Below are 56,848 nucleotides of genomic sequence, written 5' to 3'. Positions count from 1 at the left end.
CAGCTCGCGGCGGACATTGTTGTGGTTCGACAGTGAGCCATTGTGCACCAGGCACTGGTCGGCGCCGGTCGAGAACGGATGCGCGCCCATCGTCGTCACCGCCGATTCCGTCGCCATGCGGGTGTGGCCGATGCCGTGCGTGCCAGTCATCTTACGGACGTCGAAGCGATCGACCACCGCCTCGGGCAGGCCGACTTCCTTGTAGATCTCGACGACGTCGCCGGCGCCCATGATGCGGATATCGGGACGCAGCGCCTGGATAGCTTCGCGGGCTTCGTCGATCTTGGCAGGCGCGGTCCTGACGACGGCATGGGTCGACTTCACCGCAATGCTCACAGGCGCGCCGATGGCCTTAGCAAGCTCGATATCGAGGTCGCGAAAATCGCGCGCGGGTTTCGCCGACTGAATGGTGATCTTGGCTTCATTCTTGGAAGGCGCGCCATAGATGGCGATGCCTGCGCTGTCGGGGCCGCGATCGCTGAGCGAGATCAGCATCTCCGACAGCATTGCGCCGAGCTTGGGCTCCAGCGACTTGTCCTTCAAAAACAGTCCGACAATTCCACACATGTCAGCCTCCCGGCGTTTGTAGCTAAGAGATGATGTACCGAATGCGGTGCTCGAATTCAATCGTATGAAAAAAATTTTCCTGTAGTTACGTATGCGGCGTGATGCCGCCCTGCGAATTATCACTGCCCTGCGCGGCATTGTGAACCCATAGCGCATGGCGGATGCGGGCCAGCTTGTAGGCGTCCAGAACAGATAGCGCGTAGATCAGGAAGCCACCGGCATGGCGGCCAATGAAGCTGGCGTCGGGCGGCGCGATCTTGGCGGTCACCCAGGCCAGGATCACCATGAAGAAAAGAAACTGCAGCCCGCGCACCGGCACGCCCAGAATGACGTGGCCGCTTGCAGGCAGCACGATTGCCGCGCCCAGGACGAGATAAGGGCTCGCCGGCGCACGCTGCGTGTTCGAACTGGTCATGCGGCTTGCCGTTCGCTTTTGTTGATGGCGTCGCGCAGCGCCGAGAGGGAGGTGAGCAGCCGCTCGATCAGCGCCGGATCGATCTGCGTGTCACCGAAGGCGGCTTGCCGGAAAACGCCGTAGCGCGCCCGCTCGGCCTCGGCCAGCAGCCAGACGATGCGTACCCCGTTTGGCGTGATCAGCAGCTCCTTGGCGCGGCCTTCCGAAAAGGGCTCCAGATGCTCGGCGATGACGCCTTGCGGGAAACGCGTGCCGCGGCGGTCGGTCCGCAGCACCGCTTCGAGCGGAAATCCCGGAGCCTTTGGCAGCGTATGCTGGAGATGGTCGAAATTGGAGAAGGTCGTCGGCGAGCCCGGCCGCATCATCATGTCGAACGTCGCCGGCACGGCGACCTTTTCGGTGATCGAAACGCTGAACCAGCGCGCCGGCAGTTTTCGCGTCGCCAGCGTATCGACGATGGTGCGCAGCTGAACGCGCTGGCCGTTCCACGAGCCTTCCCAGGTGATGACACCGGCGGTGCCGTCCGAAACATTGGCGGCGTCGGCGATGACGGCTCGAATGCCAGCCTCGTCGGCGGCGAGCGCCGCCAAAACCCTGTTGCGGTTGTGGCGCGCCAGCCACGTGAAGTGAAGGGCGAGAGCCAGGACAATGGCCCCGGCGAGCAATGCTGATGTCACTTCGGACATTTTGTCATGTCCGGCCCGCCAAGGATCGGGGCGGGCCGTCTCCCATCAATAGCCCTGCGGTTTCGGCCACGGCATGGTGAACTGGTCGCCGCGCCGCACGAATTTGTAACGGTAGAAATGGAACCACAGCGAGATCAGGAAATAGAAGATGGTCATCGCGATCAACTGTGAGCCGAAGCCGAGGAAGATGGCGAAGAAGGTCACCACGCACAGGCAGAACAGCACGATTGCCGGCAGCGGATGGAACGGGTGCGTGTAGCCGCGGCGGATGGTGCCGAGCGGCCATTTCTTGCGGAACATCATGATGTTGATGCTCATGAAGGTGTATTGCAGCACGCCCGACAGGATCGAGAAGGTGATCGCCTGGTTGAGGTCGGCGATGAAGGCGAAGGCGAGCGCAATCGGCAGCAGGAACAGGATCGAGCGGTAAGGCGTGCGGTACGTCGGGTGCACCGCCGAGAACCAGCTCGGCAGATAGCGGTCGCGGCCAAGCGAGAACCACGCGCGGGCAGCATCATTGATGCAGCCATTGGCCGAGGCCAGTGCCGCCAGCAGCGTCGCGATGAAGAGCAGGTTTTCGAGCAACGGGCTGCCGGTCAATTTGCCGGCGTCCCACAGCGGATAATAGGTGATGCCGAGATATTCCCACGGCATCAGCGAGGCACAGACATACCAGGTCATGGCGGCGGCGATCAAAAGCGTGATCATGCCGGCCATCGTGCCATAGGGGAGGGAACGCGCCGGCGAGCGCACTTCCTCGGCGGCCTGCGTGGTGCCCTCGATGCCGAGATAATACCAGATGCCAAACTGGAAGGCCGCGATGACGCCGATCCAGCCATAGGGCAGGGCATTGCCGGGGGTGACCAGTTCGTTGAGCTTCAGCACCGCGCCTTGAGTCCACGGGCTGACCGAGAAGAACAGGATGACGATCGAGATATAGGCGATCGCGGTGATGACGAAGTTGACGTTGAGCGTCATCAGCACGCCGCGATAGTTGAGCCAGGCCAGCACGACGATGGTGGCGGCGATGAAGGAATTGTGGGTGAGCCCTTCGACGCCGGCCTTGGCGACGATGGTGTCGCCGAGCAGGATGGCGTCGGACACTTCGAGCATCGTGTAGGCGAAGACCAGGAACAGCGCGACATTGAAGGCCATCAGCGGCCCGACAATGTGCTTGGCCTGGGCGTATTGTCCACCGGCGGCGGCGACCGTCGACGTCACCTCGGAATCGATCATGGCGACCGAGGTATAGAGCAGCCCGACGATCCAGCAGACGATCAGCGCGGCCAGCGCGCCGCCCTTGTCGGCGGAGAAATTCCAGCCGGTGAATTCGCCGACCAGAACGATGCCGACGCCGAGCGCCCAGACATGGGCGGGGCCGAGCACCCGCAGCAGCGAGACCCTGTCGCCGTGGATTGTCGTCGTTTGTGCCGTTTCAACCGCAGCCGTCATGTCAGTCCCCACTCAGATCCGGTGTTTTTCGGAAACGGCCTCAAGCTCGCCTTCGCGCGACGAGGTCAGAACGTCCTCGGAATAGGTCGTATCGACCTTGAACCAGTCGTAGAGCATCCACAAAGCGAGCATGACCGAGATGCCCCAGCATGCGTAAGAGAGTGAAATCCACATGATCGTGTTCCCCGTCGAAACTCTTACTTGTCGTCGAATTTTTCGTTGATGACGTCGCGGTATTCGCGGTCGGAGGCGCGAAACAGGAAGACGAAATAACCGATCAGCACCGCCGCCATGATGATCAGCGTCGGCCAGTCGATGACATAGTGAAAGCGGTTCTGGATGACGTCATGCGCGGTCTCGGGCGTGTAGCCGAGCTTCTCCCAGATCGCGGCCATGGTCGGGTTCTGGCCAAGCGCTTCCCAGGTCTTGGCGTCGAGCGCGTCGATGGATTTGGCGGCTCCGGCAAGTCCGAGCTTCAGTGGCAGCCACAGTGCCACGAAAATGGCGACCACGACGACGACGATATCGAAAACCTGGCCGGCCTTGCTCTGCTCCGGCGGCGTATAGCGCGACATCTCTTGTACCCTTCAGGAGTTGCGGTTGCGGGATGCGTCGGCGTTCTTGATATCGAGGCCGTAGATGAAGTCCTTGTCTTCCTTGTAGTGCTTGACCATCGCCAGGATCGCGGCCGTGTTGAAGATCAGCACGGCGGCGGCGGCAATCGCGACGACGGCCTTGATGCCGCTGTCGGGAATGTACGGCCATGTCATGAAGAGGACGAAGAGGATCGTCGCCCACAGGCAGATGATCAGCAACGCGGATCCGCGCAAGTCGGAGCGATACAGCGCCTCGATGCGCTGCTGCAGGTCTGACATCGGTTTTTCCCCTTTTTTCCGGCGTCCGGTTCCGAATCCACCGCGCGCCGCTCTCTTTCAAGAGAGTGAAATTTTTTTCATAAATTCAGACCGTTTCCGGCAATTGTCAAGACGAATTTACGCTGAGTTAACCGTTTGCTTGAGGCGGTCAATTTTGCCTGACAATGAAATTATTTGCTTTCAGGGGATTGCGGCTACCCCGCGTTTGCGATCAATATTCGGGCCAAAGCTCCGGCCTCGCGCCAAGGAGCAGGGAACAGTGGATTTTTGAACGGAGGACGAGCGGATGACGGCATCCTGGAGATTTTCGACCTTGGCGGACCGCCACCGCGCGCTGGGTTCGAAGCTCGAAGACTGGAGCGGCATGGGCACCGCCTGGACCTACGACAAGGACGCCGACGAAGAATACATCGCCATCCGCACCAAGGCCGGGCTGATGGATGTGTCGGGCCTGAAGAAGGTCCACATCACCGGGCCGCATGCCTCGCATCTCATCGATCTCGCCACCACGCGCGACGTGGAAAAGATTTATCCCGGCAAATCAGCCTATGCCTGCATGCTGAACGAGGCGGGGAAATTCACCGACGACTGCATCCTCTACCGTACCGGCCCGAACAGCTGGATGGTGGTGCATGGCTCGGGCACCGGCCATGAGGAGTTGCAGCGCGCGGCGATGGGCAGGGACGTCTCGCTGCGCTTCGACGACAATCTGCATGACCTGTCGCTGCAAGGGCCGACTTCAGTCGACTATCTCGCCAAGCATGTGCCGGGGATTCGCGACCTCAACTATTTCCATCACATGCAGACCCAGCTCTTCGGCTTCCCCGTCATGATCTCGCGCACCGGCTATACCGGCGAGCGCGGCTACGAGATCTTCTGCCGTGGCCAGGATGCCGGCACGATCTGGGACAGGATTCTCGACGAAGGCAAGGGCGCCGGCATCATCCCGTGCCGCTTCACCACGCTCGATATGCTGCGGGTCGAAAGCTACCTGCTGTTCTATCCCTACGATAATTCGCAAAAATATCCGTTCGACAATGAAGGCCCCGGCGACACGCTGTGGGAGCTCGGCCTCGACTTCACCGTCAGCCCCGGCAAGACCGGCTTCCGTGGCGCCGAAGAGCACTATCGGCTGAAGGGCAAGGAGCGCTTCAAGATTTTTGGCGTGCTGCTCGACGGCAAGGAGCCCGCCGACGAAGGCGCGCCGGTCTATCGCGACGGCAAGAAGGTCGGCGTGGTGACCTGCGCCATGTATTCGCCGCTGGTCAAGAAATCGATGGGCATCGCCCGCCTCGACCTCGACTGCGCGGTCAGGGACACCAAGCTCGAAATCCGCAACAAGAGCGGGGCGATCAAGGCGACAGCACAGCCATTGCCGTTCGACGATCCCAAGAAGACCAAGCGCACGGCGAAAGGTTGAGGCATAATCAACAGCGAGGGGTTCGAGGCACGAAGACTTAAATGGCAGCCAAAAGCATCATCAGTCGGCCGGTCTACGGAACGCTCTCTCCGCAGCCCGGCAAACACCATCTTTTCATCGCCGATGCCGAAGGTGCGCTCGCTATTTTAGGCATGGCCGGCAAGGCTCCGCCGGGTTTTTTTGACGGCGCCGAAATCGTCTTCATCCCAGGCCCCGACGGCAAGCATGTCGCCGCCCTCGAGGCGCTGAAGCCGGCGCAATTCCATCAGGCGCCGTCCTTCGCCAGCCTGCTGCCAAGGCTGAAGCAGACACTAAGCAACGCCCATATGGGCTTGCGCCTCTACCTCGCCGGCACCGAAGGCCTGATCGGCCAAGCCATGCAGGTGGCGCTCGAAGCCGGCATTGACCACACCTCGATGCAGACGGAGCATCGCGGCTCGCTGGCACGGCGCATGCAGTGCGTGCACTGCAAGGGCATTACCGAAAACGTCACGACACAGCCCGCGACCTGCTCGCATTGCGGCCTGCTGCTTCTGGTGCGCGATCACTATTCGCGGCGGCTGGCGGCTTTCCAGGGTGTCTGCATCAACGCCGAGGATCGCTCCGAGATTCCTCCGATCGAGGAGGCCTTCCCATGAGCACCGGCACCACAAAACTCGATGTCGTCGTTAGCGATGTCGTCCCGGTCAACGAACTGGTCACCCGCTTTCATTTCCGCCGGCGCGATGGGGAACTGTTGCCGACCTTCTCCGGCGGCGCCCATGTCGTGGTCGAGATGCGCGACGGCGACCGCACCCGCCTCAATCCCTATTCGCTGATGGGCTCGCCGCTCGACACGCGCGAATACACCATCTCGGTGCGCCGCGACGATGTTGGCCGCGGTGGCTCGCTGTTCATGCACCGGTCCGTCAAGCCGGGCCTGGAAATGGTCATCAGCTATCCCGTCAATCTGTTCTCGCTCGACCTGCGCGCCAAGAAACATTTGATGCTGGCCGGCGGCATCGGCATCACGCCGTTCATGGCGCAGACCGCGCAACTGGCGGGGGATGGCGGCAATTTCGAACTGCACTACACCTGCCGCACCGCTTCGCTGGGCACCTATGCCGACGTGCTGCGGGAGCGTTACGACAGGCGCATCAGGCTCTATCATGACGACCGCGACGAGCGCATCGATCTCGACCGGCTGCTGTCGACGCAGCCGCTCGGCACGCATCTCTATGTCTGCGGTCCGGCCGGCATGATCAACTGGGTGCGTGACCGCGCGGCCGCCTTGGGCTGGCCCTCGGAGGCCGTGCATTTCGAGCATTTCGCGGCACCCCAGCCCGGCCTGCCCTTCGATGTGACGCTGGCCGTCAGCGGCAAGACCATTCGCGTCGACGAGCAGCAGAGTCTGCTCGAAGCCATCGAGGCTGCCGGTGTCGATCCGCCCTATCTCTGCCGCGGCGGCGTCTGCGGCCAGTGCGAGACCAACGTCATCTCTTACGACGGCAAGTTCATCCACAACGACCACTGGCTGAGCGAAGAAGACCATCGCTCCGGCTGCAAGATCATGCCGTGCGTCTCGCGTTTTGAAGGCAAATCGCTGGTCTTGGAAAGATAGGAGGCGAGCTTGGGCATCACCTTTCGCAAGGAAACGTTCCGCGACGATTTCACCTTCAAGAACAGCCCGGAGCACATCAGGCGGTTCCCATTCCCGTTCCATGAAGACGCCTACATGTATGCGGTCAACATCGAGCCGCATGTCGTCGGCCCGAAAGGCAGCGTGCTGGATAATCTGATCGACGTCGACGAGCACTATGTCGCCGAGATGCAGGACCGTGCTTTGGTGCTGGCCGAGGATCCGCTGCGCTGCCAGTCGCTGCCGCATATGACGCTTGCCGGTTGGGACCTGCTCGAGCTTTTGATGGAGCAGCAGGCGCTGGGCTATCCCGAGCATTTCACGCTGGCGCGTGACGGCGACCGCTGGCGCTGGATCAATCGGCCGCTCGGCATCGATGACACCTTCACCTTCGGCGACACCTCGACGCTGCCTTACGGCCCCATGGAATACATCACCCGCCAGAGCCAGGGCGATTTCTGCATCCTCGACCAGCGCGACGGCAATCTGTGGATGGATGCCGGCATGGTCACCACCCAGGCCGACTGGTCGCTCGATTTCGATATCGGCATGAACTTTTTCGAGTGGCACGCGCCGGTGCCGTTGGCGCATGAGAAGGGGATTTTCACGCGGGCGCTGAAATTCCTCACCAACATCCAGCAAGGCAAGCCGGCGCGGCGCCTCAACTGGACAATGACCATCAATCCGCGCCTCGACACCAGCCCGGAAAATTACCACAAATGGGGACCGGACCGCACAACCGTGACGCCCGAGAATGTCGGTGACAAGGTGCATCTGCGCGTCGAATTGCAGAGCTTCTGGCGTCTGCCGCGCTCGAACGGCATCGTCTTCCCGATCCGCTGCTACCTCATCAAGATGGACGAGCTGGTCACCCAGCCGAAATGGGCAAGGCGTCTGCATCGCGTCATCCGCGACCTGCCGGAGGAACTCGCCACCTACAAGGGCCTGACCCGGTATAGGCCGACCTTGGTGGAGTGGCTGTCCAAGCTCGATGACGGCAGTGCGACGAGCCCCGGGTTTGGGCCGGATTAGAGCTGCCGCCGAAGCTGCCAATCCCCCCTCGTGGGGGAGATGCCCGGCAGGGCAGAGGGGGGCGCCAAGGAACGCAAACCATTGAGGTCGTCATCCTAGGGCGAAGCAAGGAGCGAAGCGACGCGGCGCAGACCCTAGGATCCATGCCGTGACGCTAAAGCGTTGCAACGGTTGAGAATTCTGCTCCGCTGCACCCTTCGGCAAGGGGCGCGGCATGGATCCTCGGGTCAAGCCCGAGGATGACGAAGCGCTGGCATGGCCGACCCAAACACCGCCATGTCGGCGGGACAGCGCCCCCCTCTGTCCTGCCGGACATCTCCCCCACGAGGGGGGAGATTGGCTAACCCGCGCTGTTCTGCGGATAGCAAATAATCGACAGATACCGCATCGGCAGTTTCGTCAGCTGCTCCGGTCCGTGCGGCGCGTCGGCGTCGAAGAACAGGCTGTCGCCAGGCTTCATCGGGTAGAGATTGCTGCCGTGCCGGTAAACGACTTCGCCCTCCAGCATGTAGAGGAACTCCATGCCCTCATGCTGGAAGGTCGGAAACACATCGGAGTCTTCGGTCAGCGTGATCAGATAGGGTTCGACGACGACGCCGCTGGTGTTCGAGCCGATATGGCCGAGCAGATTGTACTGGTGGCCGGCGCGCGTGCCGCGGCGCTCGACGTCGAGACCTTCGCCGGCCTTGACGAAGACAGCACTTCGCTCCTCCTCGAAGCGGCGGAAGAAGGCGGTGACGGGAACGCCGAGGGCCCGCGACAGCGCCTGCAGCGTGGTCAGCGATGGCGAGGTGATGCCGTTCTCGATCTTCGACAGCATGCCCAGCGAAATGTCGGTGGCGACGGCGAGATCGGCGACGGTGATGCCGAGCTTCTTGCGGAACGCCCGCACCTCGCGGCCGATCGCCACCTCCAGCACCTTCTCGCGTGTATCACGGATGGCGTGCGGGTTCTGCGTCAGCGGTGCGCGGATGGTCTTGCCGTCCGCCGAGACCTTTGGCTGGGGCTTCGGCTTGGCGCCGGCAAGCCCGGCCTTGGAACTGTCTTTCGCCATGTCGCCCCCGGACTTCGCGGATTTATTTCACTCAAGGTGAACATCAGAGGTGGCGATACAGCAGCGCGGCGGTGTCGGCAAGCGTCTTAAGTCCCACGCGCCGATCCCATCGTTTCTGCCAGCGAAGGTTTTTCGCCAGGATTCCGTCGCGCGCAAACGCCGTTCCCGCAGATGTCTGTTGACAGCACCGAAGGGCCAATTAGTGTCACTGTCAGTGAAATTTGTTTCGCTGGGGAAATCAAAAATGAGGAGGCCCTGCAAATGAAAACTCGTGTTGCCGTCATCGGCGCCGGACCGTCCGGCCTGGCACAGCTCAGGGCCTTCAAGTCGGCTGCCGACAAGGGCGCCGACATTCCCGAGATCGTCTGCTTCGAAAAGCAGTCGGACTGGGGCGGCCTGTGGAACTACACCTGGCGCACCGGCCTGGACGAGCATGGCGATCCCGTGCACGGCTCGATGTATCGCTACCTCTGGTCGAACGGACCGAAGGAATGCCTGGAATTCGCCGACTACACTTTCGAGGAGCATTTCGGCCGGCCGATCGGCTCCTATCCGCCGCGCGCCGTGCTGTGGGATTACATCAAGGGCCGCGTCGAAAAATCGGGCCTGCGCAAATGGGTACGCTTCAACAGCCCGGTGCGCATGGTGACCTTCTCGGACGAGACCAAGAAATTCACCGTCACCGCGCATGACCGCACCAACGACGTCACCTACTCAGAAGAGTTCGACAATGTCGTCGTCGCCTCAGGCCATTTCTCCGTCCCCAACGTTCCCTATTTCGAGGGTTTTTCGACCTTCAACGGCCGCATCCTGCACAGCCATGATTTCCGCGACGCGATGGAATTCAAGGGCAAGGACATCCTGATCATCGGCCGCTCCTATTCAGCCGAGGACATCGGCTCGCAGTGCTACAAATACGGCGCCAAATCGATCACCTCCAGCTACCGTTCGAAGCCGATGGGCTTCAAATGGCCGGAGAATTGGAAAGAGGTGCCGCTCTTGCAGAAAGTCGTCGGCAAGACCGCGCACTTCAAGGACGGCTCAACCAAGGACGTCGACGCCATCATCCTGTGCACCGGCTATCTCCATTCCTTCCCCTTCCTCACCGACGACCTCAAGCTCAAGACCGCCAACCGCATGTGGCCGCTCGACCTCTATGAAGGCGTCGTCTGGGAGAAAAACCCGAAACTGTCCTATATCGGCATGCAGGACCAGTTCTACACCTTCAACATGTTCGACGCGCAGGCCTGGTTCGCGCGCGACGTCATCATGGGCCGCATCAAGCTGCCCTCCGCCGAGGCGATGGCCGAGCACAGCGCCAAATGGCGCGCCCGCGAGGAGACGCTGGAAGACGCCGAACAGATGATCTGGTTCCAGGGCGATTACACCAAGGAATTGATGGACCAGACCGACTATCCCGGCTTCGACGTCGAGGCGGTCAACCAGACTTTCATGGAATGGGAACACCACAAGGCGGAAGACATTATGAGCTTTCGCGATCACGCTTACCGCTCGCTGATGACCGGCACCATGGCGCCGCTGCACCATACGCCCTGGCTGCAGGCGCTCGACGATTCCATGGAGAGCTATCTCGAGGTGAAGGGCGTCGCGGCGGAATAGCCGCGGCGCATTTTCCTGACTATCCCAGCCTTGCCCGCGCCTTCGCCGTCCAGGCGTTGAACAGCCGGTCGGCGACGATGCCGATGAAGGCTATTGCGAGGCCGGCGACAATGCCGCGGCCGGAATCGGCCTTGGACAGCGCGATGAACACCTCCTGGCCGAGATCGCGCGTGCCGACCATGGCGCAGATGATGATCATCGCCAGCGCCATCAGGATGGTCTGGTTGACGCCGAGCATGATTTCGGGAAGCGCCAGCGGCAATTGCACGCGAAAGAAGGCCTGGCGCGGCGTGCAGCCTGACACTTTGGCCGCCTCGATCAACGCCGGCGGCACCTGGCGGATGCCGTGATTGGTGTAGCGGATCGCCGGCACCACGGCGAAGGCGACGGTCGCGATCATGGCGGTGACGTCGCCGACGCGGAACAGCATCACCACCGGGATGATGAAGCAGAAGGACGGCAGAACCTGCAGCGTGTCGATGATGGGCGTGACGATCTTCTCGAAGCGGTCGCTGCGCGCCGCCATCAGCCCGATAGGGATGCCGATCAGGCAGGCGATGAAGGCCGAGATGCCGCAGAGATAGACCGTCGCCATGGTCTTTTCCCACAGCCCGGTGATGGCGCAGAAAGCGGTCAGCGCGGCGACCAGCGCCGCCAGGCGGAGGCCCGAAAGCTGATAGCCGGCAAGGCCGAGCAGGAACACCGCGCCCAGCCACGGAAAGCCTTCGCAGAAGGCGCGCACCGGGTTGAGCACATTGAGGATCAGCGCCACGCGAAAAGCCTCGATCGCGTCGAAGAAGTTGATCGTCACCCAGTTCACCGCCGCCTTCCACAGCGGCGCGGTGGTGAAGGTGACAGCCTTGGGCACCGCCGCGAAGGCCGGCACGAACAGGCCGAGCAGCGTGGTGACGGCAAGAATGGCGATGGCCAGCGTCAGATTGGGATAGCGCCGCCAGAAGCTCGGGGCGACCGCCTGATGGACATGGCCCTTCGCCCGCTTGTGCGCTATGGCCTGGCTCAGCCGGTCGAGCGCGATCGCCAGCGCCACAATGGCGAGACCGGCTTCCATGGCTTCGCCAACCTTCAGCGCGCGCAACGCCAGAAGCACGTCGTAACCGAGGCCGCCGGCGCCGATCATCGAGGCGATGATGACCATGTTGAGCGCCAGCATGATCACCTGGTTGACGCCGACCATCAGCGTCGGCCGCGCCGAGGGCAACAGCACCCGCCACAGTTTCTGCCGCGCCGTGCAGCCGGCCATGTCGCTGAATTCGCCGATCTCCAGCGGCACGCGCGACAGCCCGAGCATCGTCGCCCGCACCATAGGCGGGGTGGCGAAAATGGCGGTGGCGATCATCGCCGACACCGGGCTGTTGCCGAACAGAAGCAGCATCGGGATGAGATAGGCGAAGGTCGGGATGGTCTGCATCAGGTCGAGGGCAGGGGAGACGATAAGTCTCTCCGCCCACGGCTTGCGCCATGCCCAGATGCCGGCGAACAGCCCGGTGACGATGCAGAACGGCACGGCGATGGAGATCAGCGCCAGCGTCAGCATGGCGCTGGTCCACTGGCCGAACAAAGCGATGTAAAGGAAGCAGCCGCCGACCAGCAGGCTGAGTTTGCGACCGCCTACGGCATGGCCGGCGAGGAAGGCAGCAGCGCACACCCCAACCCAGGACAGGCGCGGCAGGACGACGGTGTCCGCGCCGTGGCCGATCTTGAAGTTCTTGGCGAGCAGATTGAGCGCGAAGTCGAGCGGCACGCCGAGCACCGCGGTGATCGAGCGCGTCAGCCACGACAGGTTCGACTTGATCCAGCGCATCAGCGCGCTGACCCAGTCGGCGACCGGCACGACCGCGTCGGCCGGATAGTTGACGGCCCAAGGGACGCTGTCCTGCAGCAGGAACACCACGAGCACGGCGGCAAGGGCGAGTACCCAGACAAGCAGCCAGCGCTGAAGCGGTGGCCTTGCTTCGCTGGCGCTTGCCGTCACCGTCATGCGCGGGCTCCGGAACGGTCGATGCCGGCCAGCAGGTCGATGACCGCTTGCGGCGTCACTTCGCCGATCGGCTTGCCGGTGCCGTTGACCACTGCGAACGGCTTGCCGGCGGAAACGATGCTGGCCGAGAAGCTGGCGATCTTGGCTTCCGGCGTCACCGTCCCGCCATGCTCGGCGCCATCGCAGGCACGCATCAGGCTTCGCGCCGAGATCACCTTGGCGCGATCGACGTCGCGGGTGAATTCGGCGACATAGTCGGTCGCCGGATTGACCACCAGTTCCTCCGGCGTGCCGATCTGGATGACTTCGCCGTCCTTCATGATGGCGATGCGGTCTGCGAGCCGGATCGCCTCGTCGAAATCATGAGTGATGAAGACGATGGTCTTGTGCAGCATGGTCTGCAGCCGCATCAACTCGTCCTGCATCTCGCGGCGGATGAGCGGATCGAGGGCGGAGAACGGCTCGTCGAGGAACCAGATTTCCGGCTTTGTCGCGAGACTTCGAGCAATGCCGACGCGCTGCTGCTGACCGCCGGAAAGCTCGCGCGGGTAGAAATGCTCACGGCTGCGCAGGCCGACCAGCTCGATCACCTCACGGGCGCGCGCCTCGCGTGTCGCCCGGTCCTGCCCCTGGATGCTTAAGGGAAAGGCGATGTTGTCGAGCACATTGAGATGCGGCAGCAGCGCGAAATTCTGGAATACCATGCCCATGCGATGGCGCCTGAGTTCGATCAGTGCCGCATCGGAAATCTTGAGCAGGTCCTTGCCTTCGAACTCGACCTTGCCGTGGCTCGGCTCGACCAGCCGCGACATGCAGCGTACCAGCGTCGATTTGCCGGAGCCCGACAGGCCCATGATGATGAAGATCTCGCCTTGGCGGATTTCGAGGTCGACGGCGCGTACGGCACCGACCAGCCCGGCAGCAGTGACATCGGCCATGCTGGCCTTGCCGTCGCGCTCGCGGATGAAATTGGCCGCGTTCGCCCCGAACAGCTTCCAGACATTGCGGCAGGCAAGTTTTACCGGGCGGTTATCCCCACCCGGTTGCGTTGATCCCTGTTCAGTCGTCATCCAGTCGTCCTTCTGGAACATCAAGACTTGAAACCCGGCCGATCAACGGCCGGGTCCCATTTTTCCAGTCGGAAGGGTCACTGCGCCCAGGCTTTCCAGTCGGCCTCGTGCGCGGCGATCCAGGCGGCGGCGACCTCTTCCGGCGTCTTGCCGTTGAGATCGATCTCGCCGCTCATCTTGTTGAGTTCGTCGGTGTCGATCGTGTAGGCCTTGGCCACCTTGTAAGCGACCGGCCATTTGTCCTTCATGCCGGACCAGGAGTATTTCCAGATCTCGCCATGCGGCTTGCCGCAATCATATTTGGCGTCGGGGTTGGTTCCCCATTTCGGGTCATTGTAGCATTCGGGCGTGTATTCGGGGAATTGCACCCACTCGCCCTTGTACTTTGCCGGCGCCCAGTGCGGCGAATAGATCCACAGCATGATCGGCGCCTTGCGCTGATAGGCGGAATCGAGTTCCGCGAACATCGCCGCGTCGGTGCCGGCGTGGATCACGGTGAAGGGCAGCTTCAGTGCCGCGACGCGCTCGTCGTCAAAGCCTTCCCAGGTCACCGGGCCGCCGAGATAGCGTCCCTTCGGCGCCGTCTCCGCCGTCGAGAATGAAGCGGCGCAAGTGGCGTCGAGCAAGGCATGCCAGTCCGGCAAGGTCGGGCATTTCTCCTTCATATATTCGGGAAACCACCACTCTTCCTTGGCCTTCGGGCCGAGCTTGCCGAGCCGCTCCGTCTGGCCGGTGGCGTCGGAGGCTTTCATGGCTTCGCCGGCGGTGGTGTCCCAGAACTCCAGCCCGACATCGAGGTCGCCATTGGTCAGGCCCGTAGTCAGGCTGGAGAGGTAGTCGGCGGTCGGGTATTCGACGGTGTAGCCGAGCTTTTCCAGGATGCCGCCGAGGATCTTGGCGTTGAGATTGACGCTGGTCCAGTCGAACAGCGCGATCTTGATCGGGTCGTTGGATTCCGGTGCGGCGGCGTGGGCGGAAGGCGTCAGCAGGCTTAGCGTCGCGAGCGCGACGGCGCCCATCGATAGTTTCGAAAATTGACTCCGAAATGACATGCTTGTTCTCCTTCAAGCTGTGGCGGTTATTGTTCGTTCCCTTCTTGCGTCTTTTTCTCATTTTGTTGGAAAGACTGGTCGTTGCGCAAGGCCGTTGCCGCCACGTCGCGGCTAAAGCCGGCGCAGGCGAAATGATGCTGAATTTCGGTGATGATGGAGTATGCTGGTAGGGTCAGCGTCATGGCTGCCGTTGCATCGCTGCGGCAGCGATCATCCGCGGATCAATTGCCAGTCTTGCGGCGCCCTGCAAGATGCGAGCCATCAAGGTCCCATGATCTCGGCTGTCGGCATGGCAAGCCCCTTCTCGCCAAGCCGTTTCATAGGATGAAATTATATATACCAACGTTCATCTCGCGCAACGACTAACGCTTCGCGGATGCACAAATTCAGACTGCAGGCAAAGTTCCGCGCGATGCGGTCCTACCAGCAGACGTAGCCGCCATCGACGATCAGGTCGAGGCCGGTGACGAAGCTCGATGCGCGGCTGGCCAGGAACACCGTTGGCCCGACCATTTCCTCCGGCGCGGCCATGCGCCCCATCGGCGTGTCGCGCTTGAAGATCTTGATCTCCTCCGCCACTTCGGGCCGCTTGTTCATCGGCGTCAGCGTGTAGCCGGGACTGACGACATTGACGCGCAGCCCGCGATCAGCCCACTCCATGGCAAGGCTCTTCGACATGTGGATGACGGCGGCTTTCGAGGAGTTGTAGTGCGCCTGCGTCAATCCGCGATTGACGATGGTGCCGGACATCGAGGCGATGTTGATGATCGAGCCTTTGCGACGCGCCAGCATCTTGCGCGCTTCGGCCTGGCAGGACAGAAACACGCCGGCGACGTTGACCTCGTGCACCTTCTGCCATGTCTCGAGCGACAAGGTCTCGGCCGGTTCCGAACCGGCGATGCCGGCATTGTTAACGGCGACGGTCAACGCACCGAGTTCGGCCTCGACGCGGTCGATTGCCGCCGCCAGATCGCTCTGCGAGGTGACTGTTCCGGTCAGCACCAAAGCCTTGCGGCCAAGCGCCGTGATTTGGTGCGCGGTTTCTTCCAGCCCGCCTTTCGATGCATGACCGAAACAGGCGACGTCGGCTCCTGCCTCGGCCAATCCGATTGCGATCGCCTGGCCAATACCGCTGCCGGCACCAGTGACCAGTGCGACATCGCCGTCCAGCTTGAAAAGATCCATCGATAGCCCTCCCTGAAGCAGGGAGGGTATGCGCTACGCTATGGTTCGATCAAGCGCTCAGCGCGCGAGCCGACCAAGGGAGCGGCGATGCTCAGAAGTAACCGCTCGAGGCGGCCGTGAATTCCTTCGGGATCTCGACGCCGTCGACCAGGATCTTGTCGACCAGTTCGTGATGGAAGCAGACCAGGCCCTTGATGCGCTCGGCCTCGTGCACTGGCTCGGGATAGTACCAGACGAGGTTCTCGTGCCGCTTCTTGGGCGTCGTCACGTGATAGTAGCTGGAGATGCCCTTGTAGGGACAGCGCGAAATATAGCGGCTGGGCGCAAACATATCGAGCCGCGTGTCCGCGATCGGCAGATAGTGGCGCACGGGATGGCCGGTCTCGAACAGGAACACGCCACGGTGTGAATCGGCGACCTGCTCGCCGTCGAGGATGACCTGCACCCGACGCGAAGAGGGCAGGCAGTCGACCCGGCGGAACGGGTCGCGGGCGTGAACGAAAATCTCTTCGTCCTCCTCATACCAGTGCGTCATCTTGGGCCAATAGAAGGACATGTAGTCCGACAGGTCAGGCGATCCCTTGACTGGATCGACATAGCGCCATGCGGCATCCTCGACCAGCGTGATGCCGGTGTTCAGCGAATAGTGCGTGGCGACGCCCTTGAACGGGCTTTCGGTCGTCGTCGTGCTGGGCAGCAGGAATTCCTCGCGCACATCGCTGATCGGGAAGTAATAGACCGGCAGATGGTCGCTCTCGTAGAGCACCAGCGCCCTGGTCGTGTCGGCGACGATCATCGATCCCACCTGCACGCGCAGCCGCTTCTGCATCGGCATGGTGAAGGCGACATAGCCCGGCTCGAACTCGTATTGCACGATGGTGTCGAGCAGGGGGAAATGCGGTCCGCGACCGCGCAAATGGGGCTTGCGAATGGTAGTCTCCCGTTTCTTTTGTTTTGTCATCGAGCGTTGGCGCACAGCGAGATAAACCTGGATTGAACCATGGTGCCGGAGAGGGTTTCCGGGCGGCGGGTTCCCCTTGCATCGAGCGGCTCGAACGATGGCCCCCCATCGCCCTTCGCAGCCCTGCCAGCGGATAGCCCCACCGCCCGAAAAGCGGAATTGTCCAATCCAGCCTCTATCCCAGCGACACGCGATCGAGCAGCAGACCGGCGGCGATCGGCGGCAGGCCGCTGACATTCTTGCGCACCGGCACCAGCAGGTCCGGGAAGTAGCTGAAGATGACCGGCGTCTCGTCGAGCAGCAGCTTCTGGATGTCGGAGGCGGCCGCACGCTGCGCGCCGATATCGAGTGCCTTGAGATAGGAGGTGACCATGCCGTCATAGGCAGGGTTCTTAAAATGTGCCGCGTTCCACGGGCCGTCGCTGACCAGCGGGCTTTTCAGGAAGACGTTCGGCACGCTGCGGTGGGCGTAGTCGGTGATCCCCAACGGGCTGTCCAGCCAATCCGACTGGCCGAACACCGCCTTGCCATAATATTTGTCCTGGTCCTCGATGTTGAGCGAAATGCGGGCACCGATTTCCTTGGCGAAATTCTGGAACAGCTGCGCGTAGCCTGGAATGTCGGAATAGCGCAGCGTCGTCAGCGTCATGTCGAAGCCGCCGGCGAGGCCGGCCGCCTCGAGCAGTTGCTTGGCCTTGGGGATATCCTGGACGCGCTGCGGCACCGACTTGTCGGTGGCAGGAAAGGCTGGTGCGAACGGGCTGTCATTGCCCGTCGCCGCCATGCCGCGACACAGGCCGTCGACCAGCTTGGAGCGGTCGATGCTGAGCGCAAGCGCCTGGCGCACGCGCTTGTCGGTGAACGGACCGGTGTCGCAGCGCATGTGCAGCTGGCGGTGCGCGGTCGAGGCGACGCGCAGCACGGTGATGTCGGGGCTGTTCAGCACCACCTGGCTGACATCGAGCGGCACGGCATCGAGGACGTCGACCTCGCCGGCCTGCAGCGCCAGGATGCGCGGCTGCACGTCGCCATAGAATTTGAACTCGAGCCGGTCGGGCAGCGCCTTTTCGCCCCAATAATCGGGATTGCGCACGAAGGTTGCGCCGACCTTCGGCGTGTAGCTCTCCAGCCGGAATGGTCCGGTGCCCTCGAAGGTCTTTTCGTAGTCGCCCTTGTAGCTCGCCGGCAGGATGACAGCGTTGTAGTTGTCGATCGACACAGAATAGGGAAAGCTGCCGTTCGGCGTATCGAGATGGAAGGCGACGGTGTGGTCGTCGACCTTCTGCGTGCCGCCCTTCGACAGCAGGCCCTTGAACACCGAAAGCGCATTCGAGGCTCCGTTCGGGTCGGCGAGGCGATCGAAGGTCGCCACCACGTCGTCAGCCTTGAAGTCCTCGCCATTGTGGAATTTCACGCCCTTGCGCAGCTTGAAGGTCCAGACACTGCCGTCCGCGTTGGGCGACCAGCTTTCCGCCAGCACCGGCTTCAAGGTGAGATCCGGCTGCGTGATGCAGAGGAATTCGGCGGTCTGGAAAACCAGCTGGTAGCTGCCGCTGTCATAGTAGGTGACGGGATCGATGGCGCCGCCCGGCGTCGCCACGCCCGCGCGCACCGTGCCGCCCGGCTTGCCTTCGGCGCGGGCCTTTTGCGTGCCGAGGCCGGCGGCCGCGGCAAGGCTGCCCAGGAACGGCAGGGAAAGGCCGAGCACGCTGCCATGGCGTAGGAAATCGCGGCGGTCGAGCCTGCCGGCCAGCAATTCGTCGACAGCGGAATTTTCGATTGCCGTCAGGTTTTTGCGAGCGGCGTCGATCGTCATGAAAGACCTTGGCATGGCTGCATTCCTCGCTTGCCCTTGGGGGATCGGCCATTTAGGTCATTGTTGACCGCGACCTGAAAGCGATATTTTTTGATAGGGGCCATCGAAATTTTCGATGCAGGGTGCAAGCCATGGATACCGAGAACCTGCGCAGTTTCCTGGAGGTTGCCGAACATGGTAGCTTCACCGTCGCGGCCAGCCGGCTCAACCTTGCGCAGTCGACAGTCAGCGCGCGGATCAGGGGGCTGGAGGAGCAATTGGGCCGCCGGCTTTTCGTACGCGACCGCGACGGCGTCACGCTGACGCCGGCCGGCCGGCAGTTCCTGCCGCACGCCTCCTCCATCACCCGCACCTGGGAGCAATCCAGGCAAGACATCGCCGTTCCCGATGGCTATGAGAGCCTGCTGCGGCTGACCGCTCCCGCCTATCTGTGGGAGCGCATCACCTCGCCATGGGTCGAGTGGATGCGCGCCAGGCGGCCGAACGTGGCGCTGCGGCTCGAGGGCAGTTTTCCGGATCTGGCGATCGACCAGCTGGCGGAAGGCCTGCTCGACATCTGCATCCTCTATCTGCCGCGCCCGCATCCCGGCATCGTCTATGAGACGCTGGCCGTCGATCAGGTGGTGCTCGTCCAGCACGCGGCGCAGACAAGGCCGTGGACCGAAAACTACATACTGATGGACTGGGGGCTCGAATTCCGCATCGAGCACGACCGCGCCTTTGCCGGCATGGTCAAGCCGGCCATTTCAGCAGGCCTGGTTTTCATCGGCCTGCAGCATGTGCTGTCACGGCAAGCGGCTGCCTATCTGCCGCTCAGCGCCGTCAGCGGCCATATCGAGCGCGGCGAGATGCGGCGCATCGACAACGCGCCGGTGTTCCAGCGGCCGATCTATCTCGCCTATCCCTCGAACCCCGTCTCGTCCGACGTGCTCGATGTCGCGCTGACTGGCTTGCGCTCGCTGGCCAGGGACTGGAGCAGCGAACAGGGTTTTTCGGAAGGCGACCGCTCCTTAGAGCAGGTCACCGTTTCACGGAAACGGTGAACTGCTCTAAGTCGTTGTTTTGACGCAATTCCGGACGGAAGACCGTTCACACTTTTCCTGGAATTGCTCTAGGCATGGCCGGCCTGAGGTAGCCGGCCGGCGATGCTCTGCTATGCCGGCTCGGTCACGGCCGCCTTCTGCAGCCTGGCCAGTTCCGGGTAGGGGATGTGGCAGCGGATCGAATGGCCGGGCTGCGCCTCGGCCAGCGGCGGCTCCTGCTGCTCGCAGATCGGGCCGATCTTGCGCGGGCAGCGTGTGTTGAATACGCAGCCCGGCGGTGGGTTGGTGGCGCTGGGGATCTCGCCGTCGAGCCGAATGCGTGCCGTCTCGGTCTGGTCGAGCTTGGGCACCGCCGAAAGCAGCGCTTCGGTATAGGGATGATGCGGCCCGGAGAAGACTTCCTCCGATGGCCCGATCTCCATGATGCGGCCGAGATAAAGCACGGCGATCTTGTCGGAGAGGTACCGCACCACGCCAAGATCGTGCGAGATGAAGATGTAGCTGACGTCTTCCTTGGATTGCAGGTCGGCGAGCAGGTTGAGGATCGCCGCCTGGACCGAGACGTCGAGCGCCGAGGTCGGCTCGTCGCAGACGACGATGCGCGGATCGCCGGCGAAGGCGCGTGCAATGGCGACGCGCTGCTTCAGGCCGCCCGAGAGCTGGCGCGGCTTGACGGCCAGATGCCGGTCGGTCAGGCGCACCGAGCGGACGAGATCGTCGAGGCGCGCTTCCTGCGCCTTGCCGGAAAGGCCGGCCAGCCGCTTCAAGGCGCGGCCGAGGATGTGGCGGATCGAATGTGAGCGGTTGAGCGCGGAGTCCGGATTCTGGAAGACGATCTGCATCGCCTTGACCTGGTCGTCGCGGCGGTTCTCCAGCTTCGGCGCCAGCGCCTTGCCTTCGAGCTCGATGGTGCCGCCGTCATCGGGCGGCACAAGGCCGAGCAGCAGCCTGGCGAAGGTGGTCTTGCCGCTGCCGGATTCGCCGACCAGCCCCAGCGTCTCGCCAGGCCTGAGATCAAGCGAGACATCCTTGACGGCGCGCAGGGGCTGGCCATGGCTGGCATAGGTCTTGTTCAGCCCGGCGACACGCAGCACCGGTGCGGTTGCCGGCTTGGGCGCCGTCGCCACATCGCTCGGCGTGGCGCGCGGCAGGGCTTGCGCCTTGTCGTGATGGAAGCAGCGCGACAGACGCTTGCCGCGCTCGTCGCTCAAATCATAGAGCGGCGGCAATTCGGTGCGGCAGCGCTCGTCGGCGAGCGCACAGCGGTCGGCAAAGGCACAACCCTTGATGTCGGCGCCAATGCCGGGCAGGAAGCCGGGAATGGTGTCGAGTCGGCCTTGGTCCTTGCGCTGGCCGCCGCGTGGCAGGCAGCGCAGGAGAGCCACGGTATAGGGATGGCGCGGGTCGTTGAAGACGACTTCCGTCGGCCCTTCCTCGACCAGCATGCCGGCATAGAGCACGCCGACCCGGTCGCACATGTTGGAGACGACAGCGAGGTTGTGGCTGATGAACAGGATTGAGGCCGAGAGTTCCTGTCTGAGCTGTGCGATGAGGTCGAGCACCTCGGCTTCCACCGTCGCATCGAGGCCGGTGGTCGGCTCGTCGAGGATCAGCATCGACGGATCGTTGGCCAGCGCCATGGCGATTGCCACGCGCTGCTGCATGCCGCCGGAGAGCTGGTGCGGATAGCGCTGCATGACGCTTGGCGGATCGGAGATGCGGACGCGGTTGAGCATGGCAATCGCCCGATCGCTGGCCGCCTGGCCCGTTATGCCTCCAAGCTCGAAGATTTCGGTCAATTGCCGGCCGATACGGATCGACGGGTTCAGCGCCTTGCCGGGATCCTGATAGACCATCGATACGCTTTCGGCGCGGGCGCGCCGCAAGGCCTCGCCGTCCAGCTTCATCACGTCCTGGCCGTCGAGTGAGATCGCGCCACCGGTGATCGACCCGTTCCTTGGCAAATAGCGCACGACGGTGAGCGCCACGGTAGATTTGCCGCAGCCGGATTCGCCGACCAGACCATAGGCCTCGCCTTGCCTGATGTTGAGGCTGAGATTGCGCAGCACGGCGCGGTTGCGCCCGGCCACCCGATAGGCGACCGACAGATCGCTGAGTTCGAGGGCGTTTTCGGCCTTTGTGGGCTTAGTCGGGGCGGAATTAGTCATTGAGCGCTCCATGGACGCCATCGGCCGCCAGGTTGACGCCGATCACCAGCGAGGCGATGGCGAGCGCGTCGAACAGCACCGTCCACCAGAAGCCGCCGCCGATCATGCCGTAATTCGAGGAGATCGACAGCCCCCAGTCGGGCGAGGGCGGCTGGATGCCGAAACCCATGAAGGACAGCGTGGCGACCGCGAAGATGGCATAGCCAAGCCGCACGGTGGTCTCGACCAGGATCGGCGGGATGACGTTGGGCAGGATCTCGACGAACATCGTATGGAAGGCGCTCTCGTGCCTGAGCTGCGCGGCGGCGACATAATCGAGTTCGCGCTCGGCCAGCACCGCCGAGCGCACGGTGCGGGCGATGATCGGCGCAAAGCTCAAGCCAATGACGACGATGACTGTGGTCTTGGAGGTGCCGAGCGCGACGATGGCGAGCAGTGCCACGATGACCACGGGGATGGCCATGAAGGCTTCGAGGATGCGGCTGACGACATCGTCGACGATGCCGCGGAAATAGCCGGTGAGCAGGCCGAGGGCCGTGCCGGCGACCGTCGCCAACAAGGTCGCCAGCGGGGCGACGGTGAGGATGTCGCGCGAGCCGACGATGACGCGCGAGAAGACGTCGCGGCCGATCTGGTCGGTGCCGAACCAGTGCTCGGACGAAGGCGGCGCCAGCGCGTTGATGATGTCGTCGGCGAGCGGGTCATAGGGTGCGAAGTGCTCGCCGAACAGCGCACAGGCGACCCAGAACAGCACGATGAAGAGACCGACAAGGAAGGTCCGCGAGCGCATGAGCGAGAAGAAGACTTCCGCGAGCGGACTGCGCCGGCGCGTGTCGTCTTGCGGGGGAGAGGTTGTCTGGACGGCGCTCATTGGTCTGACCCCAGGCGGATGCGCGGATTGAGCACGGAATAGAGGAAGTCGGCGATCAATGTCGCCACGGCATAGACGATGCCGATAGTGAGGATGCCGGATTCCAGCATCGGAAAGTCCTTGCCGCGCGCGGCGGTGAAGATCAGCGAACCGATGCCCTGGTAGCGGAACAACGTCTCGATCACCACCAGGCCGCCGATGAGATAGCCGGTCTGGGTGGCGATGACGGTGATGGTCGGCAGCAGCGCATTGCGCAGCACGTGGCGCCAGATCACGGTGCGCCAGGGCAGGCCCTTGAGCACGGCGGTTCGCGTATAGTCGGAATCGAGCGCCTCGATCATGCCGGAGCGCGCCATGCGCGCGATATAGCCGAACAGCACCAGGAACAGCGGCAGCGACGGCAGGATCAGATAATAGAGCTGGGTGAAGAAGCCGGCATCCTTGGGCCATGCCGCCGAGATCGGCAGCCAGCGCAGCCACACGCCGAAGATCAGGATCAGGATGATGCCGGTGACGAATTCCGGCAGCACCGTCACCGACAGGCCGCCAAGGCTGATGATGCGGTCGAGCGGGCGGTTGAGGTTGAGCGCCGCTATCACCCCGCCGAGAATGCCGATCGGCACCACCAGCACGAAGGCGACGGCGGCCAGCTTCATCGAATTGCCAAGTGAGTCGATGACGAACGGCGCCACCGGCGAGCGGAAGATGTAGGATGTGCCCATGTCGCCGCGGATGAAATTCCAGATCCAGGTGGCATACTGGGTGAGCAAGGGGCGATCGACGCCCAGCGTATGATTGAGCGCGTCGACCGCGCGCTGGTCGGCGAACGGCCCCAGGATCGCGCGCCCGACATTGCCGGGCAGCACCTGGCCGCCCAGGAACACCATGATGCTGAGCAGGAACAGCGTCACGAGCGACAGGGAAACACGCCGGGCAAAGAAGGAGAGAATGGCTAAGCCTCCTTGTGATGGGGCCGCGGTCCGGCCAGGCCGGGCACGTCGGCTAAATGCACTGTGGCAGGCGGATCGAACGCTGTCACCGGGGGAACGGCTCCGTCAAATCGCGATACCTGAACAAGCGTCGAATTGCAGGTCGGCGATTGGGCAAGGCGCGACGTTCCCCGATCAGGCGTCAGCACATTCGGATTGCCATGCTTTTCCAGACTGTTCGGCTGTCCGGGCGAGGAGGGGTCGAACCATGCACCGGTGGGCAGCTGGACGACGCCCGGGATCAGGCCGTCCGTCAGCACCGCGCCCGCCAGGCACGCTCCGCGATCGTTGAAGACGCGCACGACCGCTCCGTCCAGGATGCCGCGCGCGGCGGCATCCGCAGGGTTGATCCACAGCGGCGCCCGGCCCGACACCTTGCCCGCCCGGCTGACAGAGCCGTGATCGTACTGGCTGTGCAGCTTGTCGCCGGGCTGCGGCGACAGAAGATGCAGCGGGAACCGGCTGGCAAGTTCGCTGCCCAGCCATTCCTGCGGCTCAAGCCAGACGGCGTGGCCGGGACAGTCGTCATAGCCGAAGGAATCGACCGTCGGCGAGAACAGTTCTATGCGGCCCGACGGTGTCGCCAGCCGATGCCGCTCCGGATCGGCCCGGAAGGCGCCGAGCAAAGTCTGCGACGTCACCTGCCGGGCGAGGTCGGCGTGGCCGTCATGCCAGAAACGGTCGAAGGTCGGCATCTCGACGCCGGCCGCGTCCGCGCTGTTCCTGGCCTGCTCGTAAAGCAACCGGATCCATTCGCCGGCTCCACGCCCTTCGGTGAAGGCTTCGCCTGTGCCGAGCCGGGCCGACAGCTCCGCAAAGATCCGATAATCGTCGCGGGCCTCCCCAACCGGATCGATCGCTTGCTTCATGGCGACGACGAGGTTTTCCCGATTCGAAAAGGCGAGGTCGTTTCGCTCCAGCGGTGTGGTGACCGGCAGGACGATGTCGGCATGGCGTGCGGACGCCGTCCAGAAGGGCTCGTTGACGATTATCGTTTCAGGCCGCCGCCAAGCCTCGATCAGCCGGTTCAGGTCCTGGTGGTGGTGGAACGGATTGCCACCGGCCCAGTAGACCAGCCTGATATCGGGGTAGACCAGCGCGGCGCCATTGAAGTCGAACGAGCTGCCCGGATTGAGCAGCATGTCGGCCATCCGCGCGACCGGGATGAAGTCCGGTACCTGGTTCTTGCCTTGCGGCACGGACGGCCAGCGGAAACCCATCTCCGGCCTTCCAGCGCCGTTGGTCGATGAATAGCCGAAGCCAAGGCCGCCGCCCGGCAATCCGATCTGGCCGAGCAGCGCGGCCAGCGTGATCGCCGCCCAGTATGGCTGCTCACCATGGTCGGCGCGCTGCAGCGACCAACTGACCATCACCATCGTGCGCTTGGCGGTCATTTCCCTGGCCAGTGCGACGATCCTGTCCTCAACCACGCCGCTCAGGGCGGCAGCCCATGCCGGGCTCTTCGGCTGGCCGTCGGTTTCTCCCAGGACGTAAGCCCGCACGGCCTCGAAGCCAGTGCAGTAGCGCGCCAGGAAGGCCTCGTCATGACGACTCTCGCTGAGGAGGACATGGCACAGGGCCAGCATCAAGGCGGTGTCGCTGTTCGGCCGCAGCGGCAGCCATTCGGTCTCGACGCCGCGCGGCGCGTCATCGCGCACGGGCGAGACGTTGATCAGCCGGGCGCCGTTGCCGACGGCCTTTTGCAGGGCCGCCGCCGCCTCGTGCCGGGCCGCGCCGCCGCCCTGTATCTGCGCGTTGCGCCAGGGCAGGCCGCCAAAGGCGATGATCAGTTCGCTGTGCCGTTCGATCCCGTCCCAGGTGGAATGATTGCCTGTCAGGCCGTCGGTTCCGCCAAGCACATGCGGCAGGATGATCTCGGCCGCGCCGTAGGAATAGCTGAGCACCGAACTCGTATAGCCGCCAATCGTGTTGAGGAAGCGGTGGACCTGGCTCTGCGCATGGTGGAACCGCCCCGCGCTCGCCCAGCCATAGGATCCCGCATAGATCGCGCTGTTGCCATGCGCGACGCGGACACGGTCCAATTCGGCCGCGACGATGTCCAGTGCCGTCTCCCAGGGAACTTCGACGAAAGCCTCGCCGCCACGCCCGCCCTTGCCGCTGGACCTCTCTCCCTCAAGCCAGCCGCGCCTGATGGCGGGACGGGACACGCGCAGGTCGCCCTGCACCGTGCCGAGCATGGACTTGCCGATCGGCGATGGATCGGGGTCGCCGCTCCATGGCTCCACGCCGACGAGCCTGCCGTTCTCGGCACGGACTTCGTAGGTCCCCCAATGCATGGTGGTGAGCAGGGTCTCGGACTCCATGGGCAATGATCGATCGTCCCGCAACGCGAGGTTCCGCGTCAGGCCGGCGCGCAGCGCCTTGCCTCGGCCTGACAGCGAAAGCACCAGCCCCGGAGGGGGCTGGTAGTTGCGGGATGGGCTTGTCTGCCTCCGCTTAGGCCTTCGATGCCTTTTCGAGGAACAGCTGCGACATGGCGGTCGGCTGCACGCCGGCCACACCTTTGGCCGTCGCCGTCAGGTAGTCGTAGAAATAGCCGAAGATGACCGGCGTTTCCTCGAGCAGCAGTTTCTGGATCTTGCCGGCGTCGGCCTTCTGCGCCTCAAGGTCGAGCGCGGCGATGTAGCTGGTCGCCAGCGTGTCGTAGTCCTTGTTCTTGAAGTGCGCTGCATTCCAGGTGCCGTCGCTCTTCAGCGGTGCCGCAAGGAAGACGTTCGGCACGCCACGGTGACCATAGTCGGTGATGCCCATTACCGAATCCAGCCAGTTCGATTTGCCGAACACGGCGTCGCCGTAATACGCGCCCTGGTCGAGGATGTTGAGCTCGAGCTCGATACCGATCTCCTTGACCCAGTTCTGGATGAGCTGGGCGTATTCGGGGATTTCCAGATAACGCTCGGTGGTCAGCGTCACCTTGAAGCCCTTGCCGGCGCCGGCTGCTTCCATCAGCTGCTTGGCCTGCGCGATGTCCTGCTTGCGCTGCGGCACACTCGTATCGGTCGACGGATAGGCAGGCGCGAACGGGCTGTCATTGCCCGGCGAAGCCCGGCCTTTCATCAGGCCGGCGACCAGCTTGTCGCGATCGAGGCTGAGCGCGATGGCTCGGCGCACGCGCGGGTCCTTGAACGGATCGGAATCGCAGCGCAGATGCAGTTGCTGGTGGGCGACAGACTTCAGGCTGATGATGTCGATGCTCGGATCGCTGAGCAGTGCGACGCCGGCCAGAACCGGCATCTGGTTGATGATGTCGACCTGTCCGCCCTGCAGCGCCAGGATCATCGGCTGCGTGTCGGCGAAGAAAGTGAACTCGGTGCGGTCGGGCAGCGCCTTCTCGCCCCAATAGTCGTCGTTGCGGACGAAGGAGGCGCCGACCTTGGCGGTGTATTTTTCGATCTTGAACGGCCCGGTGCCGTCGAAGCTCTTCTCGTAGTCGCCCTTGTAGCTCGCCGGGATGATGACGGCGTTGTAATTGTCCGACGACACCATGTAGGGGAAGTTGCCGTTCGGCGCGTCGAGATGGAATTCCACCGTATAGTCGTCGACCTTCTTGGTGGCGCCCTTCTGCAGGATGCCGGTGAACACCGACAGCGCATTGGACGAGTTCGCCGGGTCGGCAAGGCGGTCGATGCTGGCCACGACATCGTCGGCCTTCATCTCGCCGCCTGAGTGGAATTTCACACCCTTGCGCAGCTTGAAGGTCCACACCGTGCCGTTGTCGTTCGGCTTCCAGCTCTCGGCCAGTGCCGGCTTGAGCACGAGGTCTGGGCCGTCGATGCAGAGGAATTCGGCAACCTGCTGCAGCACGACGAGGCCGCCGGCATCGGCAATGGTAACCGGGTCGATGGCTGCCGCTGGCACGCTGCTGGCGACGCGGATGGTGGCGCCGGCTGCGCCCGCGGCGCGCGCCAGCGACGGCATGCCGCCAAACCCGGCAGCCGTGGTGATGCCGCCCAGAAGCGGCAGCGACAGGCCGAGCAGGCTGCCGTGGCGAATGAAGTCGCGGCGGCTGACACGGCCGTCGACGAGACCGTCGATGAGATGGTTTTCGAGCGGCGAGCGATTGCGCCGGATCAGGTCGAGAATGCGATAGTTCTTGCTCATGGGTTTAACCCTTTCCCCTGTTTCTTGTGGCTGAAGATGCACTTCCGGTTGACGTAATTCCGAGGAGTTCTCCTGTCCCGGCCATCAACGAAGTCGGTCGACCGGGACTGTAGCATGCTGTCTTTTCTGGTCCATCCGATCCTTGCGGCGCAGGGGGTCAGATTATCTTGAGGCAATGCTTCCACCCGTCAGGTCCTGCCGTGGCGATCCAAATCGCTGCGGCGGACCGTTGTTGTTGGCTGGTCTCCTTTCCTTCTCGGTCCTAGTTCAGCGGCAGGCGGCGATATGTGCCGGGCTTTGCCGGGTCGTGATATTTGTTGCACGGGCCGTTCTCGACGAAATCGCGATGGCAGGCCGCGAGGTTTTTCCGTGACAGCGTGACGCCGAGACCGGGACCTTCCGGTACACGCACGACATTGTTCCTCGGCGAAAACGGACCTTCCTCGGTGATATCCATGGGCTGCATGCGAAACAGCGACTGGTTCGGCTCCCGGATCCAGCCGAGTGCTGCGCACAGATGCAGATAGGCCGCGCTGCCGATGCCGCTGTCGCCGCTGTAGCACCAGAAATCGATGCCGGCGTGTTCGCAGGCGCCGACGAAGCGCAGCATGCGGCCAATGCCGCCATGCGCCGTCGGGTTGCCGACAAAGGCGTCCGGAACCTTGAGGTCCATGGCGCGCGCAATGTCGATGTTGTGGGTCGAAAACGGGATCGAGCAATGCTGCCGCAACTGCCGCATCTCCTCGATGGTCGCCACCGGATCCTCCCAGTTGCGCACGCCAAGGTCTTCGAACGGCCGCGCCAGCCGCCGCGCCGTCGCCAGCGAATAGGCCTGGTTGGAATCGATGCGGATGATCGCCTCGTCGCCGAGTTTTTCGCGGATCAGCTCGACCATTCTCAGCGAGACTTTCGGGTCCTCGGTCGAGAATTTGCCTTCGAAGAAGGTCGTGCCATGCGTCTCGTGCAGTCCGACGCAATAGTCGGCGACTTCTTCCGGCGTCGTCTCGCCTTTCACCTTCGGGCCGTCGCCGCGCAGCGAGAAATAGTCGGTGAACGGGATGTCCTTGCGCACCGCGCCGCCAAGCAACTGATAGAGCGGCTGCTTCCACGCCTTGCCGCGCAGGTCCCACAGCGCCATCTCGATCGCGCCGAAGGCCATGATGCGGGCGCGGTCGTTGATCGACTGCACGCCGGTCCAGTAGGGCAGGCAGACATGCTCGGCACCGGCGATGTCGAAAGCATCGCGACCAACCACGCGCTCGGCCAACACATCGCTGATGATCGCGGCCGCCGCCGGCGTCGGCGCCTCGCCGAGGCCGATCAGCCCATCCTCCGTCTCGACCTCGACAATGGTCTGCGAAAACCCGTCGAGCTCGCCGAACACCCAGCCATAGGGTGCTTCGAGGCGCAGATTGATCGGCGTGGCCTTGATGCTGCGGATTTTCATCTCAGCCGCCGATTTCAAAGAACGGCTTGCCGAGCAGGCTCGGGTCGACGTCGATGCCGAGACCGGGTCCGTCTGGAATGCCCATATGGCTGCCGGTGACCGGCGGGGCGTTGAAGGCCGTGCGCACCGTCACCCATTCATGGAAGGCAATGGCATGCAACCGCCGCTCTTGTGGCGTGGACAGCGACAGATGCGCCATCGCCGCCGTGTCGATCTCGGCGCCGCCAGTGTCCTCGACCGTGATCATGAAGCCGAGGTCGACGGCGACGTCGCGGATCTGGCGCGTTTTCGTCACGCCGCCCAGCCGCGAGATCTTCAGCGTCAACCCGTCGGCCGCGCCCAGGCGATGGATTTCCAGCATCGCCTCGAGCGAGATGACGGATTCGTCGAGCACCATCGGTTTGTCGAGCATGCGGCGCACCGACATGTTCTCCTCGATCGTCGTGCAGGGCTGCTCGAACGTGTAGTCGATGCCACGCGTGGCATCGGCGAACTGCCGTGCCTGATAGGGTGTCCAGCCGGCATTGGCGTCGCAGAAAATCACCGTACCCTTCGGCACGGCCGAGGCGACTGTCGTTACCCGCTCGATGTCGTCATGCACATTGCCGCCGACCTTGACCTGCAGACGGCGACAGCCCTCTGCGATGATCCTTTTTGCCAGTGCCGCCATCTGATCGAGCGTGCCGTGGGTGACGACCCGGTAGGTCTCCGCCATATCGCTTTCGCGGCCGCCGAGCATGGTCACCAGCGGCACGTCGGCGGCGCGCGCGGCGAGATCCCAGCACGCCATGTCGAGTGCCGATTTGATGTAGGGGTGGCCCTTGAACACCGTGTCCATCAGCCGGCCGATGCTGGCCAGCCCACGTGGATCGTGGCCGATGAGATGCGGCGCGATTTCCGGTACGCCCGCGCGGGCGCCGGCCGGGAAGGCGGCCGAGTAGAAATTGCCGAGCGGCGCCATCTCGCCCCAGCCGGTCAGGCCGCTGTCGGCGGTGATGGCGACGATGACCGCGTCGAAGGCGTCGGCCTCGCGCCCCTTGGACATCCGGTAGGGCCCGTCCACGAAGGGCTGCACCACATGGTAGGCTTTGATGGATTTGATCTGCACTCTGTCTGTCCGCTGGCTACAATGTCTGGGGAATTGATCAGGCGCCCCTCGATGGGCGCTGTTCGAGGCCGCGTGCGTAAGAAAGCAGCTGTTCGAAATCGAGGTGGATATGCTCGCGGGCATGGCTCTGGGCAGCACGCATGTCGGTGCCCTTCATCAGCCGCACGTAAGTCTCATGGACGTCTTCAGCCGGCACCGGCTCATTGCGCGCATGCTGGTGCAGCGCGAAATACATCTGCAGCCGACTGGTCAGCCGCTGCCAGGTTTCCAGCAGCACGGAATTGTCGGCCCATTCGTAGATCAGCCCATGCAGTTGCAGCGCCGTTTCGATCTGCCTTGTGGTGTCGAGGTTGCGTGTCGCCTGCTTCACCGCTTCGTGGCGGCGGTCAAGTTCATCGAAGAAACGCTGGTCGCGCTGTGACCATGTCCGCTCGATGGCGAACTCGTCCAGCACCTGGTTGAGCGAATAGGCATCGTCAATGTCCTTGGCCGTGACATCGATGACGAAGGTGCCGGCATAGGGAATGCTGGTCAGGAGACCTTCCTGCACCAGCTCGCGCATCGCCTCGCGCAAGGGCGCGCGGCTGACCCGCATCTGCTCGGAAATCCGGAGCTCGTTCAGCTTTTGGCCGGGTTCCAGCTGACCGGTCAGGATCGCGCGCCGCAGCAGCGCTACGATTTCGGCGCGGCGCGTCGTGTCGGCAATCGGGCTGAAATCCGTCTTCACCATCCGGCCCACTCCAGCGAGAACAGAAGGCAAGACAATCAGATTGTCGACAATCTAACAAGATAGCATTTTCGGATTTTTCACCCGGCAACCCTGTCGATGAGTTGGGCGGCTCAGGCCGCCCGGCCATAGAAGCCGACCCGCTCCTCGGCGCTGAACATCACCCCCGGCTTCTCATAGTAGGAGAACACCGCGATCATGCGTTCGCGCTCGCCTTCGACCGTGGTGACACGGTGCGCGGTGTTCTTGCCGCGGAAGACATTGAGCGTACCGGGCTTCATGCGCAGGATTCTTGCGTCGGGATCACGCCCTTCGAGCAGCCGGGCCACACCCTCATAATTCGGGTTGTCATCCGACCTCAGATCGGTGCGGTATTCCAAATCGCCGCCGCGCTCCGCCTGCTGCAGCAGCAGCGTCGTGGTGAATTCCGAGCGGTCGAAATGCCAGTTCAACGCCTCGCCAGCGCGATAGGCCATGACATTGGTGCGAGCCAACGGATCCTGCATGACATGCAGTTTTGCCTTGCCCATCGTCGCCGCCAGGAACCGCACCAGCGGTTCATACTCGTAGATGGCAAGCACGGTGCTGCCGGGAATCTGGTCCGCACAGACGGTATGGCTTGTTGTTTCGACCTTGCGCAGCGCGGGATGCTCGGGTGCGAGTTCGGGGATATCGGGCTTGAAGTAGATGTTGTGCATGCGCTTGTGGACATGGGACTGCGTGTCCATCACCGGCTTGATTTCCCGCACCGCCCGTTCGGCGACGCCAGGCCGCAGAAAACCTTCGAGGTTGAACATGCCGTCGGCTCTGAGGGCTTCGATCGACTGTTCGACGAGGCGGTTCCATTCGGTGCTGCCTTCGCGGTCGAGCGGATAGCGGTCGAGATTGAGAATGTCTTTCATGTCGCGTGCTCCATAGGTTGGGCACAGAAGACGGCAAAAAATTCTTTCTCTCAACGGGGAAAATTATTAGGATTGGCCAAGAAAAACTTGTGGAGCCTGGCATGGAGAAGCTGCCGCCGCTGAACGCGATCAAGGCCTTTGAGGTCGCGGCCCGTGCCGGCAGCTTTACCATGGCCGCGAGCGAACTTGGCGTGTCCTCTGCGGCGGTCAGCCAGCAGATCCGCAATCTCGAAACCTGGTTCGGCAAGCAGTTGTTCGTGCGCACCGGCAACCGCATCACGCTGACGGACGCCGGCCACGCCATCTATCCGCAGACCGCGCGCGCGTTGGGCGACATCGCCGCCATCGGCCAGCGCATGCTGGAAGGTGGTTTGAGGACACGACTTGTGGTCAGCGTGCCGTTCTCGCTGGCCGAGCTGTGGCTGGCGCCAAGGCTGGCGGCACTTCTCGATGCCTTTCCACATATGGCGATCGACGTGCGGGCGGAAGACGATCCGATCGACCTGATGCGCCAAAATGTCGACCTGCGCATCTCCTATGGCGACTATCACTATCCCAGCCTGCGGATGGTCCGCCTTGTCCATGACGATGTGCTGCCGGTCTGCGCGCCGGAATTCTGGCGCCGGCACGGCAATGGCGATCCGGGGCTCACGGATCTGCATGAGAGCCTGTTCATTCACACAAATTGGGGGCCGAACTATGCCTCGCACCCGACCTGGACGGACTGGTTCGCGGCAGGCGGCAGCAGCCGCTCACCCGATCCGTCGCATGGACGGCGCGTGGGTTTATCCAGTCTGGCGATCGCCTCAGCGAGGCTGGGTCTGGGCATTGCGCTTGGCCAGCGTGTGATGGCGCAGGCCGATCTGGAGGCAGGGCGGCTCATCGCACTCTCGTCCGTCTCGGTGCGCCTCGGTCATCCCTATTGCGCCTTCATGCCGCCGGCCAAGGCCAACCGTGCCGACGTCGCCGCTCTTGTCGGCCTGCTCGTGAAGGCGGCGCCCACGACTTGAAAAAAATGGCGCCCCGACCTGTGGGAAGGCCGGGGCGCCGCGCAAAAACCGGGCCTGCGGGGGATTCAGGTAGCCGGTTTCTGTGGCAGGGGCGAGATCGGCATTCCAGGTCCGATCTTCTGCAGATTGCCTGTGATCACCTGGTCGCCTTCGGAAACGCCGCTCAGGATGGCCACCAGATCGCCGCTGGTCGGGCCAAGGGAGACCAGCCGCTGGTCGACCGTGTTGCCCTTCCCGACGACGTAGAGGTATTTGCCGAGCTGGCTCGAACCCAGCGCCGTCTGCGGCACCATCAGCGCATCGGGCTGTTGCCTGATATGCAGCCGCACGCGAACATACTGGCCCGGCATCAGCATGAACTTGGCGTTGCCGATTGTGGCGCGTGCGGTGATAGTGCCGGTCGAGTGGTCGACTGTGTTGTCGATGAAGGTGAGTTCCCCCTTCTGGGTCGACTCGGTCTCACCCGGAAGCAGAACCTCGACATCGATCGGGCCGGCCGCGCGGGCCTGCTCGATCTCGGCCAGATCCGTCTCGCTCGGATTGAAGGTGACATAGATCGGGTCGAGCTGCACCAGCGTGTTGAGCACCGTGCCGGCGACGCTGACCAGCGTGCCGACCGAAGCCTGATTGCGGCCCAGGCGCCCGGTGAACGGAGCATGGATCTCGGCGTAGCTCAGATTGAGCTCCGCCGTGCGCACGGCCGCCTGGTTGAGCGCCAGCGACGCCTGCGCTTCGCGCAAGGTGCTGGTGCGCTGGTCGAAGCTGTCCTTGTCCAGATAGCCGCTTTTGGCGAGCTCGGTGCCGCGGCCGAGATTGGACCGCGCATAGTCGAGCGTCGCCGTATCGCGCTGGACCTGGGCTTTTGCCTGGTCGAGCGCGGCCTGGAAGTCGTCAGGCGAGATCTTGTAGAGAATGTCGCCTTGCCGGACATCGGCGCCGTCCTGTGCCGTCTGTTCCTGCAAATAGCCGGGCACGCGCGCCTGCAGCGTGATGCTGCGGATCGGCTCGATGCGGGCGGCATAGTCGAGATAGATCGGGATCGTTTTCTTGACCACGCTCGCCACCGGCACCGGCATCACGAATGCCGCCGGAGCCGGCGTCGCTGCACCGGCCGTGCCGCTACTCAGCCTGAGGTTGCCCATGTCGAGCAGGTGGACGCTCGCCACCGAGATCGCGCCCAGCGCGACCGCCGTTCCCAACGCAATTTTCCATTTACGCATAATATTTCTCCAATCTTATTCGGCCGCTTCCGCCAGGGGAGGGAAGGCGGGTTCGGCAGTTGGTTCAGTATGCTTGGAGGCGGGCTCGCCGCTTTCGCGGCGCTCCCGCAACTGTTCGATGACCGCGTAGAAGACCGGCACGAACACCAGCGACAGGATGGTCGCGGCGACCATGCCGCCAAACACCGTGGTGCCGATCGACTGGCGGCTTGCCGCGCCGGCGCCTGTCGCGAACATCAGCGGCAGCACGCCGAGGATGAAGGCGAAGGCCGTCATCAGGATGGGGCGCAGCCTGAGCCGTGCGGCTTCCATCGCCGCCTCGACGATGCTGAGGCCTTCCTCGCGCCGCCGTCTGGCGAACTCGACGATCAGGATGGCGTTCTTCGCCGCCAGGCCGATCAGCATGACGAAGCCGATCTGCGAGTAGACGTCGATCTGCATGCCGCGCACCCACAGTGCGGCAAACGCGCCGAACAGTGCGAGCGGCACGGCCAGCAGCACCATGAACGGCATCGCCCAGCTCTCATACTGCGCCGCCAGGATCAGAAAGACGAAGACGATGGCGAGGCCGAAGACGACGGACGCGATCGATCCTGCCTTGAGCTCCTGGAAGGTGATGCCGGTCCATTCGAAACCGAAATCCCTGGGCAGTGCGGTGGCAGCCGCCCGTTCCATGGCGGCAACCGCCTGGCCCGAGGAGAAGCCCGGTGCGGCACCGCCATTGATCGAGGCGGAGGCATTGTTGTTGTAGTGCGGCACGGTCTCCGGACCGACGAACGGCACGAGTTTGCCCAGCGTGCTGAGCGGCACCATGCCGCCGGAGGCATTGCGCACATAGAGCCGCGAAATGTCGGCGGCGCCCGCACGTGCATCCTTGTCGGCCTGGATGGTCACCCGGAAGGTGCGGCCAAACAGGTTGAAGTCATTCACGTAGAGCGAGCCGAGATAGATCTGCAGCGTGTTGAAGACATCAGGCAAATTGAGCCCGAGCAGCTTCGCCTTGCTGCGATCGAGGTCGTAGTTGAACTGCGGCGTCGAGGTCGAGAACGGTGAGAACAGCTGCTGCGGATTGATTTCCGGCTGCTTGCGCGCCTCGGCGATCACGGCTTGCGTCGCGTCGTTGAGAGCCGTGCTGCCGCGACCGGTGAGATCCTCGACGACGAATTCGAAGCCGCCCGTGGTGCCGATACCCGGTATCGAAGGCGGATCGAAGGAGAGCGCGAAGGCTTCCGGTATCTGCAACAGCTTGCCGCGCACATCGGCAACGAGCTTTGATGCGCTCTGGTCGGGAGTACGCTCCTCCCAGGGCTTCAAAATGGCAAACTCGACCGCCGAATTCGACTGTGCGGCACTGGTCAGGAAGTTCAGGCCGCTGATCGAGCCGACAATGTCGACGCCGGGGGTTGCCTGCAGGATGTCGCGCGCCTTCTGGGCCACCGCGTCGGTGCGCTCGAGTGAGGCGCCGTCGGGCAGCTGGATGACGACGAAGAAATAGCCCTGGTCCTCGACCGGAAGGAAGGTCGACGGCAGGCGCTGCCAGACGAAGTAAGTGGCGACCAGCCCGGCCGCGAACAGGCCGAGCATGATCCAGCGCAAGCGGATGAGAATACGCACGCCATGGGCGTAGGCATGCGACAGTTTGTCGAAGCCCGTATTGAACCAGCGGAACAGCACGAACTGCGTCTCGCCGCGATGGCGCAGGAAGGCGGCGCTGAGCGCGGGGCTGAGCGTCAGGGAATTGAAAGCCGAAATGCCGACCGAAATCGCCACGGTCAGCGCGAACTGGTTGTAAAGCTTGCCGGAGACGCCGGGAATGAAGGCGACCGGCACGAACACCGCCATCAGCACGGCGGTGGTGGCGATGATCGGACCGGTGACTTCGGCCATCGCGGCCTTGGTTGCCGCCAGTGGTTTCAGCCCGGCCTCGAGCTGTCTTTCGACGTTCTCGACCACCACGATGGCGTCGTCGACGACAAGGCCGATCGCCAGCACCATGCCGAGCAAGGAGAGCATGTTGAGTGAGAAGCCCAGCATCTCCATGACGACCAGCGTTGCCACCAGCGACACCGGAATGGCAATGGTCGGGATGATGGTTGTGCGCCAGCTCTGCAGGAAGACGAACACCACGGCAACGACGAGCACCAGGGCTTCGCCGAGCGTGATCAGCACGTCATGCATCGACGCCGAGACGAAGCGTGTCGTGTCGTAATGCATGGCGTAGGACACGCCCTTCGGGAAACGGGCCGACAGTTCCTGCATCTTGTCCTTGACGCGCTGCTGAAGGTCGAGCGCGTTGGAACCGGGCATCTGGTAGACGGCGAGCACCACCGTCGGTTCCTTGCCGAAGAAGGCCGAGGACGAATATTGCAGGGCGCCGAGTTCGATGCGGGCGACATCGCGCAGCCGCACCAGCGAACCGGTGTCGGTGTTGGCGCGCACGACGATGTCGCCGAACTCCTTCGGGTCGCTCAGGCGGCCGACGGCATTGACCTGCATTTCGAAGGCGGTGCCGGCGGGCGCCGGCGACTGGCCGATCTTGCCGGCCGCCACCTGGACGTTCTGCTCGGCGATGGCATTCTGCACGTCGACGGCGGTGATGCCGAGATTGGCGAGCTTGTCCGGGTCGAGCCAGACACGCATCGAATAGCGCCGCTCGCCGAAGATCTGCACGTCGCCGACGCCTTGCAGACGCTTCAGCGGATCGACGACCTGCAGATACGCAAGGTTCGAGAGCGCCACCGGATCGACGGAACTGTCGGGCGAGGTGAGGTTGACGATCAGCACGAAGTTCGGGTTCTGCTTCTTGATCGTCACGCCGCCCTGGTTGACGATCGCCGGCAGCGACGACGCCGCCTGCGAGACGCGGTTCTGGACGTCGACCGCGGCGGTGCTCAGGGAATAGCCGACATCGAAGGTGATGGTGATGGTCGAGGAGCCGTCATTGGAACTCGTCGACGACATGTAGGTCATGCCTTGCACGCCGTTGATCTGCTGTTCCAGCGGCGTCGTTACCGTATCGGCCACGACTTGCGCGCTGGCGCCCGGATAATGGGCGCTGACCACGACCTGGGGCGGCGTGATATCGGGAAACTGCGAGACCGGCAGCAGGAAATAACAAATCGTGCCGGCGAGCACCATGATGATGGCGATCGCCGAGGCGAAGATCGGACGGTGAATGAAGAAGTTTACCACGACACACATGCCTCGCCGGCTGCTCTTGCCCGCCCGAAGGCACTGGCAACCCTGGACAACTGGCCGTGCCCGTCACGGGAGGCTTCCCGTGAACGCAGCAACGGCACCTCGCGACGCTGCCCATCGGCAAGCGTGCGAAGCATCTTCTCGAAGGCACGGGGATCGACCCCATCTGCCTTCATGACCAGCCGGATCATCGGATCCCGGACGGCCTCATCTATGGTAAGATCGCGGCGCTGTGGCATTGGCCGGCTCCTTGTCTGTCGATTCGCAGCCCATGCTCGCGAACCGTTTTTCATTTCCTCACCGGCCGAAGCCGCATGATTGGCAGTTTCTCGTCCCTCTCATCTGGCAGGACCAGTTCACGGCCTTGTTATTGACGACGGACGACATAGGTGTTACCAGTAAGTAACATCTACATAGTTACAGACCGGTAACACCCTAGTCAAGAGGTGGCCGTGGTTTTTAGGAAACGAAAGGAGATCATGATGACAGACAGCGTCGTGGAGCGCTCGCGTCCCCGGGATCGGATCCTGGAGACGGCACGCGACATGTTCCACAAGCACGGCATCAAGGGCGTCGGCGTCGACGCCATCACCGAAGCTGCCGGCACAAACAAGATGACGCTCTATCGTCACTTCGAATCCAAGGATGATTTGATCGTCGAGTGCCTGCGCGCCAATGCGGCCAAGGCCGGCGCCATGTGGGACACGTTCGAGGCCGAATTTCCCGGCGACAAGCTCGCACAACTGCATGCCTGGGTTCGCAAGGCGGCTGCCATGCTCAATGCCGACGGCCGTGGCTGCGACATGGCCAATGCTGCCGCTGAACTGGCCGAGCCGGACCATCCGGCGAGGCTGGTGATCAAGGAACTCAAGGAAGCCCAGCGCGAGCGCCTTGTGACGCTGTGCCGGGACGCGGGCATCGGCCAGGCCGAACTGCTCGCCGATACGTTGTCGCTGCTGTTCGAAGGCGCGCGTGTCAGCGTGCAAACGGTGGGCACCGAAGGGCCTAGCACGCAGTTCGTGCGCATGGCTGAAGGGCTGATCGTTTCCTTCCGAGGTACTGCCGCCGGTTGAAGTCCGCCACTGCTGGCGATTTACCGGTCGTATGACCGCGACAGCGCGGGCCCTTTGGTGCGGGTGGCGCACGAATTTTCGACGGCTGAACGAAAAAAGCCCGCTGCCGGGAGGAGGTGGCAGCGGGCTCGATTTCGAGTGTGGCGCGGGAGGAGGTGCACCCCACTCAGCGTCGGCATCGCATCTGGGAGGAGTAGATGGCCGACAACCAGAACCTACGAATTGCCCAATGATTCGGCAACAATGAATTGTGCATAGCAGCTGTGCAGATTTGCCGTGTCAATTATCCTACAAATGCGGGAAACCGGCTTTGCCCAGAGCAATTCCAGGAAAAGTGTGAAGCAATTTTCCCGGGAAAGCGCATAGCGCTTTCCCTTTGGGAATTGCGTTAAAACTCTAAGCCGCCCCACCTTACTGGACCGGCACGTTTTCCCGAAAAATCAGGCGTGGCTCGATGAATTTCCGTGTGAGATAGGGCGCCGATGAGGCGATTGAGCCGAGCAGGCGGATGACCGACTGTTCGGCAATCAGCCTGGCGTTCTGGTCGATGACGACGTCGGCGAGATCGTCAACGAGGTAACCGCGCGTTTCCCTCGTCAGATCGTGGCAGATAAACACCGGCTTGCGGTTGGGCCTGGCTTCCCGGATGGCTTTCGCAACGCCGGAGCGTCCGGCTCCGACGCAATAGATGCCGAGCAGTTCCGGTTCATTGTGCAGCGCCTTCATGGTTTCGGCGTAGCTGGCATCCGGCTCGTCATTGATCTCGACAGCACTGGTCACGGTGAGGTTGGGAAACTCCTCGCCGAGCACCGAGCGAAAGCCCATTTCACGCTCCTCATGGCCGCGATAGGAGCGCGAGCCGACGACCATCGCCAGATGGCCCTCGCGGCCGCCGAGGAAACGCCCCATCAGAAGTGCCGCCGTCCGCCCCGCCACCCGGTTGTCGATGCCGACATAGGCCGAGCGGGGAGCGGCCGGAATGTCGGACACCAGCGTCACCAGGCGGATGCCGGCCTCGACAATGTCGCGCAGGATGTTGCGGGTTCGCGGATGGTCGACGGCAATGACACCGACGCCATTGGCCCTCAGCGACAGGTTCTCGACCGCTGTCTGCAGTGCGTTCGGCGAGATGCCGGCGAGGTTGTGGATCCGGCAGGAAGCGACCAGCGGCAGGCGCGATGCATAGTCCTCGATGTGCCTTGCCAGATCCTGCATGAAGGCGTTGCTGCCGATCGGCAGGAAGAATTCGAGGTTGGCGGGCTTCGAGGGAAGCGTCACCTGGTCGGCGACCGGCAGATAGCCAAGCTGCTTGGCGGCCTCCATGACACGCTGCCGGTTGGCGGCGCTGGCGCCGGGCCGGTTGTTGAGCACCCTGTCGACCGTCGCGGTCGAGAGCCCGCAATTCCTGGCGATGTCGGAGACGGTGGCCTTCATGCCGCAACCCTATGCGCCGATGCGATGGCGCGCCAGACGGGTGATGTGTCAGGCGATGTGATCTGAAGGACGTCTGATCGACACCCATCACCGCCATGCGCATTCGCCTGTTTCGACAAGATGACTTCAGCCATCCTCAGTGGGGCGGCTTGCCGTCGGCGATGGCGTCGCGGATTTCTTTGTCCGACATGCCGGTGATGATCCGCTCGACTTCCGTCACGGTCGTCTTCTTCGGGTCGATGTCATCGGCGACCACCTTGCCCCGGCGCATGACGACGATGCGGTCGACCACCTGGAAGACATGGTGGATGTTGTGCGCGATGAAGATGCAGGAGTGGCCGGAATCGCGGGCGTTGCGCACGAAGCTCAGCACGCCTTGCGTTTCGGCGACGCCAAGATTGTTGGTCGGCTCGTCGAGGATGATGAGGTCGCTGTCGAAATGCATGGCGCGCGCGATCGCCACGGCCTGGCGCTCGCCGCCGGAGAGCGAGCCGATCGGCGTCGTCGGCGGAATGTTCTTCGAGATGCCGACCTGTTTGAGCAGGTCGCGGGCGACAGTGTTCATCGCCTCCTGGTCCATGCGGTTGAGAAAGCGCGGCGGCTTGATCGGCTCGCGCCCGAGGAAAAGATTGCGGGCGATCGACAGTTGCGTGACCAGCGCGGAATCCTGGTAGATGGTCTCGATGCCCTGCGCGATGGCGTCGCTGGTACTGCGCAAGCTCACCTTCTTGCCGCGGATGAAGATGTCGCCGCTGGTCAGCGGCACGGCGCCCGACAAAACCTTGATCAGCGTCGACTTTCCGGCGCCGTTGTCGCCGAGCAGGCCGACGATCTCGCGCTCGTTGACATGGAAATTGGCATCCTCCAGTGCCTGCACGCGGCCGTAGGACTTGCGGATGTTCTGCATGCGGATCAATGGCTCGGCCATGGTCTCACGTCCCTGCCTGATGCCGGCGTTCCAGCCATGAGTGGAGCGCCATCATGCCAAGAATGATCGCGCCGATGAAGATGTTGTAGGCAAGACCGGGCACGCCGATCAGCACGATGCCGTTGCGCATCACGCGCAGGATCAGGATGCCGAGCACGGTGCCGATGATGGTGCCGCGTCCGCCGGTCAGCGCCGTGCCGCCGATCACCACCATGGCGATGACTTCCAGCTCGTAGCCGGTGCCGCTGTTGGGGTTGGCGGCGGATGTGCGCAGCGAGGAGATGACGCCGGCCAGCGAGGCCATGAGCGACGACAGCACGAACAGGCCGATCTTGACGCGATTGACATTGACGCCGCGGGCGCGTGCCGCGTTGGGATTGCCGCCCGCCGCCTGGATCCAGTTGCCTGTCCGGCTTTGCGTCAGCACATAGCCGAGCGCGATCGCCGCGGCGATAAACCAGAACAGCGACATGTAGATGCGAAACGGCCCGATGAAGAAGTCGCCGACCAGCGCCTCCGCCAGCCAGCTGCCCTCGGCACTCCAGGTGCGCTGCGGAAAACCGTCGGTGATGAAAAGCGCGCTGCCGCGCACCACCAGAAGCATGCCGAGCGTCACCAGGAAGGATGGGATCTTGAGCTGGGTGACGAACCAGCCATTGACCAGGCCGATCAGGGCGGCAACCAGCAGCGCGGCGACGAAGCCCATTTCCAGCGAGGTGACGCCGCTGTTGAACAGTGTCCACATCAGCACCGGCGAAAAGCCGAACAGGGAACCGACCGACAGGTCGAATTCGCCCGATGTCATCAGCAAGGTCATGGCCAGTGCGATCAGGCCGAGCTCGACGGTGAAGGCCAGCGTGTTGGAGATGTTCTGCGGCGACAGGAAATCGTGGTTGAAGCCCCAGAAAACGCCGATCTCGACGACGAGCAGTACGAAGGGACCGAATTCCGGCCGCGCAATCAGGCGTTGGACAAGCGAATGATTTTCCACTGGGAACCCGCGACATGGTTGGAACGGACCACGATCGCCACCGCCTCGGATGGACAGGTCGCGGCACAAGAAGATATCTGGCGCCGCGTGCCAAATGGGCGCGGCGCCAGGATCGCGGTTATTTGCCGGACAGGATCTTGTCGTAGACGCCGGCGGTGTCCTTCTCATAGAGCGCGCCGGTGATGACGTTGAAGCCCGGAGGAATGCCTGACGCCGCCATGTTGGCGAGCGACAGCGCGACATAGCTGGTCGCCTGCGGGTCCTGCCACTGGCCGGCATTGACGTAGCCGTTCAGCACTTCCTGGGTGGTGTCGAGCGAGTTGCCCCAGCCGACGACCGGGATTTCGCCCGGCTTGACGCCGACCTGGTCGAACACCCGCTTGATCGAGCCGGTGACGAGGTCGCCCAGGCCGATGATGGCGTTGACCTTGCCCTTGTGGGCGGTGAGGTAGTCGACCATGCGGTTGATCACCTCGGCCTGGTCGAGCGTCGCCTCGGTCACTTCATAGGTGATGCCGAGCGGTCCGAACACGCTCTTGATGCCTTCCTCTTCCTGGACGCCATAGGTGGCGCCGGGGATTTCGACCGGCATCCAGACGAAGTCGCCCTTTTTCACCAGGCCCTTGTCGACCAGATATTGCGCCCAATGCTTGCCGAAGGTGACGTTGTCGCCGCCGACATAGGCATTGAAATTGGCCTTGGGATCGGGCGTGTTGAAGTTGATGATCGGGATGTTGGCGGCGCGGGCTTCCTTGACGATCTCGACAAGGCTGCCCGGATCGGGGCTGGTGGTGACGATACCGTCGGCCTTGGCGGAGAGGGCGGCGCGAACCGCTTCCTGCTGGGAGGCGACGTCGCCATTGTGGAACGAGGTGTTGACGGTGTTGCCGGTGTCCTTGGCCCATTGCTTGGCGCCGGCCAGGAAGTAGGTCCAGACCGGATCGGCCGGGCCGCCATGCGAAATCCAGTAGAAGGTCTTGGCCTGCGCGGCTGCCGGAATGACCGTCAGCGCGACCAGCAGGCCGTAGAGCACAAGTCTCAGTCTTGTCAGCATTTGATTTCCTCCCGGTTGAAGATGATCCGTCCCTTGTTCCGGCTCCAGCCGGATTGCGTCTTTTGCCAGCGCCGCTCGGATGCCTCAGAGCATTCCCTTTTTCGGCGGATGGCAAGCCTCCATCTGCAGATGTAGTTGGCGCCTGACAGGGCGCCATCACCGGACCCATCAGATTGCATCAGTTGCGGTGATTTTTCAGGGCAGCCGGATGATTGGTGGCGAGGCTCAGCCGAGCGGGTCGTCCTGACCGCGTCCGGCACGCCGGTTGCGCCACAGCCGGACCGACCGGTCGACCGCGAGGGCAAGCACGACCAGGGCGCCGGTGGCGAAAGTGCTCCACGCGGCATCGACGCCAAGCATGCTCATGGCGCTGAGGATTAGCTGGAGGACCAATATGCCGATCGCGGCACCGATGACGCTGCCGTGGCCGCCCGAAAGCGATGTGCCGCCGATGATGGCCGCCGCGATCGCCAGCAGTGCGAACGTGCCGCCATCCCCGGGGGCAATGGCGCCTTGGATGCCGACATGGATCACACCGGCCAGCCCCGCCATCGCGCCCATCAGAACCAGCGTCAGCAGCCGCACTTTGGACGTTGGAATACCGGCATAGGCGGCCGCCTGTGGATTGCTGCCCACGGCCTGCGCCCGGTAACCGAAGCGGGTGCGGTGAAGCACGACATGCATCGCCAGCGCCAGCACGATGAAGATGATGCCCGTTGCCGGCACCATCGCGAACGCCTTGCCCGACAGGGCCGCGAAGAAGTTCCCGTCCGCGCTCGGCGGTACGATCGTCTGTCCCTTGCCGGCGACCACCGACAGGCCCTGGATCATCCACCATGTGCCGAGCGTCACCAGCAGAGCCGGCAGGCGCAGCGCAATCATCAGCAGGCCGTTGATCAGGCCAAGGCCGGCGCCGGCCGCGACACCCGCCAGCGCGGCAAGCCAGGGGTCCACTCCAGCAACCATCAGCAAGGCGGTAAAGGTCGCGGCAAGATGGAACACCGCACCGGCCGAAAGATCGATTTCGCGCGTGGCGAGCACGAACACCATACCGATCGCCAGCAGGCCGGGCAGGGCGGCCTGACCCAGCACCGAGAGCAGATTGGCCGGTTCGAGGAAAGAGGGGTGCAGCCAGCCAAGCAGTGCGAGCAGGACGGCGAGCACAACGACAGCACCGGTCTCGGCCGGCAGCCGGATGCTGCGTCTGGTTTGATGGTTCACTGAACCGGCAAGCGGCGGCGCGGTCTCGGTCCTGGTCATGCCACACTCTCCCGGTTGCTCCGGCGGCTTTCGTCCGCGGGCTTGCCCGACGTGATCAGCTTCAGAAGACTTGCCACGTCCATATCGTCGCCGATGATTTCGCCGGCCAGCCTGCCCTGATGGAAAGCCAGGATCCGGTCGCAAAGCCCCGTCAGTTCGGACAGTTCGCTGGAATGCAGGAGCACGATGCAGCCACTGGCCGCCATCTGGCGGATCAGCGCGTAGATCTCCTGCTTGCTGCCGATGTCGATGCCGCGGGCGGGCTCGTCGAGTAGCACCACTTGCGGGCCGATCTCCAGCCATTTGGCGATGATCACCTTCTGCTGGCCACCGGCCGAAAGCGAGCCCGCCGGCCTCTCCGGCGCGCTCCTGATGCGCAGCGCCTCGATCTGCCGCGCGGCGCGGCCGAGCGCCGCCCCCGGCGAGTACCAGCGCGAGCCCCAACTGCGTGCGCCGACGACGACGTTCGCCATGTTGAAGGCGATGGATTTGTCGGGCATCAGCCCGTTACCGCGCTCGCCGGAAATCATGCAGATGCCGCGCCGCGCCGCTTCCGTCTGCGTCCTCGGCAAGCCGTCGCCATCAGGAAAACGCGCCTTGCCCTGGCGCGGTTTGCGCAGCCCGAACAACAGGGCAAGCAAGTCCCGCGCTCCAGAACCGGCAAGCCCGAGGATCTCGCCGGTGCGGGCCGTGAGGCTGATCCCGGACAGATTGCCGCCGCCGAGCCCGTCGATCGTGATCTGCGGCCGCAGCGTGCCGGCAAGCGTCGGCAGGACCCTGAGCGGCAGCGGGAACAGCGACTGGCGCAACTGGCCGATCATCGCTTCCTCGGACGCCGTCAGCTCCTGCCGCGCCTTCGACAGCACGTCGCGGCCGTTGCGGATCACCGTCAGCTGGTCGGCGATGGCAAGGGCGTCCCCCAGCCGGTTCGACGCGTAGAGCATGCTCATGCCCCTGGCTTTCAGCCCTCGCAGCACGGCGAACAGGCGCTCGCTCTGACGCTGGTCGAGCGCCGAATTCGGATCGTCGAGGAGGAGCAGCCTGGGATTTTCCAGCAGCGCACAGGCGATCGCGACCAACTGGCGTTCACCGGGTCCGAGATCGCCAAGTGGCGCATGGACATCGACATCGAGACCAAGCTGGCGAAGCAATTCACGGCTGCGTGCCTCCATTTCGCGCCGCGAGATCAGCCCGTTGTGAACTGGTTCGCGGTTGACGAACAGATTGGCCAGGACCGGGCGCTCCGGAAACAGCCCCGGCTGTTGCAGGACCACGCCAATGCCGAGCTTGCGCGCCGCATTGGGGCTGTCGATCGTCGCGGTCTTGCCGTCAAACTCGATAGTGCCACGGTCCGGCCGGACAATGCCCGCCAGCACCTTTGTCAGTGTCGATTTGCCGGCGCCGCTTTCACCGACCAGCGCGTGGATCGAGCCGCGCTCGACCACAAGGTTCATGTCATCGAGCACGACCGTGCCGCCAAAGCGCCTGGCGATGGTGCGCACCAACAGAATCGGCGAATCGGACATCGGAACGGCCCCCCGACCGCACCGCGATCTTGAAGCGCTTTGCGTCCGCCGTCATCCGGGTTCGCATAAAATTGTGTTGATTGCGGCCGTTTTGGACAGATTCTAGATAAAATCGGCCTTCGCCAGGTCGCGCATGAGATGGCTGGCGCCGTAGGTCCAGTGCGGGCAATCGGGCGACAGCCGCACCCGGTTGACCAGCGCACCGAATTTTTCGGACGAGATGGTGACGATGTCGCCGACCTTGTGGGTAAACCCCTTGCCCTTTTCGCCGCGGTCCTTCGATGGCACGAACATGGTGCCGAGATAGAGCGCCAGCCCGTCCGGATATTGGTGGTGCGGGCCCATGGCGGCGGCAACCAGCTCTTCCGGCGAACGGCTGATCTCGGCCATCGAGCTTGCGCCCTCCAGCGAGAAGCCATCCTCGCCCTCGACCTTGAGGCGCACCACGGCGCGCTTCACGTCGTCGATCGAGAAGGTGTCGTCGAACAGGCGGATGAAGGGGCCAAGCGAGGCCGAGGCATTGTTGTCCTTGGCCTTGCCGAGCAGCAGCGCGGAGCGCCCTTCGACGTCGCGCAGATTGACGTCGTTGCCGATGGTAGCGCCGACGATCCTGCCGCTTGAGGCGGCGATCATGGCGATCTCCGGCTCCGGATTGTTCCAGGTCGAGACGGGGTGCAGGCCGACATCGGCGCCGAAGCCGACCGAGGCCATCGGCTGGCACTTGGTGAAGATCTCGGCATCGGGGCCGATGCCGACTTCCAGATATTGCGACCAGGCGCCGCGCGCGATCAGCTTGGCCTTGATCTCCATCGCTTCCGGCGAACCGGGCTTCAGCTTCGACAAATCATGGCCGATCAGCCCGGCAATGTCGGCGCGGATGGCGTCGGCCTTCTCCGCCGAGCCACGCGCCTGTTCCTCGATCACCCGCTCGAGCAGGCTGACGACGAAGGTCACGCCGGACGCCTTGACCGCCTGCAGGTCGACCGGGGAAAGCAGATAGGGTTTTGCCGGATCGCGCGCTGCCTCGAAACTGTTGGCCGCTATGTCATCGAGCGAGCCGATCGGCTTGCCCTTGGCCGAACGCACATGCCCTGCCGGATCGGTCATCTCGCAGATATCCCGTGCGGTCGGCGCCGCGCTCGAGGTGATGTCGAAGACGGTGCCGTCTCGCACCGTGACGATCAGGGGATGGGGCACATCCGGTGATCGAGCGCGGCCGAGAAAGACGCCATCGTCAGGCAGAAACGTCATGTTTGTCATTGCACTCTCATCATTGCGCAGGATAGTTCGATGTTATGACGTGCGCATGGCCCCTTCAAGCCGACACGCCCTGAAGCAGCATGTGCCAGGCGACAGGCGATCAACGGGAAAGGCCCTTGCCACCATGTCGCTGCACTGCTTCGCGGCGCTACAGTTCATCCCAACGTAACCGCAAATGCGCGCTTGTCGATCCGGCTTTTTCCAGCGTGGTCAGACCGCTGCCGTGATGGGCGTCCACCACATGTGAAACGGGTTCGAAGCAGAAGAAATCAGCGTCTCGTGCCGGCGAATAGAGGACGAAGACATTCAGCGAGGGTGATGCCTCGACCGTGACGGCGATAGCGTCATCCGGCTGGATGATCGTGGCGTGCCCGTTCCAGCCTTCGAAGGCATTGTTGACCCAGGCGTCGGGAAGCGGCGCGGCTTGCGAAAAATCCCAGTCCGGCCGGGATGCCAGCGGCACCACCCCCGTCGGCAGGTGCCGTTCGTCCTCCAACCAGACACTGTGCGCCGATGCTTGCAGCAAAGTGCGCGGGCGGCGCGGAAACCAGGGGTGGAAACCGAGCCCGTAGGGCAGGCGGATAGTGGCTCGGTTCTCGACAGTCAGCGCTGCGGACAGCGCGCCATCCTCCAATGCATAGCGGACGCTCGCACGGTAGCGGTAAGGCCCGATCGCCCCATCCTCCAGAGCCAGCTCCATTTCAGTGCCGGTTCGCCTCGTCAGCCGCCACGGCTTTTGAAATGCGTCGCCGTGGAGTGGGAACGGCTCGCCTTCGACATTGGGCTCTATCGCATGGAAGCGCCCGTCAAACTCGAAGCCTCCACCGGAAATGCGGTTTGACCAGGGGATCAGCAGTTGCGACCCGAACTTCAGCACGCCCCTCGACGGCTCAAGCACAGGCGTCGGTGCTCGGCCGGGGCGGAGCGCGTCGTAGCGCATGATGGCAGCGCCCTCGCGGGGGCGCACCACAAGGCTTGCCCGCCCATCGGCAAGTTCGATCTCATCGCCATTGATCATCGAAAGGCCGCCCTGGCTACCATCCGCCATCGATGTTGATGTTCTGACCGCTGATCATGTCAGAGGCCGGGGAGACGAGGAACAGCACGAGATCGGCGATATGCTGCGGCTCGATGCGCCGCTTCAGGCTTTGGTTGGCGAGGATCCAGTCATTGTATTCCTCGAGCCGTTCTCCGAAGACGCGCTCCTCTGCCTCGGAAACGACGGCGCCGGGCGACACCGCGTTCACGGTGATGCCGTGTGGTCCCAATTCCCGCGCCAGCGACTTGGTGAGTCCCAGCATGGCGCCTTTCGAGGCCACATAGGGCACGTAACCGTCCCAGCGGCCATTCAGCGTCACCGAGCAGAAATTGACGATCCGGCCCCAGCCCTTCTTCTTCATGCCAGGGGCGCAGGCGCGCGCCAGCGCGAAGGCGGCCGATGAATTCACACGGATCTGGTCCTCGTACTCACCAAGCGAGAATTCCTCGAACGGACGGTTGATGATGAGTGCGGCATTGTTGATCAGAATGTCGATCGTGCCTTCTTCGTCGGCGAGCGCCTTGACCGCTGCCTCGGCTTTGGCCAGCTGGTTCAAGTCGCAACCGACATAGACGATCGTGCCCTTGTTTGCCGCCGCCAATTCCGCTGCGATTCCGGGTCCTTCGGCATTCTCCGGTCGGTCAAGCAAAAGCACGCGCGCGCCAGCGCCGGCAAGCGCGGCAGCCTGGGCGCGGCCGAGCGAACCGAGACCACCCGTCAGGAGCACAACTTTACCGGAAAGGTTCGTCATCACCGTTCCCGCTCCTCAAAGCACGTTGTGGACTTCATCGATGGAGGTTTCCTCGATGCGTTTGTCGAGCACGACCTCGCCACGCGCCATCGCGACCACGCGGTCACAGCAATCAAACACGTGATGCATGTTGTGGCTGATGAAAACGCCGGTCACCCCTTGTGCCTTCAATCCACGCACAAAGCCGATGACCTTGCTGGTCTCCTTGACCGAAAGGTGATTGGTCGGCTCGTCGAGGATCATCACCTTCGACTTGAAATGCATGGCTCGCGCGATGGCGACGCCTTGCCGCTGGCCGCCTGACAGTTCACCGACCAGTGCGTCGGGCGAGCGCAGATGCAGGTCGACATTGGCGATCGCCTTGATGCTTTCGCTGCCCATCTTCTTTTGATCCAGGATGCCGACGCCGAATACGGAAAACAGCGTCGGTTCGCGGCCGATAAACAGGTTCCTGGCGATCGACATGGTGGGAACCATCGAATTGTACTGGTAGATGGTCTCGATACCGAGGTTCATCGCGTCGCGCGGCTTGGCGATCCGCACCGGTTTGCCTTCGACCAGGATCTCGCCCTCGTCGGCGGTATGGACGCCGGACAGGATGTTGATGAGCGTCGATTTGCCGGCACCGTTGTCGCCGACCAGCCCGAGCGCCTCGCCCCGCTTCAGGTCGAGGCTCACCCCCTTCAACGCATGGACGCCGGAATACCATTTGTGAAGATTGCGGACGGAGATGATTGCGTCTTCCATGGCTCAGCCCTCCATCTTGATCGCCTTGGCGCGCTTGCGCATCCAGGCATTGGCGACGACGGCGAAAATGGTCAGGAAGCCGATCGCGAATTTGAACCAGTTCGCGTCGACATTGGAGAGCACCAGCCCATTGTCGATGATACGGATGAGGATTGTGCCGATGATGCCGCCGGCGACCGTACCGATGCCGCCTGCGAGCGAAGCACCGCCGATAACCGCCGAGGCGACCGCCTGGAGTTCCAGACCTTCGCCGATGGAAGGCAAAGGGGAGCCCAGCCTCAGCACTTGCAGCATCCCGGCGAAACCCGACAGCATCGAGCAAAGCATGAAGCATGCGAGTTTTACCCTCGCGGTCGGGATGCCCATCGAGGCGGCAGCAGGGTGAAAGCCGCCGGTGGCCTTTATCCAGTTGCCGAAATTGGTTCTGGAAAGCATCAGCGACGTCAGCAGGGCAATTCCCGCGAACCACAGGAACGACATGCGGAACATGTTGCCGGGGCCGACGAACGAGGTGAACAGCCAGTTCGGCAGATCGGCGGGAAGCAAGGGTGGAAACCCGCCCGAGACGACGATCGTCAGGGACCGGGCGATGAAAAGCATGCCGAGCGTGGTGATGAAGCTCGGGATCTCGAACCGGATCGTCACATAGCCGTTGATAAATCCGATCACCGCGCAAACGAGAAGCCCGGCCAGCAAGGCAAGCGGGAAAGGCACCCCTTCGACCATGAGGACCGCCATGCACATCGGCATCAGCGCGAACACCGATCCAACCGACAGGTCGAACTCGCCGCTGATCATCAGGATCGTGACGCCGATGGCGACGAGGCCCGTTTCCGGCAGAATGCCGAGTATGCCGCGAAGGTTATCCTGGTTGAGGAACACGCCATCCGAGCGGATCTCGAAAATCACCACCAGAAGCACCAGCAGGATCAGTCCCGCCAGTTCCGGCTTTTCCAGATAGGTCTTGAAGAGGCGTTTCAAGGCAGGCTCCAGGAATTCGAGGCAAGGGACCACCCGGCAGTGCGAGGACCGCCGGGTGAACACATGGCGGGCGTGTGCTTAACGCAGACCTTGCGAGGAAAGCGTCATGATCGCGTCGGCCTGATCCGGGCGAACGATGCCTTGACCCGTATCGATGTCGGAGGGTGCCAGACCTATCTTCTTGTTCAGGTAGGCTTCCATGACGGGCATGAAACCCTGCATGTAGGGCTGTTGGTCCACCAAAGCCTGTACGTAGCCCTTCTGCATCTGCTGCAGAACTTCCGGCACCAGATCGAAACCGCCAAGGAGGACCTTGCCCGGCGCGACGCCGCGGTCCTGCAGCGAGCGCGCAACGCCCGCGCACCAGAAGCCGGTGTCGAAATAGGCTGTGGTGTCGGGATGCGCATTGAGATAGGCGCCGACACGATCGGACGTGATCGCAAGGTCCGTTCCGCTGTCGATCCGCTCCCATGAGACCTGACGGTCGGGATGGGCCGCCTTGTACTCTTCCAGGAACTGCATCACGCCTGCGCCGCGGCTTTCGGACCAGTTCTGGCCGGGTGCGGAAATGCCGACCAGAACCTTGATTGGCCCCTCCTTCGGGAAGCTCTCGGAAATCGCCTTGCCGAGCGAATAGCCCGCCGGCTTGAAACCTTGCCCGATGAAGGCCTGCCGCGCATTGCCCTTGGCGCCTTCGGTGTCGTCGACATTGACGGCAATCACCAACACACCGGCATCCCGCGCCTCCTTGATGACGTCGTCGAACGCCTTGTTGTCGACAATCGAGGTCAGCAGGGCATCCGGCTTGGCGGCAAGCGCGGCGCGCATGTTGGCGAGTTGCTGCTCGACCGAGCCTTCGGTCTGGGTGAAAATCATGTTGCACTTGGCCTCGACCTTGCCGCAGGCATCGTCAAAGCCCTTCTTCACCGCCTGCCAGAAGGTGTTCGAGGCCGACGAATGGTGCGTGAAGACGATGTTGAGCCCGTCGGCACTGGCGACGGAAGGCCCGGCAAGCAGCGTCGTGGCGAGCAAAAGCGTTGCAGTCAGTCGTTTCATTTCTATTCCTCCCGTTGAGTGTTCTTCAGATGTCCGCCTTGTCGGAGACGCGGCGATGGACGGTGTAGGCCCGACCGAGGTCGGGATTGAGTTCCAGCCCTAGGCCCGGGCCGGGCGGCACGGTGATCATGCCGTCCTTGACTTCCGGCAGCGCGGTCACGAGGTCGCGGTACCAGGTCCTGTAAAATGCCCGCACACTCTCCTGGACGAGGGCGTTGGGCGCGTTGAGGGACAAATGCGTGGACGCCGCCAGGACCACTGGCCCGGTGCAGTCATGCGGGGCGACCGGCAAATGCCAGGCCTCCGCCATCGCGGCGATCTTGCGTGCTTCGGAAAGCCCGCCGCACCAGGAAATGTCCAGCATGACGACGCCCGCGACGCCGGTCTCCAGAAGGTCGCGGAATGCCCAGCGACTGCCCAAGGTTTCCGACGCCGAGATCGGCGCCGGGCTCGCGGCCTCATAGCGCTTGAGATCGGCGAGGCTGTCCATGCGGATGGGATCCTCATGCCAGTACGTGCCATAAGGTTCGAGCGCCTTGGCGATCTTGATCGCGGGCAGGAGCTGCCACATGGAGTGGAACTCGACCATGATGTCGATCTTGTCGCCGACAGCTTTGCGGATCTTCTCGAAGGGTTGCAGCGCGGCTTTGAGGTCGGTGGCGGTGATGTCTTGCCCCCGGCTTTTCTCGGCGGCATGGTCGAAAGGCCAGATCTTCATGGCCGTGATGCCGTCCTCGAGCAGCTCCGCCGCCAATTCGTCGGCGCGGTGGAGAAACCCGTTCAGGTCGTCGTATCCTTGCCTTGTGCCGAGACCATAATTCGCGGTGGTCTGTCCCTTGCCGTCCTTGATGTATTCGGTGCCGGCGCAGGTGTTGTAGGTACGGATGGACTGCCGCGAAAAGCCTCCCAGCAGCTGCGCGATCGGCTGGTTCATCGCCTTGCCGAAAATGTCCCAGAGCGCGATGTCGAAGGCGGAATTGCCGCGGACTTCGACCCCGCTTGAGCGGAAACCGAGATAGCCAACCAGATCCGCTGAAAGCAGATCGATCTGCAATGGATCGCGGCCGATGACGCGTGGCGCGACATATTCATGGACATATTCCTCGACCGTGCGGGCCAGGAAAAAGGTTTCGCCGAGGCCGGTGATGCCCTCGTCTGTATGCACCTCGACCCAGAGCAGATTGGGCCGCTCTTCGATGCGGATGGTCTCGATCGAGCGGATTTTCATGCGATCCCCGCGTCGATCAATGCCTTGACGCTCTTGTCGAAATGCGCGGCCATATGTTCGGCGGCGAGTTGCGGGTTCCCCGTGACGATCGCCCGAGCAATATCCGCATGCCCCTCGATCATCTTGATCTGCTCTTCCTCGGTGGCACGCGTACGCCAGCCGATCACCCAGGTGCGTCGCGTGACACCGCTGAAGGCGTTGATGATCAACGAAAACACCGGGTTGTGGGAGGCCCGCGCGATCGCCTCATGGAATGCGATGTCGTGTTCCATGACGATCTCGGGCGCACGGTAATTCTCGCGCATCAGCTGCGCGCATTTCTGTATTTCAGCCGCCTCCGCGTCGGTTCGGCGCAGTGCCGCGAGCGCCACTGTGCGCATTTCGATGGTACGCCGCACATCATAAACCTGCTGGACGCTGATCTGTTCGGTGGTGACGCCGTGCTCGATCACCATCGACATGGCACCAATGTCGAGCTTGGCAACGCTGGCGCGCCGGCCGGCGCTCATGTCGATGAGGCGCATCGCCGACAACGATCGATACGCCTCCCGCACCACCGTTCGCGACACGCTGAGCTTGCGGGTCATGTCGGCTTCACTGGGCAAGAGGTCGCCAGGGCCAAGGCCTTCCACGCGGATGTGTTGGGTAATGGCTTGAATGGCGGCACTCACCAGCCCGGGACTTGTCTCGTCAGGCTCTATGCCACGATCGCTCACCGTTTCCTCCAAACTTGTATGACATGTTTTGTTGAAATGCCTATAGCTTTATGAAATCTTGTCTGTCAATAGCAGTTGACCGCGCGACAGTTGGGAGGGGAAGGGTAGTGGATAGCGAAGAAAAACAGCCAGGCTTGGTGTTTGATGCCAGGGATATCGTCGGTGAGAGCCTGCTCTGGGACGAGAACAGGAAGACACTGATCTGGGTGGATATCATCGGGCGGCGCATCCACCAGCTCGATCCGGTCACTCGCGATCACCAGAGCTGGCAGACACCGGACCTCGCAACCTCGATTGGCCTGCGCCGGGACGGTGGCGCGATCGTCGGGCTACGGAAGGATGTGGCACTGTGGGATTTCGGAGAGAGCTTCAGGACGATCGCGACGATCGAAGCGGACAGCCCCGACACACGGTTGAATGAGGGCGTGGTCGCCCCGGACGGCTCTTTCTGGGTCGGCACCATGGAAAACAACATCGGCCCCGACGATCTTGCGCGCGACATTTCGCGAGATGCGGGGCGGATCTATCGCGTCGACACAGCCGGCATTGTCGAGGCGCTCAGTGCCGATCGCTTCGGCATCACCAACACGATGGTCTGGACGGCGGATGATACCTTCATCACGGCGGACACGACGAAGAACCAGATCTTTCGCTATCACTGGGACAGGGTGCGGTCGCGAATAACCGACAGGCGCCCTTTCTTTTCGGGTTTTCTTCGCGGCCTGCCGGACGGGTCGTGCATGGATGCGGAGGGCTATGTCTGGAACTGTCGCGTTGCGGGGGGCGGCTGCCTGGTCCGTATCTCACCTGACGGGGTTCTGGACAGAGTGGTGGAGCTGCCCTGCAGCTGGCCGACGAGCTGTGCTTTCGGCGGCGAGAATTTCGACATCCTCTTCGTCACCTCGGCGCGATTTACCATGAGCGAGAGACATTTGCGGGCAAACCCGCAGGAGGGCGGGCTGTTCGCGGTGCGCGCAGGCGTTCGAGGCACACCGACCAAACGGTTCGGATGAGACAACCCGACTGAAATGGCCGAGAACGCCAGGCCCTACCAGGTCGGCCACGGCCTTTTCGACCATTCCGTGCAAAGCCAAAGCGTTCCGGCAGTCGCTGGAGCGTTGATGGCGGCCAATTCAGGAAAGCCGGATTCCGCTTGACAGTTTCATGAATATGAAAAAGTCTTAGCCAATTTCAAAATCTCGGTGGGCAGGTCGATGTCGGCCTTCGTTGCAGCACAAGCGCCAGGGGGCCGGTCTTCATCGGGCTTCCGGCTCGCCATGCTGCTGCCCGGCGCGCTGGTCACATTTCTGCTGATCCTGTTTGCGCTTGGCCTGGTGATGTTCCTCGCCTTCCGCGGCAATGACGGCTCACTGCTCGGCGTTGGGCTGACCGTCGAAAATTTCGTCACCGTGGCCACCGATCCGCTCTACTGGACGGTGACGCTGCGCTCGCTGGTCATTGCCGGCCTGGTGACGCTGGCGACTGTCGTCACCGCCTATCCCGTCGCCTACTATCTCGCCTTCCACGCCGGGCGGCGGCGCGGCCTGCTGCTTTTCCTGGTGACGCTGCCGTTCTGGACCAGCTATCTCCTGCGCGTCTTCGCCTGGAAGATCGTGCTCGCCTATAACGGCGTCCTGAACTCGGCGCTGATTGAAAGCGGCATCTGGTCGGAGCCGACATTGGCCTTTCTCAACACGCCGGCCGCGGTGGTCGTCACGCTCGCTCATGCCTACGCGCCCTTCGCCATCCTGCCGATCTATGTGGCGCTGGACACCATTCCGAAATCGTTGCTCGAGGCTGCCTCCGACCTCGGCGCGCGGCCGTTCACCGCGTTCCGCCGCGTCGTGCTGCCGAACTCCATGCCGGGCGTATTGGCCGCCGCGCTGGTCGTCTTCGTACCGACCGTTGGCGACTATGTCACGCCGGCCATGGTCGGCGGTCCGGCCAGCACCATGATCGGCACGCTGATCCAGTCGCAGTTCGGCAAGGCCAATGACTGGCCGTTCGGTGCGGCCCTCTCGGTCTGCGTCATGTTGGTCATCCTCGTCGTCGTGCTGGTCGCTCGCGGCGCCGACCGCAGATTTGGCAGCCGCACATGAAGGCGGAACAAGCCGACACGAAACGGGATGGAAGCTGGCTCGGCCTCTACGTGCTTGCCTATCTGGTGTTTCTCTACCTGCCGGTGCTGCTGATCCCGCTGTTTTCCTTCAACGATTCCATCCAGGCTGCGTTTCCGCTGCAGGGTTTTACGTTGCAATGGTATCAGACGCTCTACGGCAATCCGGCGCTGTCGGGCGCGCTCCTGAACAGCCTCGTCATCGCCGTCATCGCCGCATCCGGCGCCACGCTATGCGGCATCACCGTTTCCTATATGGACCTCTATGGCCGCTCGCCTCTGGCCGCCACGATCAGCGCCATCGCCCGGCTGCCGATCCTCATTCCCGGTGTCATCGTCGGCATATCCCTCTTGATCCTGGTCAACCTCATTGGCCTTGGACCATCGCGCGTCGCCATCGTGCTTGGCCACATACTGGTGGCGCTGCCGACGACGGTGGTCGTCATGCGCAGCCGTTTCGCCGCCATTCCCAGGACGGTTCGCGAGGCCGCGCTGGACCTCGGCGCCTCCGACTGGACGACGTTCCGGCGCGTCATGCTGCCGCTCAGCCTGCCGGCCGTGCTGTCGGCCTTCATGCTTGCCTTCCTGATTTCCTTCGACGAATTCATCGTCGTCTTCTTTCTCGCCGGAACTGAGCCGACGCTGCCGCTCTACATCTGGAGCCAGCTGCGCTTCCCCCGCTCGCTGCCGACCGTCATGGCGCTGGGGACGGTGATCCTGGCCGTATCCTTCATCATCGCCGGCACCGCCGAGATCCTGCGCCATCGCGGGCTCGGCGCCGCGCGCCGCAATCCAGCCTGACCATAACAAAGAAGAGGAGAACGAAAATGACCTTCCACCTGAAATCGATAACCGGACACAAAGCTCGCGCCGGCCTTGCCGCACTGGCGCTCGCACTGTCGTCGACCGTGGCGCTGGCAGCCGAAAAGCTGCAATATTTCACCTGGTCGGGCTACGAACTGCCCGACTTCAACAAGAGCTTCCTCGCCGCGCACCCCGATGGCGTCGAGGCCTCGATCTTCGGCGACGACGACGATGCCTTCACCAAGGTCAAGGCCGGC

General features: G+C 63.2%; 53 protein-coding genes (2 of these 53 cut by a window edge). 12 read left to right on the top strand and 41 right to left on the bottom strand.

What is annotated here, in order from left to right; all coding sequences use genetic code 11:
* The 7 genes from JN279_RS29700 to JN279_RS29670 all read right to left on the bottom strand — a co-directional run.
* Positions 1–567, bottom strand: the 5' portion of a protein-coding gene (locus JN279_RS29700) for a class II glutamine amidotransferase (protein WP_096455728.1). The gene continues 330 nt to the left of window position 1, outside the view; the window shows 567 of its 897 coding nt (coding positions 1–567); its start codon is at positions 565–567; the stop codon falls past the left edge of the window.
* A gap of 85 nt (positions 568–652) precedes the next feature.
* On the bottom strand, positions 653–982 hold the full coding sequence (locus JN279_RS29695) for a hypothetical protein (protein ID WP_096455730.1): 330 nt from the start codon (positions 980–982) through the stop codon (positions 653–655).
* On the bottom strand, positions 979–1,668 hold the full coding sequence (locus JN279_RS29690; protein ID WP_202350943.1) for a hypothetical protein: 690 nt from the start codon (positions 1,666–1,668) through the stop codon (positions 979–981). Before JN279_RS29690 ends, JN279_RS29695 begins: the two co-directional genes overlap by 4 nt.
* Before the next feature lie 45 nt (positions 1,669–1,713).
* Entirely contained in the window at positions 1,714–3,120 is a 1,407-nt protein-coding gene (locus JN279_RS29685) for an APC family permease (RefSeq protein ID WP_096455732.1), read from the bottom strand.
* Positions 3,121–3,132: 12 nt separating this feature from the next.
* Positions 3,133–3,294: a hypothetical protein gene (locus JN279_RS29680; RefSeq protein ID WP_096455734.1), complete on the bottom strand. Its 162-nt coding sequence runs from the start codon at positions 3,292–3,294 to the stop codon at positions 3,133–3,135.
* A gap of 23 nt (positions 3,295–3,317) precedes the next feature.
* Entirely contained in the window at positions 3,318–3,695 is a 378-nt protein-coding gene (locus JN279_RS29675) for a hypothetical protein (RefSeq protein ID WP_019856864.1), read from the bottom strand.
* Between the two features lie 12 nt (positions 3,696–3,707).
* Positions 3,708–3,995 (bottom strand): hypothetical protein, encoded by a 288-nt coding sequence (locus tag JN279_RS29670; RefSeq protein WP_183457243.1) that lies wholly within the window; start codon positions 3,993–3,995, stop codon positions 3,708–3,710.
* A 286-nt stretch (positions 3,996–4,281) separates the two neighbouring features.
* On the opposite strand from JN279_RS29670, the gene JN279_RS29665 reads away from it, so the two are divergent.
* The 4 genes from JN279_RS29665 to JN279_RS29650 are packed head-to-tail and all read left to right on the top strand — an operon-like array spanning position 4,282 to position 8,065.
* A complete protein-coding gene (locus tag JN279_RS29665; protein WP_202350942.1) occupies positions 4,282–5,415 on the top strand; it encodes an aminomethyltransferase family protein in 1,134 nt (377 codons plus the stop codon).
* Positions 5,416–5,456: 41 nt separating this feature from the next.
* Positions 5,457–6,053, top strand: a complete 597-nt coding sequence (locus JN279_RS29660; protein ID WP_096455740.1) for a dimethylamine monooxygenase subunit DmmA family protein — start codon at positions 5,457–5,459, stop codon at positions 6,051–6,053.
* A complete protein-coding gene (locus tag JN279_RS29655; RefSeq protein ID WP_202350941.1) occupies positions 6,050–7,015 on the top strand; it encodes a PDR/VanB family oxidoreductase in 966 nt (321 codons plus the stop codon). Before JN279_RS29660 ends, JN279_RS29655 begins: the two co-directional genes overlap by 4 nt.
* A gap of 9 nt (positions 7,016–7,024) precedes the next feature.
* Entirely contained in the window at positions 7,025–8,065 is a 1,041-nt protein-coding gene (locus tag JN279_RS29650; RefSeq protein WP_202350940.1) for a heme-dependent oxidative N-demethylase family protein, read from the top strand.
* A 340-nt stretch (positions 8,066–8,405) separates the two neighbouring features.
* Here the strand turns inward: JN279_RS29650 and JN279_RS29645 are convergent, their stop codons facing one another.
* Positions 8,406–9,119, bottom strand: coding sequence for a helix-turn-helix domain-containing protein (locus JN279_RS29645; protein ID WP_064983208.1), 714 nt, complete (start codon positions 9,117–9,119; stop codon positions 8,406–8,408).
* A 261-nt stretch (positions 9,120–9,380) separates the two neighbouring features.
* On the opposite strand from JN279_RS29645, the gene JN279_RS29640 reads away from it, so the two are divergent.
* On the top strand, positions 9,381–10,739 hold the full coding sequence (locus JN279_RS29640; protein ID WP_202350939.1) for an NAD(P)-binding domain-containing protein: 1,359 nt from the start codon (positions 9,381–9,383) through the stop codon (positions 10,737–10,739).
* Between the two features lie 19 nt (positions 10,740–10,758).
* Here JN279_RS29640 and JN279_RS29635 read toward each other — a convergent pair whose 3' ends face one another.
* The 7 genes from JN279_RS29635 to JN279_RS29605 form a co-directional block, all read right to left on the bottom strand.
* Positions 10,759–12,738, bottom strand: a complete 1,980-nt coding sequence (locus JN279_RS29635; RefSeq protein WP_202350938.1) for an ABC transporter permease — start codon at positions 12,736–12,738, stop codon at positions 10,759–10,761.
* Entirely contained in the window at positions 12,735–13,808 is a 1,074-nt protein-coding gene (locus JN279_RS29630) for a quaternary amine ABC transporter ATP-binding protein (RefSeq protein WP_202350937.1), read from the bottom strand. Before JN279_RS29630 ends, JN279_RS29635 begins: the two co-directional genes overlap by 4 nt.
* 77 nt (positions 13,809–13,885) lie before the next feature.
* Positions 13,886–14,860, bottom strand: a complete 975-nt coding sequence (locus tag JN279_RS29625; protein ID WP_202350936.1) for an ABC transporter substrate-binding protein — start codon at positions 14,858–14,860, stop codon at positions 13,886–13,888.
* A 26-nt stretch (positions 14,861–14,886) separates the two neighbouring features.
* On the bottom strand, positions 14,887–15,042 hold the full coding sequence (locus JN279_RS29620; RefSeq protein WP_202350935.1) for a hypothetical protein: 156 nt from the start codon (positions 15,040–15,042) through the stop codon (positions 14,887–14,889).
* A gap of 238 nt (positions 15,043–15,280) precedes the next feature.
* Positions 15,281–16,045 carry an SDR family oxidoreductase gene (locus JN279_RS29615; protein WP_202350934.1) on the bottom strand — a complete coding sequence of 255 codons (765 nt, stop codon included), beginning with the start codon at positions 16,043–16,045 and terminating at the stop codon, positions 15,281–15,283.
* A gap of 91 nt (positions 16,046–16,136) precedes the next feature.
* Positions 16,137–17,006: a DUF427 domain-containing protein gene (locus tag JN279_RS29610; protein ID WP_202350933.1), complete on the bottom strand. Its 870-nt coding sequence runs from the start codon at positions 17,004–17,006 to the stop codon at positions 16,137–16,139.
* A gap of 175 nt (positions 17,007–17,181) precedes the next feature.
* On the bottom strand, positions 17,182–18,837 hold the full coding sequence (locus tag JN279_RS29605) for an ABC transporter substrate-binding protein (protein ID WP_096455756.1): 1,656 nt from the start codon (positions 18,835–18,837) through the stop codon (positions 17,182–17,184).
* 116 nt (positions 18,838–18,953) lie between these two features.
* Between JN279_RS29605 and JN279_RS29600 the strand changes: the two genes are divergently transcribed.
* The gene (locus JN279_RS29600; RefSeq protein WP_096455758.1) at positions 18,954–19,865 is read left to right on the top strand and encodes a LysR family transcriptional regulator; all 912 of its coding nucleotides are present in this window, start codon (positions 18,954–18,956) and stop codon (positions 19,863–19,865) included.
* A 110-nt stretch (positions 19,866–19,975) separates the two neighbouring features.
* Here the strand turns inward: JN279_RS29600 and JN279_RS29595 are convergent, their stop codons facing one another.
* The 9 genes from JN279_RS29595 to JN279_RS29555 form a co-directional block, all read right to left on the bottom strand.
* On the bottom strand, positions 19,976–22,033 hold the full coding sequence (locus tag JN279_RS29595; protein WP_096455760.1) for an ABC transporter ATP-binding protein: 2,058 nt from the start codon (positions 22,031–22,033) through the stop codon (positions 19,976–19,978).
* Entirely contained in the window at positions 22,026–22,904 is an 879-nt protein-coding gene (locus tag JN279_RS29590) for an ABC transporter permease (RefSeq protein WP_096455762.1), read from the bottom strand. Before JN279_RS29590 ends, JN279_RS29595 begins: the two co-directional genes overlap by 8 nt.
* Positions 22,901–23,854, bottom strand: a complete 954-nt coding sequence (locus JN279_RS29585) for an ABC transporter permease (RefSeq protein ID WP_096455764.1) — start codon at positions 23,852–23,854, stop codon at positions 22,901–22,903. The genes JN279_RS29590 and JN279_RS29585 overlap by 4 nt, the downstream gene beginning before the upstream one ends.
* A gap of 2 nt (positions 23,855–23,856) precedes the next feature.
* Positions 23,857–26,217: a molybdopterin guanine dinucleotide-containing S/N-oxide reductase gene (locus JN279_RS29580; RefSeq protein WP_096455766.1), complete on the bottom strand. Its 2,361-nt coding sequence runs from the start codon at positions 26,215–26,217 to the stop codon at positions 23,857–23,859.
* Between the two features lie 133 nt (positions 26,218–26,350).
* On the bottom strand, positions 26,351–28,015 hold the full coding sequence (locus JN279_RS29575; protein WP_096455768.1) for an ABC transporter substrate-binding protein: 1,665 nt from the start codon (positions 28,013–28,015) through the stop codon (positions 26,351–26,353).
* Positions 28,016–28,277: 262 nt separating this feature from the next.
* Positions 28,278–29,462 carry a mandelate racemase/muconate lactonizing enzyme family protein gene (locus JN279_RS29570; protein ID WP_096455770.1) on the bottom strand — a complete coding sequence of 395 codons (1,185 nt, stop codon included), beginning with the start codon at positions 29,460–29,462 and terminating at the stop codon, positions 28,278–28,280.
* 1 nt (position 29,463) lies between these two features.
* Entirely contained in the window at positions 29,464–30,570 is a 1,107-nt protein-coding gene (locus JN279_RS29565) for a mandelate racemase/muconate lactonizing enzyme family protein (protein ID WP_202350932.1), read from the bottom strand.
* Between the two features lie 37 nt (positions 30,571–30,607).
* Positions 30,608–31,300, bottom strand: a complete 693-nt coding sequence (locus tag JN279_RS29560) for a GntR family transcriptional regulator (protein ID WP_096455774.1) — start codon at positions 31,298–31,300, stop codon at positions 30,608–30,610.
* A gap of 110 nt (positions 31,301–31,410) precedes the next feature.
* Positions 31,411–32,199 carry a HalD/BesD family halogenase gene (locus JN279_RS29555; RefSeq protein ID WP_096455776.1) on the bottom strand — a complete coding sequence of 263 codons (789 nt, stop codon included), beginning with the start codon at positions 32,197–32,199 and terminating at the stop codon, positions 31,411–31,413.
* 101 nt (positions 32,200–32,300) lie between these two features.
* On the opposite strand from JN279_RS29555, the gene JN279_RS29550 reads away from it, so the two are divergent.
* Positions 32,301–33,209: a LysR substrate-binding domain-containing protein gene (locus JN279_RS29550; protein WP_096455778.1), complete on the top strand. Its 909-nt coding sequence runs from the start codon at positions 32,301–32,303 to the stop codon at positions 33,207–33,209.
* Positions 33,210–33,274: 65 nt separating this feature from the next.
* Here JN279_RS29550 and JN279_RS29545 read toward each other — a convergent pair whose 3' ends face one another.
* The 3 genes from JN279_RS29545 to JN279_RS29535 are packed head-to-tail and all read right to left on the bottom strand — an operon-like array spanning position 33,275 to position 37,866.
* On the bottom strand, positions 33,275–34,429 hold the full coding sequence (locus JN279_RS29545) for an efflux RND transporter periplasmic adaptor subunit (RefSeq protein WP_202350931.1): 1,155 nt from the start codon (positions 34,427–34,429) through the stop codon (positions 33,275–33,277).
* 15 nt (positions 34,430–34,444) lie between these two features.
* On the bottom strand, positions 34,445–37,630 hold the full coding sequence (locus tag JN279_RS29540; RefSeq protein ID WP_202350930.1) for an efflux RND transporter permease subunit: 3,186 nt from the start codon (positions 37,628–37,630) through the stop codon (positions 34,445–34,447).
* Entirely contained in the window at positions 37,615–37,866 is a 252-nt protein-coding gene (locus JN279_RS29535) for a hypothetical protein (RefSeq protein WP_096455784.1), read from the bottom strand. The genes JN279_RS29540 and JN279_RS29535 overlap by 16 nt, the downstream gene beginning before the upstream one ends.
* A gap of 243 nt (positions 37,867–38,109) precedes the next feature.
* Between JN279_RS29535 and JN279_RS29530 the strand changes: the two genes are divergently transcribed.
* On the top strand, positions 38,110–38,700 hold the full coding sequence (locus JN279_RS29530; protein ID WP_096458938.1) for a TetR/AcrR family transcriptional regulator: 591 nt from the start codon (positions 38,110–38,112) through the stop codon (positions 38,698–38,700).
* A 411-nt stretch (positions 38,701–39,111) separates the two neighbouring features.
* On the opposite strand, the gene JN279_RS29525 is transcribed toward JN279_RS29530, so the two are convergent.
* The 14 genes from JN279_RS29525 to JN279_RS29460 form a co-directional block, all read right to left on the bottom strand.
* A complete protein-coding gene (locus tag JN279_RS29525) occupies positions 39,112–40,134 on the bottom strand; it encodes a LacI family DNA-binding transcriptional regulator (protein WP_096455786.1) in 1,023 nt (340 codons plus the stop codon).
* A 136-nt stretch (positions 40,135–40,270) separates the two neighbouring features.
* Positions 40,271–41,062 (bottom strand): ATP-binding cassette domain-containing protein, encoded by a 792-nt coding sequence (locus tag JN279_RS29520; RefSeq protein ID WP_096455788.1) that lies wholly within the window; start codon positions 41,060–41,062, stop codon positions 40,271–40,273.
* A 4-nt stretch (positions 41,063–41,066) separates the two neighbouring features.
* Positions 41,067–42,053 (bottom strand): ABC transporter permease, encoded by a 987-nt coding sequence (locus JN279_RS29515; RefSeq protein ID WP_096455790.1) that lies wholly within the window; start codon positions 42,051–42,053, stop codon positions 41,067–41,069.
* Between the two features lie 118 nt (positions 42,054–42,171).
* Complete coding sequence (locus JN279_RS29510; RefSeq protein ID WP_056564187.1) at positions 42,172–43,107, bottom strand: substrate-binding domain-containing protein; 936 nt, start codon at positions 43,105–43,107, stop codon at positions 42,172–42,174.
* Between the two features lie 225 nt (positions 43,108–43,332).
* Positions 43,333–44,367, bottom strand: a complete 1,035-nt coding sequence (locus tag JN279_RS29505) for an ABC transporter permease (RefSeq protein WP_202350929.1) — start codon at positions 44,365–44,367, stop codon at positions 43,333–43,335.
* The gene (locus JN279_RS29500; protein WP_202350928.1) at positions 44,364–45,893 is read right to left on the bottom strand and encodes a sugar ABC transporter ATP-binding protein; all 1,530 of its coding nucleotides are present in this window, start codon (positions 45,891–45,893) and stop codon (positions 44,364–44,366) included. The genes JN279_RS29505 and JN279_RS29500 overlap by 4 nt, the downstream gene beginning before the upstream one ends.
* A 102-nt stretch (positions 45,894–45,995) precedes the next feature.
* The gene (locus JN279_RS29495; protein WP_202350927.1) at positions 45,996–47,153 is read right to left on the bottom strand and encodes a fumarylacetoacetate hydrolase family protein; all 1,158 of its coding nucleotides are present in this window, start codon (positions 47,151–47,153) and stop codon (positions 45,996–45,998) included.
* A gap of 148 nt (positions 47,154–47,301) precedes the next feature.
* The gene (locus JN279_RS29490) at positions 47,302–48,171 is read right to left on the bottom strand and encodes an aldose 1-epimerase (protein WP_244734768.1); all 870 of its coding nucleotides are present in this window, start codon (positions 48,169–48,171) and stop codon (positions 47,302–47,304) included.
* Positions 48,172–48,187: 16 nt separating this feature from the next.
* Positions 48,188–48,943: an SDR family oxidoreductase gene (locus tag JN279_RS29485; protein WP_202350925.1), complete on the bottom strand. Its 756-nt coding sequence runs from the start codon at positions 48,941–48,943 to the stop codon at positions 48,188–48,190.
* 15 nt (positions 48,944–48,958) lie between these two features.
* Positions 48,959–49,690: an ATP-binding cassette domain-containing protein gene (locus JN279_RS29480; RefSeq protein ID WP_096455800.1), complete on the bottom strand. Its 732-nt coding sequence runs from the start codon at positions 49,688–49,690 to the stop codon at positions 48,959–48,961.
* Positions 49,691–49,693: 3 nt separating this feature from the next.
* The gene (locus JN279_RS29475) at positions 49,694–50,671 is read right to left on the bottom strand and encodes an ABC transporter permease (protein WP_202350924.1); all 978 of its coding nucleotides are present in this window, start codon (positions 50,669–50,671) and stop codon (positions 49,694–49,696) included.
* Between the two features lie 78 nt (positions 50,672–50,749).
* Complete coding sequence (locus tag JN279_RS29470; RefSeq protein WP_202350923.1) at positions 50,750–51,727, bottom strand: sugar ABC transporter substrate-binding protein; 978 nt, start codon at positions 51,725–51,727, stop codon at positions 50,750–50,752.
* Between the two features lie 25 nt (positions 51,728–51,752).
* On the bottom strand, positions 51,753–52,955 hold the full coding sequence (locus JN279_RS29465; protein ID WP_202350922.1) for a mandelate racemase/muconate lactonizing enzyme family protein: 1,203 nt from the start codon (positions 52,953–52,955) through the stop codon (positions 51,753–51,755).
* Positions 52,952–53,626 (bottom strand): FadR/GntR family transcriptional regulator, encoded by a 675-nt coding sequence (locus JN279_RS29460; RefSeq protein ID WP_202350921.1) that lies wholly within the window; start codon positions 53,624–53,626, stop codon positions 52,952–52,954. Before JN279_RS29460 ends, JN279_RS29465 begins: the two co-directional genes overlap by 4 nt.
* Before the next feature lie 152 nt (positions 53,627–53,778).
* Between JN279_RS29460 and JN279_RS29455 the strand changes: the two genes are divergently transcribed.
* The 4 genes from JN279_RS29455 to JN279_RS29440 all read left to right on the top strand — a co-directional run.
* Positions 53,779–54,684 (top strand): SMP-30/gluconolactonase/LRE family protein, encoded by a 906-nt coding sequence (locus JN279_RS29455; RefSeq protein ID WP_202350920.1) that lies wholly within the window; start codon positions 53,779–53,781, stop codon positions 54,682–54,684.
* 201 nt (positions 54,685–54,885) lie between these two features.
* Positions 54,886–55,770, top strand: coding sequence for an ABC transporter permease (locus JN279_RS29450; protein ID WP_202350919.1), 885 nt, complete (start codon positions 54,886–54,888; stop codon positions 55,768–55,770).
* Positions 55,767–56,588, top strand: a complete 822-nt coding sequence (locus JN279_RS29445) for an ABC transporter permease (protein ID WP_202350918.1) — start codon at positions 55,767–55,769, stop codon at positions 56,586–56,588. Before JN279_RS29450 ends, JN279_RS29445 begins: the two co-directional genes overlap by 4 nt.
* A gap of 26 nt (positions 56,589–56,614) precedes the next feature.
* Positions 56,615–56,848 carry the start of an ABC transporter substrate-binding protein gene (locus JN279_RS29440; protein WP_202350917.1) on the top strand. The gene runs 837 nt beyond the window's last position, so only the first 234 of its 1,071 coding nucleotides appear in the window; its start codon is at positions 56,615–56,617; the stop codon falls past the right edge of the window.

Source organism: Mesorhizobium sp. 113-1-2, from assembly GCF_016756475.1.
GTDB lineage: Bacteria > Pseudomonadota > Alphaproteobacteria > Rhizobiales > Rhizobiaceae > Mesorhizobium > Mesorhizobium loti_C.
Note: the sequence above shows the minus strand (reverse complement) of the source record. Positions and strands in the feature narration are given on the sequence as shown.

Coding starts and splice junctions, on each gene's coding strand:
- JN279_RS29695 (WP_096455730.1), bottom strand. CDS start 982: ATGACCAGTTCGAACACGCAGCGTGCGCCGGCGAGCCCTTATCTCGTC.
- JN279_RS29690 (WP_202350943.1), bottom strand. CDS start 1,668: ATGTCCGAAGTGACATCAGCATTGCTCGCCGGGGCCATTGTCCTGGCT.
- JN279_RS29685 (WP_096455732.1), bottom strand. CDS start 3,120: ATGACGGCTGCGGTTGAAACGGCACAAACGACGACAATCCACGGCGAC.
- JN279_RS29680 (WP_096455734.1), bottom strand. CDS start 3,294: ATGTGGATTTCACTCTCTTACGCATGCTGGGGCATCTCGGTCATGCTC.
- JN279_RS29675 (WP_019856864.1), bottom strand. CDS start 3,695: ATGTCGCGCTATACGCCGCCGGAGCAGAGCAAGGCCGGCCAGGTTTTC.
- JN279_RS29670 (WP_183457243.1), bottom strand. CDS start 3,995: ATGTCAGACCTGCAGCAGCGCATCGAGGCGCTGTATCGCTCCGACTTG.
- JN279_RS29665 (WP_202350942.1), top strand. CDS start 4,282: ATGACGGCATCCTGGAGATTTTCGACCTTGGCGGACCGCCACCGCGCG.
- JN279_RS29660 (WP_096455740.1), top strand. CDS start 5,457: ATGGCAGCCAAAAGCATCATCAGTCGGCCGGTCTACGGAACGCTCTCT.
- JN279_RS29655 (WP_202350941.1), top strand. CDS start 6,050: ATGAGCACCGGCACCACAAAACTCGATGTCGTCGTTAGCGATGTCGTC.
- JN279_RS29645 (WP_064983208.1), bottom strand. CDS start 9,119: ATGGCGAAAGACAGTTCCAAGGCCGGGCTTGCCGGCGCCAAGCCGAAG.
- JN279_RS29640 (WP_202350939.1), top strand. CDS start 9,381: ATGAAAACTCGTGTTGCCGTCATCGGCGCCGGACCGTCCGGCCTGGCA.
- JN279_RS29635 (WP_202350938.1), bottom strand. CDS start 12,738: ATGACGGTGACGGCAAGCGCCAGCGAAGCAAGGCCACCGCTTCAGCGC.
- JN279_RS29630 (WP_202350937.1), bottom strand. CDS start 13,808: ATGACGACTGAACAGGGATCAACGCAACCGGGTGGGGATAACCGCCCG.
- JN279_RS29625 (WP_202350936.1), bottom strand. CDS start 14,860: ATGTCATTTCGGAGTCAATTTTCGAAACTATCGATGGGCGCCGTCGCG.
- JN279_RS29620 (WP_202350935.1), bottom strand. CDS start 15,042: ATGACGCTGACCCTACCAGCATACTCCATCATCACCGAAATTCAGCAT.
- JN279_RS29615 (WP_202350934.1), bottom strand. CDS start 16,045: ATGGATCTTTTCAAGCTGGACGGCGATGTCGCACTGGTCACTGGTGCC.
- JN279_RS29610 (WP_202350933.1), bottom strand. CDS start 17,006: ATGACAAAACAAAAGAAACGGGAGACTACCATTCGCAAGCCCCATTTG.
- JN279_RS29605 (WP_096455756.1), bottom strand. CDS start 18,837: ATGCCAAGGTCTTTCATGACGATCGACGCCGCTCGCAAAAACCTGACG.
- JN279_RS29600 (WP_096455758.1), top strand. CDS start 18,954: ATGGATACCGAGAACCTGCGCAGTTTCCTGGAGGTTGCCGAACATGGT.
- JN279_RS29595 (WP_096455760.1), bottom strand. CDS start 22,033: ATGACTAATTCCGCCCCGACTAAGCCCACAAAGGCCGAAAACGCCCTC.
- JN279_RS29590 (WP_096455762.1), bottom strand. CDS start 22,904: ATGAGCGCCGTCCAGACAACCTCTCCCCCGCAAGACGACACGCGCCGG.
- JN279_RS29580 (WP_096455766.1), bottom strand. CDS start 26,217: ATGGAGTCCGAGACCCTGCTCACCACCATGCATTGGGGGACCTACGAA.
- JN279_RS29575 (WP_096455768.1), bottom strand. CDS start 28,015: ATGAGCAAGAACTATCGCATTCTCGACCTGATCCGGCGCAATCGCTCG.
- JN279_RS29570 (WP_096455770.1), bottom strand. CDS start 29,462: ATGAAAATCCGCAGCATCAAGGCCACGCCGATCAATCTGCGCCTCGAA.
- JN279_RS29560 (WP_096455774.1), bottom strand. CDS start 31,300: ATGGTGAAGACGGATTTCAGCCCGATTGCCGACACGACGCGCCGCGCC.
- JN279_RS29555 (WP_096455776.1), bottom strand. CDS start 32,199: ATGAAAGACATTCTCAATCTCGACCGCTATCCGCTCGACCGCGAAGGC.
- JN279_RS29550 (WP_096455778.1), top strand. CDS start 32,301: ATGGAGAAGCTGCCGCCGCTGAACGCGATCAAGGCCTTTGAGGTCGCG.
- JN279_RS29545 (WP_202350931.1), bottom strand. CDS start 34,429: ATGCGTAAATGGAAAATTGCGTTGGGAACGGCGGTCGCGCTGGGCGCG.
- JN279_RS29540 (WP_202350930.1), bottom strand. CDS start 37,630: ATGTGTGTCGTGGTAAACTTCTTCATTCACCGTCCGATCTTCGCCTCG.
- JN279_RS29535 (WP_096455784.1), bottom strand. CDS start 37,866: ATGCCACAGCGCCGCGATCTTACCATAGATGAGGCCGTCCGGGATCCG.
- JN279_RS29530 (WP_096458938.1), top strand. CDS start 38,110: ATGACAGACAGCGTCGTGGAGCGCTCGCGTCCCCGGGATCGGATCCTG.
- JN279_RS29525 (WP_096455786.1), bottom strand. CDS start 40,134: ATGAAGGCCACCGTCTCCGACATCGCCAGGAATTGCGGGCTCTCGACC.
- JN279_RS29520 (WP_096455788.1), bottom strand. CDS start 41,062: ATGGCCGAGCCATTGATCCGCATGCAGAACATCCGCAAGTCCTACGGC.
- JN279_RS29510 (WP_056564187.1), bottom strand. CDS start 43,107: ATGCTGACAAGACTGAGACTTGTGCTCTACGGCCTGCTGGTCGCGCTG.
- JN279_RS29505 (WP_202350929.1), bottom strand. CDS start 44,367: ATGACCAGGACCGAGACCGCGCCGCCGCTTGCCGGTTCAGTGAACCAT.
- JN279_RS29500 (WP_202350928.1), bottom strand. CDS start 45,893: ATGTCCGATTCGCCGATTCTGTTGGTGCGCACCATCGCCAGGCGCTTT.
- JN279_RS29495 (WP_202350927.1), bottom strand. CDS start 47,153: ATGACAAACATGACGTTTCTGCCTGACGATGGCGTCTTTCTCGGCCGC.
- JN279_RS29490 (WP_244734768.1), bottom strand. CDS start 48,171: ATGATCAATGGCGATGAGATCGAACTTGCCGATGGGCGGGCAAGCCTT.
- JN279_RS29485 (WP_202350925.1), bottom strand. CDS start 48,943: ATGACGAACCTTTCCGGTAAAGTTGTGCTCCTGACGGGTGGTCTCGGT.
- JN279_RS29480 (WP_096455800.1), bottom strand. CDS start 49,690: ATGGAAGACGCAATCATCTCCGTCCGCAATCTTCACAAATGGTATTCC.
- JN279_RS29470 (WP_202350923.1), bottom strand. CDS start 51,727: ATGAAACGACTGACTGCAACGCTTTTGCTCGCCACGACGCTGCTTGCC.
- JN279_RS29465 (WP_202350922.1), bottom strand. CDS start 52,955: ATGAAAATCCGCTCGATCGAGACCATCCGCATCGAAGAGCGGCCCAAT.
- JN279_RS29450 (WP_202350919.1), top strand. CDS start 54,886: ATGTCGGCCTTCGTTGCAGCACAAGCGCCAGGGGGCCGGTCTTCATCG.
- JN279_RS29445 (WP_202350918.1), top strand. CDS start 55,767: ATGAAGGCGGAACAAGCCGACACGAAACGGGATGGAAGCTGGCTCGGC.